This is a genomic window from Nonomuraea sp. NPDC049152 (genome assembly GCF_040648355.1).
GTDB lineage: Bacteria > Actinomycetota > Actinomycetes > Streptosporangiales > Streptosporangiaceae > Nonomuraea.
The window spans coordinates 393,031-450,313 of record NZ_JBEZDO010000002.1; the positions used below are offsets into that span (position 1 = coordinate 393,031).

51 protein-coding genes (2 of these 51 running past the window's edge) are annotated in these 57,283 nt (G+C 70.7%); 20 read left to right on the forward strand and 31 right to left on the reverse strand.

Annotated elements, in window-relative coordinates; translation table 11 throughout:
* Positions 1-1,204 carry the 5' portion of a Xaa-Pro dipeptidyl-peptidase gene (locus AB0B45_RS05625; protein ID WP_358125789.1) on the reverse strand. It extends 695 nt beyond the left edge of the window, so the window shows 1,204 of its 1,899 coding nt (coding positions 1-1,204); the start codon lies at positions 1,202-1,204; its stop codon lies beyond the left edge, outside the window.
* Between the two features lie 91 nt (positions 1,205-1,295).
* On the opposite strand from AB0B45_RS05625, the gene AB0B45_RS05630 reads away from it, so the two are divergent.
* The 3 genes from AB0B45_RS05630 to AB0B45_RS05640 are packed head-to-tail and all read left to right on the forward strand — an operon-like array spanning position 1,296 to position 2,972.
* The gene (locus tag AB0B45_RS05630) at positions 1,296-1,841 is read left to right on the forward strand and encodes a TetR/AcrR family transcriptional regulator (RefSeq protein WP_358125792.1); all 546 of its coding nucleotides are present in this window, start codon (positions 1,296-1,298) and stop codon (positions 1,839-1,841) included.
* Positions 1,825-2,283 carry a DUF5360 family protein gene (locus AB0B45_RS05635; protein WP_358125794.1) on the forward strand — a complete coding sequence of 153 codons (459 nt, stop codon included), beginning with the start codon at positions 1,825-1,827 and terminating at the stop codon, positions 2,281-2,283. Before AB0B45_RS05630 ends, AB0B45_RS05635 begins: the two co-directional genes overlap by 17 nt.
* Before the next feature lie 26 nt (positions 2,284-2,309).
* A complete protein-coding gene (locus AB0B45_RS05640) occupies positions 2,310-2,972 on the forward strand; it encodes an HAD family hydrolase (protein WP_358125797.1) in 663 nt (220 codons plus the stop codon).
* Here AB0B45_RS05640 and AB0B45_RS05645 read toward each other — a convergent pair.
* The 4 genes from AB0B45_RS05645 to AB0B45_RS05660 all read right to left on the reverse strand — a co-directional run bounded on the left by AB0B45_RS05645 (position 2,969) and on the right by AB0B45_RS05660 (position 7,904).
* Positions 2,969-3,286, reverse strand: a complete 318-nt coding sequence (locus AB0B45_RS05645) for a DUF5709 domain-containing protein (RefSeq protein WP_358125800.1) — start codon at positions 3,284-3,286, stop codon at positions 2,969-2,971. The genes AB0B45_RS05640 and AB0B45_RS05645 overlap by 4 nt on opposite strands.
* Before the next feature lie 42 nt (positions 3,287-3,328).
* A complete protein-coding gene (locus AB0B45_RS05650) occupies positions 3,329-4,858 on the reverse strand; it encodes a gamma-glutamyltransferase (protein WP_358125803.1) in 1,530 nt (509 codons plus the stop codon).
* Positions 4,859-4,868: 10 nt separating this feature from the next.
* A complete protein-coding gene (locus AB0B45_RS05655; RefSeq protein WP_358125805.1) occupies positions 4,869-6,086 on the reverse strand; it encodes an MFS transporter in 1,218 nt (405 codons plus the stop codon).
* Positions 6,087-6,164: 78 nt separating this feature from the next.
* On the reverse strand, positions 6,165-7,904 hold the full coding sequence (locus AB0B45_RS05660; RefSeq protein WP_358125807.1) for an ABC transporter ATP-binding protein: 1,740 nt from the start codon (positions 7,902-7,904) through the stop codon (positions 6,165-6,167).
* 70 nt (positions 7,905-7,974) lie between these two features.
* Here AB0B45_RS05660 and AB0B45_RS05665 point away from each other — a divergent pair, with 70 nt between their 5' ends.
* A complete protein-coding gene (locus tag AB0B45_RS05665; RefSeq protein ID WP_358125810.1) occupies positions 7,975-8,391 on the forward strand; it encodes a MarR family transcriptional regulator in 417 nt (138 codons plus the stop codon).
* Between the two features lie 6 nt (positions 8,392-8,397).
* Here AB0B45_RS05665 and AB0B45_RS05670 read toward each other — a convergent pair whose 3' ends face one another.
* Positions 8,398-9,414 carry a hypothetical protein gene (locus AB0B45_RS05670; protein WP_358125813.1) on the reverse strand — a complete coding sequence of 339 codons (1,017 nt, stop codon included), beginning with the start codon at positions 9,412-9,414 and terminating at the stop codon, positions 8,398-8,400.
* A gap of 151 nt (positions 9,415-9,565) precedes the next feature.
* Entirely contained in the window at positions 9,566-10,687 is a 1,122-nt protein-coding gene (locus tag AB0B45_RS05675) for a helix-turn-helix domain-containing protein (RefSeq protein WP_358125816.1), read from the reverse strand.
* 97 nt (positions 10,688-10,784) lie between these two features.
* Here AB0B45_RS05675 and AB0B45_RS05680 point away from each other — a divergent pair, with 97 nt between their 5' ends.
* Positions 10,785-12,890: a M6 family metalloprotease domain-containing protein gene (locus tag AB0B45_RS05680; RefSeq protein WP_358125819.1), complete on the forward strand. Its 2,106-nt coding sequence runs from the start codon at positions 10,785-10,787 to the stop codon at positions 12,888-12,890.
* A 62-nt stretch (positions 12,891-12,952) separates the two neighbouring features.
* Here the strand turns inward: AB0B45_RS05680 and AB0B45_RS05685 are convergent, their stop codons facing one another.
* Complete coding sequence (locus AB0B45_RS05685) at positions 12,953-13,723, reverse strand: hypothetical protein (RefSeq protein ID WP_358125821.1); 771 nt, start codon at positions 13,721-13,723, stop codon at positions 12,953-12,955.
* 123 nt (positions 13,724-13,846) lie between these two features.
* Here AB0B45_RS05685 and AB0B45_RS05690 point away from each other — a divergent pair, with 123 nt between their 5' ends.
* Entirely contained in the window at positions 13,847-16,327 is a 2,481-nt protein-coding gene (locus AB0B45_RS05690) for a tetratricopeptide repeat protein (RefSeq protein ID WP_358125824.1), read from the forward strand.
* Here the strand turns inward: AB0B45_RS05690 and AB0B45_RS05695 are convergent.
* Positions 16,308-17,120 (reverse strand): hypothetical protein, encoded by an 813-nt coding sequence (locus tag AB0B45_RS05695; RefSeq protein WP_358125827.1) that lies wholly within the window; start codon positions 17,118-17,120, stop codon positions 16,308-16,310. The genes AB0B45_RS05690 and AB0B45_RS05695 overlap by 20 nt on opposite strands.
* A 126-nt stretch (positions 17,121-17,246) precedes the next feature.
* On the opposite strand from AB0B45_RS05695, the gene AB0B45_RS05700 reads away from it, so the two are divergent.
* The gene (locus AB0B45_RS05700; RefSeq protein ID WP_358125830.1) at positions 17,247-18,023 is read left to right on the forward strand and encodes a tyrosine-protein phosphatase; all 777 of its coding nucleotides are present in this window, start codon (positions 17,247-17,249) and stop codon (positions 18,021-18,023) included.
* Between the two features lie 400 nt (positions 18,024-18,423).
* On the opposite strand, the gene AB0B45_RS05705 is transcribed toward AB0B45_RS05700, so the two are convergent.
* Together AB0B45_RS05705 and AB0B45_RS05710 are read right to left on the reverse strand one after the other, a co-directional pair.
* On the reverse strand, positions 18,424-19,464 hold the full coding sequence (locus tag AB0B45_RS05705; protein WP_358125833.1) for a Gfo/Idh/MocA family oxidoreductase: 1,041 nt from the start codon (positions 19,462-19,464) through the stop codon (positions 18,424-18,426).
* Positions 19,465-19,686: 222 nt separating this feature from the next.
* On the reverse strand, positions 19,687-19,992 hold the full coding sequence (locus AB0B45_RS05710) for a metalloregulator ArsR/SmtB family transcription factor (protein WP_358125836.1): 306 nt from the start codon (positions 19,990-19,992) through the stop codon (positions 19,687-19,689).
* Positions 19,993-20,073: 81 nt separating this feature from the next.
* On the opposite strand from AB0B45_RS05710, the gene AB0B45_RS05715 reads away from it, so the two are divergent.
* Positions 20,074-20,985 (forward strand): cation diffusion facilitator family transporter, encoded by a 912-nt coding sequence (locus AB0B45_RS05715; RefSeq protein WP_358125839.1) that lies wholly within the window; start codon positions 20,074-20,076, stop codon positions 20,983-20,985.
* A gap of 10 nt (positions 20,986-20,995) precedes the next feature.
* Here the strand turns inward: AB0B45_RS05715 and AB0B45_RS05720 are convergent, their stop codons facing one another.
* From AB0B45_RS05720 to AB0B45_RS05745, 6 genes are all read right to left on the reverse strand, one after another.
* The gene (locus AB0B45_RS05720) at positions 20,996-21,901 is read right to left on the reverse strand and encodes a PAC2 family protein (RefSeq protein WP_358125842.1); all 906 of its coding nucleotides are present in this window, start codon (positions 21,899-21,901) and stop codon (positions 20,996-20,998) included.
* Between the two features lie 276 nt (positions 21,902-22,177).
* Entirely contained in the window at positions 22,178-23,185 is a 1,008-nt protein-coding gene (locus AB0B45_RS05725) for a hypothetical protein (RefSeq protein WP_358125845.1), read from the reverse strand.
* A 162-nt stretch (positions 23,186-23,347) separates the two neighbouring features.
* Entirely contained in the window at positions 23,348-25,423 is a 2,076-nt protein-coding gene (locus AB0B45_RS05730; RefSeq protein WP_358125848.1) for an ATPase, read from the reverse strand.
* Between the two features lie 417 nt (positions 25,424-25,840).
* Positions 25,841-26,692 carry an ABC transporter permease subunit gene (locus AB0B45_RS05735; protein WP_358125851.1) on the reverse strand — a complete coding sequence of 284 codons (852 nt, stop codon included), beginning with the start codon at positions 26,690-26,692 and terminating at the stop codon, positions 25,841-25,843.
* Positions 26,689-29,205, reverse strand: coding sequence for a CocE/NonD family hydrolase (locus AB0B45_RS05740; protein WP_358125854.1), 2,517 nt, complete (start codon positions 29,203-29,205; stop codon positions 26,689-26,691). The genes AB0B45_RS05735 and AB0B45_RS05740 overlap by 4 nt, the downstream gene beginning before the upstream one ends.
* 44 nt (positions 29,206-29,249) lie before the next feature.
* The gene (locus AB0B45_RS05745; RefSeq protein WP_358125857.1) at positions 29,250-29,657 is read right to left on the reverse strand and encodes a PaaI family thioesterase; all 408 of its coding nucleotides are present in this window, start codon (positions 29,655-29,657) and stop codon (positions 29,250-29,252) included.
* Between the two features lie 24 nt (positions 29,658-29,681).
* Between AB0B45_RS05745 and AB0B45_RS05750 the strand changes: the two genes are divergently transcribed.
* The 3 genes from AB0B45_RS05750 (at position 29,682) to AB0B45_RS05760 (ending at position 33,032) form a co-directional block, all read left to right on the forward strand.
* Positions 29,682-30,935 (forward strand): cytochrome P450, encoded by a 1,254-nt coding sequence (locus tag AB0B45_RS05750; RefSeq protein WP_358125859.1) that lies wholly within the window; start codon positions 29,682-29,684, stop codon positions 30,933-30,935.
* Positions 30,932-31,726, forward strand: coding sequence for a class I SAM-dependent methyltransferase (locus tag AB0B45_RS05755; protein WP_358125861.1), 795 nt, complete (start codon positions 30,932-30,934; stop codon positions 31,724-31,726). Before AB0B45_RS05750 ends, AB0B45_RS05755 begins: the two co-directional genes overlap by 4 nt.
* A 136-nt stretch (positions 31,727-31,862) precedes the next feature.
* Complete coding sequence (locus tag AB0B45_RS05760) at positions 31,863-33,032, forward strand: esterase-like activity of phytase family protein (protein WP_358125864.1); 1,170 nt, start codon at positions 31,863-31,865, stop codon at positions 33,030-33,032.
* Positions 33,033-33,102: 70 nt separating this feature from the next.
* Here the strand turns inward: AB0B45_RS05760 and AB0B45_RS05765 are convergent, their stop codons facing one another.
* From AB0B45_RS05765 to AB0B45_RS05775, 3 genes are read right to left on the reverse strand one after another with little or no spacing between them, the layout of a single operon-like run.
* Positions 33,103-33,879, reverse strand: a complete 777-nt coding sequence (locus tag AB0B45_RS05765; RefSeq protein WP_358125867.1) for an ABC transporter permease subunit — start codon at positions 33,877-33,879, stop codon at positions 33,103-33,105.
* The gene (locus AB0B45_RS05770; RefSeq protein WP_358125870.1) at positions 33,876-35,432 is read right to left on the reverse strand and encodes an ABC transporter permease subunit; all 1,557 of its coding nucleotides are present in this window, start codon (positions 35,430-35,432) and stop codon (positions 33,876-33,878) included. The genes AB0B45_RS05765 and AB0B45_RS05770 overlap by 4 nt, the downstream gene beginning before the upstream one ends.
* Complete coding sequence (locus tag AB0B45_RS05775; RefSeq protein WP_358125873.1) at positions 35,429-36,358, reverse strand: ATP-binding cassette domain-containing protein; 930 nt, start codon at positions 36,356-36,358, stop codon at positions 35,429-35,431. Before AB0B45_RS05775 ends, AB0B45_RS05770 begins: the two co-directional genes overlap by 4 nt.
* A gap of 108 nt (positions 36,359-36,466) precedes the next feature.
* Here AB0B45_RS05775 and AB0B45_RS05780 point away from each other — a divergent pair, with 108 nt between their 5' ends.
* The 3 genes from AB0B45_RS05780 (at position 36,467) to AB0B45_RS05790 (ending at position 39,572) form a co-directional block, all read left to right on the forward strand.
* Positions 36,467-37,657 carry an ATP-binding protein gene (locus tag AB0B45_RS05780; RefSeq protein WP_358125876.1) on the forward strand — a complete coding sequence of 397 codons (1,191 nt, stop codon included), beginning with the start codon at positions 36,467-36,469 and terminating at the stop codon, positions 37,655-37,657.
* Positions 37,654-38,322, forward strand: a complete 669-nt coding sequence (locus AB0B45_RS05785; protein ID WP_358125879.1) for a response regulator transcription factor — start codon at positions 37,654-37,656, stop codon at positions 38,320-38,322. The genes AB0B45_RS05780 and AB0B45_RS05785 overlap by 4 nt, the downstream gene beginning before the upstream one ends.
* Positions 38,323-38,477: 155 nt before the next feature.
* Positions 38,478-39,572, forward strand: coding sequence for a hypothetical protein (locus tag AB0B45_RS05790; RefSeq protein ID WP_358125882.1), 1,095 nt, complete (start codon positions 38,478-38,480; stop codon positions 39,570-39,572).
* Here the strand turns inward: AB0B45_RS05790 and AB0B45_RS05795 are convergent.
* Together AB0B45_RS05795 and AB0B45_RS05800 are read right to left on the reverse strand one after the other, a co-directional pair.
* Positions 39,530-40,549 (reverse strand): CopD family protein, encoded by a 1,020-nt coding sequence (locus tag AB0B45_RS05795; protein WP_358125885.1) that lies wholly within the window; start codon positions 40,547-40,549, stop codon positions 39,530-39,532. The genes AB0B45_RS05790 and AB0B45_RS05795 overlap by 43 nt on opposite strands.
* Entirely contained in the window at positions 40,546-41,136 is a 591-nt protein-coding gene (locus AB0B45_RS05800) for a copper resistance CopC family protein (protein ID WP_358125888.1), read from the reverse strand. The genes AB0B45_RS05795 and AB0B45_RS05800 overlap by 4 nt, the downstream gene beginning before the upstream one ends.
* Positions 41,137-41,282: 146 nt before the next feature.
* Between AB0B45_RS05800 and AB0B45_RS05805 the strand changes: the two genes are divergently transcribed.
* Positions 41,283-42,527, forward strand: a complete 1,245-nt coding sequence (locus tag AB0B45_RS05805; RefSeq protein WP_358125891.1) for an MFS transporter — start codon at positions 41,283-41,285, stop codon at positions 42,525-42,527.
* Between the two features lie 37 nt (positions 42,528-42,564).
* Here AB0B45_RS05805 and AB0B45_RS05810 read toward each other — a convergent pair whose 3' ends face one another.
* Positions 42,565-43,389 carry an NAD(P)H-binding protein gene (locus AB0B45_RS05810; protein WP_358125894.1) on the reverse strand — a complete coding sequence of 275 codons (825 nt, stop codon included), beginning with the start codon at positions 43,387-43,389 and terminating at the stop codon, positions 42,565-42,567.
* An 87-nt stretch (positions 43,390-43,476) separates the two neighbouring features.
* Here AB0B45_RS05810 and AB0B45_RS05815 point away from each other — a divergent pair, with 87 nt between their 5' ends.
* Positions 43,477-44,025 (forward strand): helix-turn-helix domain-containing protein, encoded by a 549-nt coding sequence (locus AB0B45_RS05815; protein ID WP_358125896.1) that lies wholly within the window; start codon positions 43,477-43,479, stop codon positions 44,023-44,025.
* A gap of 160 nt (positions 44,026-44,185) precedes the next feature.
* Positions 44,186-45,481: a histidinol dehydrogenase gene (hisD, locus tag AB0B45_RS05820; protein WP_358125898.1), complete on the forward strand. Its 1,296-nt coding sequence runs from the start codon at positions 44,186-44,188 to the stop codon at positions 45,479-45,481.
* A gap of 160 nt (positions 45,482-45,641) precedes the next feature.
* Here hisD and AB0B45_RS05825 read toward each other — a convergent pair whose 3' ends face one another.
* The 6 genes from AB0B45_RS05825 to AB0B45_RS05850 are packed head-to-tail and all read right to left on the reverse strand — an operon-like array spanning position 45,642 to position 50,990.
* Positions 45,642-45,836 (reverse strand): hypothetical protein, encoded by a 195-nt coding sequence (locus AB0B45_RS05825; RefSeq protein ID WP_358125900.1) that lies wholly within the window; start codon positions 45,834-45,836, stop codon positions 45,642-45,644.
* Between the two features lie 24 nt (positions 45,837-45,860).
* Positions 45,861-46,667, reverse strand: a complete 807-nt coding sequence (locus AB0B45_RS05830; RefSeq protein ID WP_358125902.1) for an SDR family oxidoreductase — start codon at positions 46,665-46,667, stop codon at positions 45,861-45,863.
* Positions 46,664-47,641 carry a diiron oxygenase gene (locus AB0B45_RS05835; protein WP_358125905.1) on the reverse strand — a complete coding sequence of 326 codons (978 nt, stop codon included), beginning with the start codon at positions 47,639-47,641 and terminating at the stop codon, positions 46,664-46,666. Before AB0B45_RS05835 ends, AB0B45_RS05830 begins: the two co-directional genes overlap by 4 nt.
* 28 nt (positions 47,642-47,669) lie before the next feature.
* Positions 47,670-48,251, reverse strand: a complete 582-nt coding sequence (locus tag AB0B45_RS05840; protein ID WP_358125908.1) for a TetR/AcrR family transcriptional regulator — start codon at positions 48,249-48,251, stop codon at positions 47,670-47,672.
* A gap of 35 nt (positions 48,252-48,286) precedes the next feature.
* Positions 48,287-49,645, reverse strand: coding sequence for a HAMP domain-containing sensor histidine kinase (locus AB0B45_RS05845; RefSeq protein WP_358125911.1), 1,359 nt, complete (start codon positions 49,643-49,645; stop codon positions 48,287-48,289).
* A 1-nt stretch (position 49,646) separates the two neighbouring features.
* A complete protein-coding gene (locus AB0B45_RS05850; protein WP_358125915.1) occupies positions 49,647-50,990 on the reverse strand; it encodes an ATP-binding protein in 1,344 nt (447 codons plus the stop codon).
* A gap of 148 nt (positions 50,991-51,138) precedes the next feature.
* Here AB0B45_RS05850 and AB0B45_RS05855 point away from each other — a divergent pair, with 148 nt between their 5' ends.
* The 3 genes from AB0B45_RS05855 to AB0B45_RS05865 are packed head-to-tail and all read left to right on the forward strand — an operon-like array spanning position 51,139 to position 54,736.
* Positions 51,139-52,269, forward strand: coding sequence for an acyl-CoA dehydrogenase family protein (locus AB0B45_RS05855; RefSeq protein ID WP_358125918.1), 1,131 nt, complete (start codon positions 51,139-51,141; stop codon positions 52,267-52,269).
* The gene (locus AB0B45_RS05860; RefSeq protein ID WP_358125921.1) at positions 52,266-53,309 is read left to right on the forward strand and encodes an acyl-CoA dehydrogenase family protein; all 1,044 of its coding nucleotides are present in this window, start codon (positions 52,266-52,268) and stop codon (positions 53,307-53,309) included. Before AB0B45_RS05855 ends, AB0B45_RS05860 begins: the two co-directional genes overlap by 4 nt.
* On the forward strand, positions 53,309-54,736 hold the full coding sequence (locus AB0B45_RS05865) for an AMP-binding protein (protein WP_358125924.1): 1,428 nt from the start codon (positions 53,309-53,311) through the stop codon (positions 54,734-54,736). The genes AB0B45_RS05860 and AB0B45_RS05865 overlap by 1 nt, the downstream gene beginning before the upstream one ends.
* Positions 54,737-54,812: 76 nt before the next feature.
* On the opposite strand, the gene AB0B45_RS05870 is transcribed toward AB0B45_RS05865, so the two are convergent.
* Complete coding sequence (locus AB0B45_RS05870) at positions 54,813-55,763, reverse strand: YafY family protein (protein WP_358125927.1); 951 nt, start codon at positions 55,761-55,763, stop codon at positions 54,813-54,815.
* Positions 55,764-55,779: 16 nt separating this feature from the next.
* A protein-coding gene (locus tag AB0B45_RS05875) for a zinc-binding dehydrogenase (protein ID WP_358125930.1) crosses the window boundary here: on the reverse strand, positions 55,780-57,283 show its 3' portion. 320 nt of this gene lie beyond the right edge of the window; the window shows 1,504 of its 1,824 coding nt (coding positions 321-1,824); its start codon lies beyond the right edge, outside the window; it ends in the stop codon at positions 55,780-55,782.

The window sequence follows — 57,283 nt, forward strand, 5'->3', positions numbered from 1 at the left end:
GCAGCCCGAGCTTTCCTTCGGCGGAGGGACGCAGCGGCATCCGCATCGCCCCGCGTGCCGGCCAGTCACGCTGGGTGATCCACTGCGTGGGGCCGACCTGCACGTCGGCGACGGGCTCGCTCATGATCCCGTTCGGCACGCCGAGGAGCCAGTGGTCGAACCACTTGTGCAGCGTGTCCACCCACACGTCGCGCCTGCCCTCGAAGTCGAACGGGTCGACGTGCTGGTACTGGCCCACCCAGATCTTGCGCGGCACGCCCCGCCGGCCGAGCGCCTCCCACCAGGCGGAGAAGTTGTCCGGCTTGACGTTCAGGTCGTTCACCGTGTGGACCACGAACACGCTGGCCCTGACCTTGGCGACGTCCTTCTCGTAGTCGCGCAGCTGCCAGAACGGGTTGTAGTCGCCCGTGGCGTCTCCGTCCTCGGCGTCCATCCTCGCCCGTACGGCGGCGCACTTGGCGTCGGGGTCGGTGTCGACGGCGTTGGCCAGCCACGAGGCGTAGTCGTAGTTGTAGACGACGCCGTTGGAGCGCTGGTAGCGGTACCAGGAGCTGATCGCCGAGATCGGGACGATCGTCTCCAGGCCCTCGACGCCCGTGGCGGCCACGGCGTTGGCCAGCGTGCCGTCGTACGACTTGCCGATCATGGCGGCCTTGCCCGTGGTCCATGTGGCCTCGGCGGGGGAGCCGTCGGCGCGGTAGGCCTTCGCCCTGCCGTTCAGCCAGTCGATGACGGCCTTGCCGCCCAGGACGTCGGCCTGGCCGCCGGTGTCGGGACAGCCGTCCGACTTGGTGGTGCCCAGCATGTCCACGTTGAGGACCGCGTAGCCCCTCGGGACGAAGTAGTTGTCGTAGAACAGCGGGAACTTCACCGGGTTGCCCGAGGCGTCGTAGACCTTCCGTTCGGCCTCGTTGCCCCGGCCCGAGTTGTCGTAGTACGGGCTCTCGTCGATGATCACCGGCACCTTGAGCGAGGGGCCTGATTCCTTCGGGCGGATGATGTCCACCCGCACCCTGTCGAGCCGGCCGTCGGCGTCGCCGTCGATCGGGGAGTCGACATAGACGTGCTCGCGGACGGCGTCGGCGTAGGAGAAGACGGGCTGGGAGCGGTCGTCCCTGATGGTGATGGCGGTGGCGGCCTGCGCGGGTGGCGCGGTGGTCGCGACGAGGGTCAGCGCGATGAGGGTCGCCCGTAAGCGTGACACGCGGGTCCTCCTGGGGGTCGGGGGACTCACCATGATCGAGCGCGCCGATCACCTTTCATACTGCACCGGCTGGCCGGTATAGTTTCGAGCCGTGCCGAGACCGAGTTCGAGAGAGCGGCTGCTCGACGCCGCCGCCGAGGTGCTGCTCACCGACGGAGCCGAGTCGCTGACGCTGGAAGCGGTGGCCCAGCGCGCGGGGGTGTCGAAGGGCGGCCTGTTCTACCACTTCCCGACCAAGCAGGCCATGGTCGCCGCCATGGTCGACCGGCTCACCGCCGCCTTCGACGCCGCGCTCGGCGCCGCGGGCGCCAGACCGGGAGACTTCCTGCGCGCCTACGTCGAGGCCACGATCCCCAAGGTCCGCACCGACGCGCCCGCCGACAGGGTGACCGCGGCGCTGCTCGCCGCGGTCCTTGTCGATCCCGCGGGGCTCACGCCGCTGCGCGAGCGGTTCGCGGCCTGGCAGGCGCGGCTGACCGACGACGGCATCGACCCCGCCGTGGCGACCGCCGTACGGCTGGCCGTGGACGGCTGGTGGGCGGTCAGGCTGCTCGGCCTCGGCGAACCCGAGCCCGGACTGCACGAGAGCACCCGCCGCTACCTCCTGGAGCTGATCGACCGTGCTGAGAACGACTAAGGCCCTCATGCTGGTGACCGACGTCGGGTTCGTCGTGTACTTCACCGTGACGGGGCTGGGGGTGATCCCCGCCGAATGGGCGTTCGCCGACTACGCCAACCCGCTGATGGCGGACTGGAACTGGTCGTTCCTCTGGATCGACCTCCTGGCCAGCGCGACGGGGCTGACGAGCCTGTGGCTGCTGCGGGGCGGGGGGAGGCGAGGGGAGCCGCTGATGCTGGTGTCGCTGGTGCTGACGATGGCGTCGGGGCTGATGGCGATCGCCTTCTGGACGCTGCGAGGGGACTTCTCCCTGGCCTGGTGGATCCCGAACCTGTACCTGCTGCTGTTCCCTGTCCCCGCCGTCGTCGGACTCGTCACCGCCGCCCGATGGCCCGCTCTCATGAACGCTCGGGTCCCGTCCCCTCCGGCCGGGGCAGGGGCGCCGGAGGGGAGTCCGTAGAGTTGGGGCCGGACGAAGGAGGTCGGATGGTGGTCAAGGCAGCGGTGTTCGACGTCGGAGAGACGCTGATCGACGAGACGCGGATCTGGTCGCGCTGGGCCGACAGGCTGGGCGTGTCGAGGTTCGCCTTCATGGGCGTCCTCGGCGGCACCGCCGCGCTGGAGCGCTCGCACCGCGACGCCTTCGAGATCCTCCGCCCCGGCCTCGACATCGAGGCCGAGATCGCCGCGTGGGAGAAGGACGAGCCCGACGGCCTGCGCAACCACTTCGACGCCGACGACCTCTACCCCGACGTACGCCCTGCCCTGCGGGACCTGCGCGACGCGGGCGTCCAGGTGATCATCGCGGGCAACCAGCCCGCCAGGGCCTATGACGCCCTGCTGGCCATGAACCTGCCCGCCGACTCCATCCATACCTCGGACGGCTGGGGCGTGGCCAAGCCCGCACCAGAGTTCTTCGCGAAGGTCGCCGCCGTGGCCGGCAGGCGCCCAGAGGAGATCCTGTACGTCGGCGACCGGCTCGACAACGACGTGCTGCCCGCGGGCAGGGCGGGGATGCGGACCGCGCTCCTACGCAGGGGGCCATGGGGCTACCTGCACGCCGACAGGGCGGAGGCCGCGGCCGCCGACGCCGTCATCGACGACCTGTACGGCGTGCTCCCCGCCCTGCGGCGCCTCGGAACGGCCTAGAGACTGTCGGGGTCGACGCGGACCGCCCGCTCCTCCGCGGACAGGTCACCCGAGTCGGCGCCCACGTCCTCACCGATCTCCTCGCTCTCGACATCGGAGGCCAGCCCCTCGTCGGGCGCCACCAGCCGGTGCTCCTCGCGCGGCGTCCGCTCCCTGTCGGGCGCCTCGCGCCACAGCCGTTCGGCCGCGGTGTCCTGGTGCTGGGGGTCGTCCTCCTCGATGACGTGGTCGATCCCGAGGTCCTCCGTCCAGCCCTCGACCTCTATCTCCTGCTCGTCGCTGAGTCCGTAGCGGTCCGGTGGTGTTTCGGTCATAGTCACTGCCTACCCGTCATCACGTCCGGAACCCTCCGGAGGTCAGCGGCCGATCGCCGCGCCGATCAGCGCCCGCGGGTCGGCCGCGCCCGCGAGGACCCCGTCCGGCAGCACGTCGATCAGATGCGCGTGCCCGAACCCTGTCCCGTACGGCTGACTCGCCACCGGGTGGCCGAGGGCGGCCAGCCCGTCGGCCCAGCCCGCGCCCTCCTCCATTTCGACGACGGTCTCGTCGGGCGACTCCCAGGTGTCGAATCCGGTGCCGCCGGTGGCGAGGCGCCAGCGGGGCGCGCCGATCGCCTGGCCCGGCGTCTGGCCGTGCTTCAGCAGTCTGGTGATGACCTGCAGCAGGATCTGCGGCTGCGCGTCGCCGCCCATCGTGCCCACGACCGTGCGGAGCGAGCCGTCCGGCCTGGTGATGAGCGCGGGGGTCAGCGTGTGCGGAGGACGGCGGCCCGGGCCGTACTCGGCGGGATGTCCTGGCGTCAGCGAGAAGCCGATGCCGCGGTTGTGCAGGTTGATCCCGGTACTGGGCTCGACGAGCAGGCTGCCGAAGCCCGAGGCGTTCGACTGGATGAGGGAGACGCCCATGCCGTCGCCGTCGACCGCGCACAGGTAGGTCGTGTCGCCTTCGGCGGTCAGGCCGCGCACCTTCAGGCGGGTGGCCGGGTCGATCAGCTCGCGTCGCCGTTCGATCTCGGCCGCCGACACCAGGTCGGCCGCGTGCTCGTGCAGGACGTCGAGCCTGTCGTGGCCCGCGATCCTGGCCGCCTCGCCCAGCAGGTGGGCCCAGAGGGGATGCTCGGGCGCGGCCGGCAGGTCCAGCCCTTCCACGATGCCGAGCGACAGCAGGAGCAGGTAGCCCTGGGAGTTGGGCGGCATCGACCACACGTCGTGGCCGAAGGCCGAGACGCGCAGGGGCTCCACCCAGTCGGCCAGCGGCTCGGCCAGGTCGTCGGCCGTGTACTCGCCCGCGCCCAGCTCCAGCAGGCCCCTGCCGAACTCGCCCTGGTAGAAGCCCTCCCTGCCGGAGGCGGCGATCGCCTCGAGCGTGCGGGCCACCCCGGGCCTGGTCATGAGCCGTCCGGGGGCGAAGTCGCCGGCGAAGTCGGGGTGGCCGATCATCGAGGTCTTGGGGGCGAGCAGCGGCGAGACGGGGAAGCCGCCGGCGGCCAGCGCGATCGCGGGGGCGAGCACGGTGCTCATCGGCAGCTTGCCGTACCTGGAGTGCAGCGCGAGCCAGCCGTCCACGCAGCCGGGCACCGGCGCCGACCTGATGTCGTGATGGTGCGGCATGCGGGTGTGGCCCTCGGCCCTCAGCCTGTCGGGGTCGGCGCCCGAGCCCGCGCGGCCCGAGGCGTTGAGCGCGCTGACGGAGCCGTCGTGGACGAGGGCGAACAGGTCGCCGCCGAGGCCGCACATGTGGGGCGCGGTGACCGTGAGCACGGCGTTGGTGGCGATGGCGGCGTCGGCGGCCGAGCCGCCGCGGTCGAGCATGGTCAGTCCGGCGGCGGAGGCGAGGTGGTCGACGCTGCACACCATGCCAGATCGGGCGTAGCGGGTGTTCTGCACGGATGAGACCTTACGCGGTCCTCAACCGAAGAATCCTGGCACCTGTGATCCTGGCCAGCGCGAGCGCGCCGAGCAGCGTGGCTGCCGTGGTGGTCACACCGCCGATCTGCAGGGCGAGCCGCGGCCCCATGGCGTCGCTCAGCCAGCCGAGCAGCGGCCCGCCCAGCGCGCCCGACGCGGCGCTCACCAATCCCAGCACCGAGATCACCCGGCCGCGCAGCTCGTCGGGGCTGCCGAGCTGGACCCGCGCGCCGATCGTGGTGTCGATGACGACGGCGCCCGCGGCGATCGGCAGCAGCAGCGCGGCGAAGGTCCACAGCTCGGGCATCAGGCCGCTGAGCGCCTGCGCCACGCTGCTGAGGAAGGCCGTGACCAGCAGCAGGCGCATCGTCAGTCGCGGCCTGCCCGCCGCGAAGACACCGCCGAGGACGGTGCCGACGGCGAAGACCGTGGACAGCAGGCCGTAGCCGCCGGCGCCCGCGCCGAGCGGTCCCGCCGCCATCGCGGCCATCGTCACCTGGTAGTTGCGGCCGAGGCTGCCGAGGACCAGCGACAGCGCCAGCACGACCAGCAGCCATCGCGTGTTCAGCACGTACCGCAGGCCTTCGCGGATGCCGTTCGCGCCCGCGGGGGCCTGGGCGAGCTCGTACATCTCACCGGCGCGCATCGCGGCGATGGCGGCGATCACGGCCAGGAAGCTCAGCGCGTTGAGCACGAACAGGCCGCCGGGTCCGGTGACCGGGATCAGCACGCCCGCCAGACTCATGCCGAGGATGCGGCCCGCCGAGTTGACGACCGAGCCGAGCGCCATCGCGTTCGGCAGGTCGGCGGGCGGCACGACCTCCGCGCCGAACCGGCCGAGCGCGGGGTTGCCGAGCGCGGTGACCAGGCCGCCGGCCAGCGCCACGCCGTACACGGGGAGGACGGAGGTCGCCCCCGCCATGGCCACGACGGCGAGCACGACCGCGAGCAGGCCCTGCGCGATCTGCGAGGCGACGACGACGGGACGGGCGCGCAGCCGGTCGGCGAGGGCGCCGCCCCACAGGCCGAAGGCCAGTGTGGGCAGCGCCTGGAGGACCAGGCTCAGGCCGACGCTCGTGGCCGAGCCGGTGGCGGACAGCACCAGCCAGTTGACGCCCAGCACCTGCATCCAGGTGCCGGTCACCGAGACCAGGTCGGCGGCGGCCCATAGCCGGTAGTTACGGTGCTTGAGGGAAGCGAAGAGCAAGACAGGGCCATCTCTTGGGAATGTACCGAGAGACTTGAACGCCGCTTTACCTGCCTTGATTTCCGTTTGTGCTGTTTATCACGTTTGAAGGGTGATGAGTGGTTCTTCCCTGCGGACCAGGGCCGCGTAGTGGCCGTCCAGCGCCATGAGCTCCTCGTGGGTGCCGCGCTCGGCGATCACGCCCCCGTCGAGCACGACGATCTGGTCGGCGTCGCGGACGGTCGACAGCCGGTGGGCGATGGTGATCGTGGTGCGGCCGTCGCTCAGCGTGTCCAGCGCCTCCTGCACGGCGCGCTCGGTCTGGTTGTCCAGCGCGCTGGTCGCCTCGTCGAGCACGAGCACCGGCGGGTCGCGCAGGAGCGTGCGGGCGATCGCCAGGCGCTGCTTCTCGCCGCCGGAGAACCGGTAACCCCGCTCTCCGACCACCGTGTCGTATCCCTCGGGCAGCGCGGCGACGTGGTCGTGGATCCTGGCCGCGCGGGCCGCGGCGACCAGTTCCTCGTCGCTGGCGTCGGGCCTGGCGAAGCGCAGGTTGTCGGCGATCGAGGCGTGGAAGAGGTAGGTCTCCTGCGAGACCACGCCCACGGTCGTGGCGAGCGACTCGAAGCTCAGCTCGCGCACGTCCACCCCGTCGATCGTGACCCTGCCGCCCGTGACGTCGTAGAGGCGGGGGATCAGGTAGCTGAGCGTGGTCTTGCCCGAGCCGGTCTCCCCGACGACGGCCAGGCTGCTCCCCGCGGGAACGTCGAGGTCGACGGCCGACAGGGTCGGCGTCTCGCCGTAGGAGAAGTCGACCCGCTCGAAGCGGACCTCGCCGCGCCGGCCGCCCAGGTCGCGGTCGCCCGGCGTGATGTCGACGGGCAGGTCCAGGTACTCGAAGATGCGGCCGAACAGCGCCAGCGAGCTCTGCACCTCCACGCCCGTCCGCATGAGCGAGACGGCGGGCCTGAACAGCCCCGCCTGGAGCGTGGTGAAGGCGACGACCGTGCCGATGGACACCAGTGAGGTCATGCCGGCGGCCCAGTAGATCATGGCGGGCATCGCGGCCATGATGATCTGGATCGACGACTGCCGCCAGCGTCCGGCCATGCTGGAGCGCACGCCCAGCTCGGCCAGCTCGTCGGAGGCGTCGGTGAACCTGCGGGTCAGCTCGGGGGAGCGGCCCATCGTCCTGCCGAGCAGGATCCCGCTGACCGACAGCGACTCCTGCACCATCGACGACATCGCGGCCAGCTTGCGCTGCCGCTCGGCCGTGATGCGCCTGCGCTCGGTGCCGACCTTGCGGCTGATCCACACGAAGACCGGCAGCAGCGCCAGCGACACCGCCGTCAGCCGCCAGTCCAGGACGAGCATCGCCATGACGCTGGCGACCACGGTGGTGAGGTTGGAGACGATCGAGGTCGCGGTCGAGGTGACGACCTGCTGCATCCCGCCGATGTCGTTGGCCAGCCGCGACTGCACCTCGCCCGTTCGGGTGCGGGTGAAGAAGGCCAGCGACATGCGCTGAAGATGGCCGTAGACGGCGGCGCGCAGGTCGTGCATGACCCGCTGGCCGACGGTGGTGGAGATGAACGTCTGCATCACGTCGAACACGCTCGTGGTGACCGCGACGGCGACCATGCCGAGCGCCAGCAGGCTGAGCAGCGTCATGTCCCGCGAGGGGATGGCGACGTCGAGGACCTCGCGCAGCAGGAACGGCGAGGCGAGGGAGACCAGCGAGGAGAGCGCGATCAGGGCGAGGACGGTGGACAGACGGCCGCGGTAGGGCCTGAACAGCCGGATGATGCGCCGCATGGGCGCGCGTGGTTCTGCGGTCATAGAACCCCTTTCAGATGTTCTCTCAAACAGAGGTTAACTCGCAATTGTTCCACCGGTAGGCTCTTTGATCGTGGACACCTCCTCCGAGCTGCTGGAACTCGTGCACAGGATCAGCCGCCTGTCCAGGCACGGCTACCGGCACCGCCTGGAGCCGCTCGGCCTCAGCCCGAGCCAGGCGCGGGCGCTGCGCGAGCTCATCGAGGCCGACCGGCCGCTGAGGATGGTCCAGCTCGCCGAGGCGCTGCGCATCGTGCCGCGCTCGCTCACCCCCGTCGTCGACGCGCTGGAGGAGGCTGGGCTCGTGCGCAGGGAGATCGACCCCGCCAACCGGCGCTCCACGCTGGTGCGGATCACCCCGCGCGGCGCCGAGGTCCACGAGCAGTCCCGCGAGGCCCGCAGGGAGGTCGCCCGCGACCTGTTCGGCGTGCTGTCGCAGGAGCAGCGGGAACGACTGAAGGAACTGCTGAGCGCGGTCGACAGGGACTAGACGGCTCTAGCTCGCTCGTTCCCCTGACGCGTCCCGCTCGCTCGCCGAGCTTGGCGCCCCTGCCCAGGGAGCGGCCTGCCGCTCCTGGTTCGAGCTGGGCACGCCGCCGATCACCTTGCCCAGGCACGGCGGCTGTTCGAGCAGCGCCGCGTAGGGGTCGCGGCCGGGGCGCGTGTCGAAGACGGCCAGGTCGGCACGGCTGCCAGGACCGAGCGTCCCGATCCGGCCGGATCCCTGCGCCATGCCCATGGCCCGCGCCCCGCCTACCGTCGCGGCCTCGACGAGCACCCGCTCCAGCCGTCGCGTCCGCGTGGCATCCCGTACGGCCCGCGCCACCGCCAGCGGCGGACCACCGAACGCGATCGAGGCCCCCTCCTCCACCAGCGCGGAGACGTCGCCGCCGTGCACCGCCAGCGTGGCGCCGCGCAGCCGCAGCAGTTTGCGCTCGCCAGGATCGAGCGGCCCCTCGCCCGTGACGTGGCAGTGCGGGCCCAGCACCCCCGCCTCGTCCAGCTCGACAGGGGAGTGACGGCCGAGATCGGCCATCAGCCGCAGCCCGAACGTCCGCGCGAGCATCGCCAGGTCCTCCATCACCAGCGGTTCCGGCGCGTGCGCCGCCACGCCCACCGTGCCGGGATGCTCGCGGATGGCGGTGATCAGCGCGTCGCGCTCGCTGTCCTCCCATGCCCGCTCGCTCGCGCAGGTGACCTCCAGGTAGGTGATGCCTCCGGGGCTGTCACGCTCACCCAGATCGGCCGCGCTCGTCACACCAGGACCCAGCGGACCCGTACGGCAGGCGTCCACCAGCCCGGGGGCGATCAGGCCGGACCAGCGGATCTCGTCCTCGACGGGGAAGTAGGTCATCAGCTCGGCCCTGGACCCGACCTGGAGCACGCGCTCGCCCCTGATCGCGACACCCCCGTCACGGATGGGCGGGGCGGAGATGGGCAGCACGAGGGGAGCGGAGTGCAGGACGACGGGCGCGGGGACGCGCGAGCCGAACCCCCGCATCAACGCTCCCATTGTGCGATTAAATGGCACGACTGCTGGCAAATCAATCACACACGCTGGGGCGTGCGGTGTTGCCGATGTGCCTGAGCAGGCGGTTCGACCTTCCAGGAAAACCTCCCTCCCCGCGTCACGGCGGCGCCCGCGGTCACCTCAGGCACGCGCGTCAGGTGCGGGGGTGGTAGCGGCCGGACAGGCGCGCGAGCTTCAGGCTGAGGTGCAGGCTGAGGCGTTCCCCTCCGTCCTTCAGATCCGTCTGCGCCAGCTCCTCCACCCGCTGCAGCCGGTAGTACAGCGACGTCCGATGCAGCCGCAGGCGCTTGGAGGTGGCCACGGCGCTCCCCGCCAGATCGAGATAGGTCTCCAGCGTCTCCAGCAGCGGCAGGTACTGGGCGTCGGCGAGCAGCCGTTCGAGACCGGGATGCAGGTCCGCCCGCGGTACGTGCGTCAGCATGCGGTAGACCCCGAGCCTGGTCCACTCCACCGACCGGCCGAGCCCCTGCACCCTGACCGCCACCTGCGCCGCGTGCAGCGCCTCCGTGTAGGACTCCCCGGCCTCGGCCAGCGTCGGGCGGGGACGGCCGATGCCGACCACCACGGGCAGCGCCATCGCGGCGTGCACCTCGTCCGCCGGCGGCGCGGCCGTGGTGAGGAGCGTGGCGTGGTCGTAGCGCACCAGGTGCAGCCCGCCTAGGCGGCGCCGTACGGTGAGCATGCCCTGCTCCAGCGCCAGCCGCGACCTCTCGGAAGGCTCCGCGGACAGCGGCGTGGCCACCAGCGCGGTGACCGGCAGCGCCTGCGGGAAGCCGGCCTCGACGAGGGCGCGGGCGGCGTCCCCGTCGCCGGACAGGACGCCGGTGACGGCCTCCAGTTCGCGATGCGAGGCGAGGCCCGTGGCCAGGCTCTCGTGGAAGAGGGCCAGCGCCAGCGTGCCCGCGGCGGTCATGGCCTCGTCGATCTCGGCGGCCGACATGGCGGGTCCTGCGTCGATGAACCACAGGAAGCCCATCAGCGCGCCGTCGTGCCGTACGGGAACGCAGACCCTCGGCAGCAGGCCGAGCGCGGGCGCGCCGGGTGTGCGCAGCGGAGCGGTGGCCTCCAGGATGCCCGCGGCGTGCAGGAATCCGCGCACCTCAGGGGTGGTGTGGCGGCGCAGGATCGAGTCGCGCCTGATGTCGTCCATCGCGCCGTCCTGCTCGGAGTAGGCGATGACGCGCTGGAGGCGGTCCTCCAGGAGCAGGGGTCGCCCGAGGCGGATGGCTAAGTCGTCGACGCTGCGCTGCAGCACTACCTGGCCTTTTCAGCATTTGTCGGAAATGGGAGGTGGCCTCTTCCCTACAACTGATCGGTGATCTCCGTCAAGAGCGTCTATACCGTCCTAGATCGTGACACTCCCGAAGAAGCTGCTGAAAGGCCTGCTGGCGGCCCTAGTGCTGGTCCCCTTAGGTCTCGCGGCCACCCCCGCTTCCGCCGATCCCCCCGCGGACCCCGAGATCCCCTGGCGCCAGGACCACTGGCCCCAGACGCAGCCGTGGCAGCGCGACGAGCCCGAGGCCGACCCGAGCCTGCGCAGCCGTCCCTCGCCCTCGATCGCGCCGATCGACCCGCAGAACTGGAAGAACCCCGACCACATGACGTGGGCGGACTACAAGAAGATTCCGGGCACGAACTGGTCCGACCCGAACGCCAAGGGCTCCACCCGCACCTTCAAGGGCGCGCTGGTGCTGCTCGACTACCCCAACCAGCCGTTCGTGGCCACCCAGCCCAAGGGTTCGACGATCTACAAGAACCCCAGCGCCGAGGCGCACGACGTGCCCCGCGACCAGGTCGCCACGTTCTACAAGGACTTCCTCAACACCCCGAGCACGCTCAACCGCGGCCACACCATCCACGAGTACTGGATGGAGGACTCGGGCGGCCGCTACGGCGTCGACCTGACCGGGTTCGGGCCCTACACGATGTCGGGCAAGGACCACGAGTACGCCATGGAGTTCCAGGGCGGCACCGGCTGCCCCGCGGGCGACACCTGCAACAAGAACCTGCGCACCGAGGGCAAGTCCCTGTGGGTGGGCGCCATCGGCGAGGAGGAGGCCAAGAAGTTCGACTTCATCTTCTACCTCAGCGCCGGTCAGGACGAGTCGGCCACCTGGCAGGAGTTCGGGATGATGAAGTTCCCGAACAAGGAGGACGTGACCGACGAGTGGGGCCCCGAAGACCCCGGCCTGCCCAACTGGGTCAAGACCCGCTACGTCGACTGGACCTCCTGGCAGGCGGGCTCCAACTTCTGGCCCAACGCCGAGATCGGCGTCAACTCCGTGCAGGCCGAGAGCTCGGGCATGGCCGTGTACGCGCACGAGCTGAGCCACATCCTCGGCGTGCTCGACAACTACAACAACCCCTACGCCAACCCGGTCCGCAGGGCCTACACCGGCGTGTGGGAGATGCTCAGCAGGGGCAGCTTCAACGGCCCCGGCGGCCCGCACAGCCGCTGGCTGATCCCGCCCACCTCGGGCGGCTCGATGGGCGCCCAGCACATGCTGCGCAACAAGATCAAGCTGAACATGGTCGACGAGCAGAACGTGCTGCGCCTGTCGCGCGACGCGCTCGACGAGTCCGGCCTGGTCACCGCCAAGGTCACCGCCCGCGCCGTCCAGCCGGGACCGAGCGGGCTCATGGGCCTCAACATCCAGTTCGACTCCGGTGACAAGGCGCCCGCCTGCCAGTGGCAGACCGATCCGCTGTGCGACGGCGGCGGCTACGAGAACTACACGGTCGAGGTCGTCGACCGGATGGGCACCGACTCCTTCACCCCCGACTCGGGCGTGTTGCTGGCCAAGACCAAGAACCAGGACAGGGCCCCGTTCGAGTGGGTGGTCGACGCCAACCCGCAGGACATCAACATGACCGACTACGTCCTGCCCGATGGCACCAAGGTCCCGATCACCATCGGCGACTACCGCCAGCTGTCCGACGCCCTCTTCCACGCGGGCACCGACTCCGGCAGCGAGTACGAGTACGTCGACGAGGCCAACCGCCTGCACTTCTACATCACCGACGTGCAGCGCGACCGCAAGGGCGTGCTGTCCTACACGGTCGCCGTCCGCTCGCTGGACGGCGCGGGCCCGCACAAGCGGGGCGTCAAGCTGCTGCCCGCCGCCGGGGTCCCGACCGGCAAGGGCATCTCCAGCTGCCGGTTCCCGCTGTTCAACACCGGCAGGACGAGCACCACGACAGCCGCGCACCCCGAGGACGTCTCCTCCTACCTCGGCGCCGACGTCTACCGTCTCACCGCGTCGGTCTCCGGCCGCGGCTGGAGCACCCAGCTGCCCAACGCCCTGGCCTCGGTCGGCAACGGCGAGCACGAGTCCGTCACGGTCAACGCCCAGCGGGCCGAGGGCGGCAGCCGCCTGGCCAAGGTGACGCTGACCGCCACCTCCGAGTCGGACCCGTCCAAGACCGTGACCGCCACCTGTCACGTGGTCGGACTGTAACCGGCTGACGGGGTTGCACAGGTAACCGGCTGACGGGGTACGGCGCCGCCGTACCCCGTCGGTCACCGCAGCGCCGGACCCCTGAGGCCCAGGGCGAACAGCAACCCGAGCAGGACCTCCAGCCCGTAGACGATGTTCGTGGCCGTCTGGCCGACCAGCACGTAGGCGACGGCCGCGACGAGGCAGCAGACCAGCAGCACCACGTCGGCCACGCCGAGCACGATCGCCATGACCAGCCTGATCAGGAAGAGCACGAACCCGAGGCCGAACCACTCGGACATCGTCGAGTCGTCGTAGGCCCACCGCGACAGCGCGAACGGCGAGTAGAAGGCCCCGCTCCAGTAGGCGTCCCACCGCTCCAGCGGGCCGGGCACGTGCTCCCTGATCGTGACCTCGGCCGGCTGGAACTGGATGGTCCTCACCTCGCCACGGGTGACGTCGATGAGCACCGTGCGGTCGACCACCTGGATCTTCGTGGTGCCGTTGACCACGGCGGTGAACTCGCCCGAACCGGCCCTGACCTTGTAGATGTGGTCGAAACCGACGTCGATCTGTCCCTGCGGGACCTCGTCGGCATTGCGGACGATCACGTAGAGGGCGTCGTCCTCCTTGTCGGGCAGCGCGTACTCCGCGCCGATGGAGAACACCCCGACAGGAGTGACGAGTGAGGTCTGGCCGCTCACCTTGAGGCCGCCAGGACCCCAGTCCAGGCTCACGGGGAGGAAGGCGGGACGGAAGCTGCCCTTCACCTCGGTGTCGGAGCAGGCGGAGATGCCGACCAGAACGGCGATCACGAGCAGGACGCGGATGAATCGGTCTGCGGCACGCGTCAATGGAGTCCCTTCTGTGGACGCGCGGTGTCGTTCGCATGGACAACGGGCCAGAGGCCTCCCGAGTTCGATCAGGGGTGGCGCGCGCCGTACTAGATCGGCTTGAATCACCTCCGAAGGGGGTGCGTGTTGCGACTGCCGGAGGAGGCTCCCAAGCCCCGGCGCAGGAGGCGGGCCTGGGTGGCGCCTGTCGCGGCGGGCGCGGCCGCGGGCGCCGCCAGCATCCTGGCCGCGTCGCTGGAGTGGGAGATCCCGCCCATCGCCAAGATCGGCGTGACCGCGCTCGCGGCGCTGCTCGTGGGCGTGACGACCTGGGCCACCACCGCCACCAGCAAGAACAACGAGGCCAAACCGCTCCTGGACGACCCCTCGTGGCGCCCGCCCGACCAGTGGCCGCCCGCGCCCGAGCACTTCACCGGCCGCTCGGAGGCCCTGACCGAGCTGCGCAAAGTCTTCACCGCCAGACGCCGGACGACCGAGGTCGCGCCGCCGCTGGTCGTCTCCGTGTACGGCAGGGGCGGCGTCGGCAAGTCGGCGCTCATGGCCAGGTTCGGGCAGGAGATCGCCGACTGGTTCCCCGATGGCCGCCTCTACGCCAACCTGCGCGGCATCCGACCCGACGAAGTCCTCATCGGATTCCTGCGCGCGCTCGGCGTCCGGCTCACCACCGACCCCGGAGGACAGGAGGAGCTGCGCAAGCTCTGGCTGACCTGGACCAAGGGCCGCAGGATCCTCATCGGCCTGGACAACGTCGACGACGCCGAGCAGGTCAAACCCCTCATCCCCGCCGAGCCGGGCTGCGCGGTCGTGGTCACCTCGCGCCAGCCGCTGTACCTGATGAACGCCTACGACACCCAGCTCAGCGTCTTCAGCGAGGCGCAGGGCGTGGAGCTGCTGGCCAGACTGGCCGGCGGCGAGCGGATCGTCGAGGACCTGTCCGCCGCCAAGGAGATCGTCAGGATCTGCGACTACCTGCCGCTGGCCATCAACATCTGCGGCGGCCGCCTGGCCACCAGGTCGAGCTGGTCGCTGCGCGAGCTGGCCAACCGGCTGGCCGACGAGCGCCGCCGCCTGGACCAGCTGGAGCTGGCCCGCACGATCGACAAGAGCGTCCGCGCCTCGGTCCAGCTCAGCTACGACGACTGCACCGGCATCCAGCGCAGGCTGCTGCGCCTGCTGTCCTCGCTCACCTCTCCCGACGTGCCCGGATGGGTCGCGGGCGAGCTGCTCGACATCTCCGTGCTCGACGGCGCCGACCAGCTGGAGGCGCTGATCGACGTCCAGCTGGCCGAGAGTTCGGGCACCGACCAGACCGGCGCCATGCGCTACCGCCTGCACGACCTGGTCCGCCTGTTCGCCGCCGAGCTGGAGGAGGACAGGCGCGACGCCGCCATCGAACGCGTCCTCTACGCCTACCGCCGCCGCGCCGAGGCCGCCGCCCAGGCCAGATGGCCGCAGGACTGGGGCCGCACGGGACGCGTCGGCGACGCCGGCGGCCAGGTGCTGGCCGGCGACTGGCTCAACGCCGAACGCCTGAGCCTCATCGCGATGATCCACCTGGCCAGGTCGATGGAGCTGTGGGAGCTGGTCTTCGGCCTCGGCAGGGCGTTCTGCTCCATCTGCCACTCCCTGCGCGCCTACTGGACCGACTGGGGCGAGGTCGCCGAGATCACCGTCGAGGCGGCCAGACGCATGCGGGACCCGAGGACGCTGGGCATCGCCCTGCTCGACCGCACCGCCGCGCTCGGCGGCGACGCCGCGGAGGAGGCGCTCAAGCTCTTCACCGAGCTCGGCGAGTCGTGGTGGGCGGCCAGGGCCATGCGCACCATCGGCATGCGGCTGTTCACCGGCGGCAACCTCGACAGGGCGCAGGACTACCTCATCCAGGCCATCGCCGCTTTCAACGCAGAAGAGGACTACTGGTGGATGGCGCGGACCCAGCGCAACCTCGCCGAGCTCCGCCTGGCGCAGCGGCGGCCTGAGGAGGCCCGCGACCTGCTGGAGGACGCCCTCGAGGTGTTCAAGCGCGACGGCAACCGCTACTCCGAGGCGCAGACGCTGCGCGCCTACGGCGAGGTGCTCGCCGCCCAGGCGCGCGGGCTCCACGCGGAGGGAGAGTCCAGGGCCGCCGCCGACCTGTTCACCAAGGCGGGCTTCAGCCTCGACAGGGCGGCGGAGATGTTCAGGAGCAGGGGCGAGCTGTGGGAGGAGGCGCGGTGCATGCGCGCCTTGGGCGAGGTCGGCGACCCCGTCAACCGCCTGCGCGAGCTCGACTCGGTACGGCGGGCGGAGGAGATCCTCACCGCCCTCGGCGACTCGTGGGGGGTTGCCCGCACCCACCTGTCGTCGGGCAGGGCGCTGGGCAGGATGGGCAGGACCGCCGAGGCGGAGGAGGAGCTGAAACGCGCCGTCACCGCCTTCGAGGAGCTCGGCGACCAGTGGTGGATGGCGCGCAGCCTGCGCTACCTCGGCGAGACGCACCTCGACGCCAAGGACAGGAGCGCCGCCGTACCCGCGCTGGAGCGGGCCCGCGCGATCTACCGCAGCCTCGGCAACGAGGCGGGGATGCGCAGGACCCTCGAACTGCTCAGGAGAGCGGAGTCCTGATCAGGTGGCCCGCCGCCCTGCGGGCCTCCTGGATCGACTCCTCGAACAACGCCCGCACGTGCCGTGCCTGGTCGGCCAGCTGCTGGATGTGCGGAAGGGCCAGGTCGTCGCGAACCGTCTCGGCCAGCAGGCGCTGGTAGTCGGGCGTGCGGGCGGCCAGCATCTCCAGCCGCCTGTGCGCGCGGTAGACGTCGTCGGCCCTCAGCACCTGCAGCGCGTACTCCTCCAGATTGCGCACCCGCTGCGACAGCGACGTCCACGCCTGGTCCAGCGCGCTGCCGTACGGCGCGAACGCCGCCCTGAGGTTCCTCGGCAGGTCGGTCGGCACGATCCTGCGATGCTCGTCGTGCATCCGCGACAGCTTCGCCAGCCGCCTGGCGATCTGCCACACCTCGTCCGGCAGCGTCACCCTGTTGTCGATGGAGTCGATCAGTCCCGCCTTGTGCACCTCGGAGGCGAGGATCGTGTCGGCGGCGTCCTGCGCCCTGCGCAGCAGCACCTGGCAGGGGTAGTCGAGGTCCTCGGCCAGGACGTAGCGGTCGGCGTGCTCGTAGGCGAGCTTGAGCCGCCGCCGCGCCACCCTGTTGCCCTCGTCCGTCGCCATCCAGCGCATCAGCGCCACCAACGACACGCCCACCAGCGCCACGATCATCCCCGCCGTGCTGGTCACCAGCCAGATCAGCAGGAGGAACGCGGGCAGCACGAACAGCAGGGCCGAGTTGCGGGCAGGCTCGTGATGCTTGCCCGCCCTCGCCATGTGCATCGCGTGCGGGCCCGCTCTCAGCTGTGCCACGACCTCCCCGGGTAGAGAGGGATCGAGCACCAGACGCGGGGGAAAAGCACGCGGATCCATCTCTTCATGCTGCGTTACGAATGGCGAATCCGCACAGACTTATCCCGACATATAGGCTCGAACTCGATGAATGACTTCACGCGATGGATAGAGCTCGAAGGTGCCGCCAACGTCCGTGACCTGGGCGGACTCCCCACCGCCGACGGCGGAACCACGCGGCAGGGCCGCATCCTGAGATCCGACAACCTGCAGGGTCTGACCGGCGCCGACGTCGAGACGCTCGTCGGCTCGCACAAGGTCAGGCACGTCGTCGACCTCCGCTCAGGCCCGGAGGTCGCACTCGAAGGCCCCGGACCCCTCACCAGAATTCCCGAGGTCACCGTCCACCACCTGACCCTCTTCGCCGAAGGCGGCAGGCACACCGACGTCGACGCCGACAGGGCCCTGCCGTGGCAGGAGCGCAACGCCGACGACGACCTGCGCGTCACCGGGTTCTACTACGGCTACCTGCGCGACCGGCCCGACTCCGTCATCTCCGCCCTGCGCGTCATGGCCATGGACGACGGCGCGGCCATCGTCCACTGCGCGGCCGGCAAGGACCGCACCGGCGTGCTGTGCGCGCTCGCGCTGGAGGTCGCAGGAGCCACCCGCGAGGCCATCGTCGCCGACTACGAGGCGACGGGCGAGCGCCTCGAACAGGTGCTGGCCAGGCTGCGGGCCAGCGACACTTACCGGGACGACCTCGACTCCCGCCCCGCCGACGACCACCGGCCACGGGCTCGGTACATGCTGCAGTTCCTGGGGGTGCTCGACGACCGGTTCGGCGGGCCGCTGCCGTGGCTCCACGCGAACGGCTGGACCGAGACCGACACCCTCGCCCTCCGCTCCCGCCTCCGCGACTAACCCCTTCCCGGCCGCCGGTGTTTTTGTTGGTCGTACGGGTGCCGGGTCGCGTGCGTTTTTCGGCCGGCTGCCGCCGAGTCGCGTGTTTTTGTCGGCTGTACGGCCGCCGCCGAGTCATGGCCACCGTGGGGCGACGGTGGCCGCCCGTCCATCACGCGTGCTCCAGCGGGACTCGAGATCCCCCTGGGCTGGGGTGTTGCGACGACCTCTAGAACTTGCACTCGCACCGGCGGGGCCTTGAGTCTTCGCTCGGAGACTCGCACTGGGGGCCGATCCCTCGGGGAGACGCACCCGCAGAGGGGACCGAGGCTTTCCTCGGGGGATCGCATGTCGCGCCTCACTGATGGCTGCTTCCGGTGGGCGGTGTCGTGCGACTGGCTCGGGTTGTGTCACTCGAAGGTCAGTGGATGCGGATGACCGTGTGCTCGGTGGCGGAACGGCGGGCCGCCTCGATGACCGTGAGCGCGTCCACCACATCGCGAGGATCGACAGGGGGAGCGGAACCGGTGCTCAGGGATGCCGCCACCGCCTGGTAGAAGTCCAGGTACGAGCCGGGCTCCGTGCGGACCCGCTCGACCGAGTCGATCGTGCCGAGCGTCCCCCACTGTTCCTCAGGGTCCGCGCCGAACCCCGGATCGTGCGGCGTCGCTCCCGCGCGCAGCCGCTCCTCCTGGACGTCCAGGCCATGCTTCACGTAGGCGGCCGCCGAGCCCAGCACCCTGAACCGTGGCCCCAGCTGGGCCGCGAGCGCGTTCGCCCACAGGTGGGAGCGGGCCCCGTTGGCATGCGTGAGGGCGAGGAAGGAGTCGTCGTCCGAGCTGACGCCCTCCCTGCGGACATCACTCTCGGCATAGACCTCCCGCACGGGGCCGAGGAGCTGCAACGCCTGGTCGACGAGGTGGCTGCCCAGGTCGTAGAGGAGACCGCCGACCTCGTCCTCGCCGCCGCTCTCCCGCCAGCCGCCCTTCGGCACGGGACGCCAGCGCTCGAAACGCGACTCGAGGCGGTAGACGTCCCCGAGCGCGCCCTCGGCCACCAGACGGCGCAGGGTGAGGAAGTCGCCGTCCCACCGGCGGTTCTGGAACACGGTCAGCATCAGGCGCTTCTTCGTGGCCAGATCGACGAGGTCGCGGGCCTCCTGCGCGGTCCTGGCTAGGGGCTTGTCCACCACGACGGGACGTCCGGCGTTCAGCGCGGCGGTGGCGAGGGGAACGTGTGTCCTGTTGGGAGAGGCGATGACGGCCAGGTCGCAGCGCGGCCACAGCTCGTCGGCGTCCTTCACCGCCGTCGCGCCGTACTTCTCGGCGACCTCGGCGGCCCGGTCGGGGTCGCGGGTGACGACGGCGGCCAGGTTGAGGCCGGGGGTCGCGTGGATGAGCGGGGCGTGGAAGACGGCCCCCGCCGTGCCGTAACCGACCAGGCCCACTCGGATCTCGCTCATGGGTCCACGATAAACCGCTGCCCGATCATGACCCGGACGCCACGGGAGCGGTCTCCCGAAACCCCAGCCCAGAGCAGGAGGACGCTCACGCAGGGCGCGGGGTCGTGGTTCCTCGTGAAGGGCGGCGGGTCCGCGCGGGAGGTGTGGGGTCGTGGTTTCCCCGGGAGGGCGGCGGGTCCGCGTGGGGGTACGGGGTGGCCGTTGCCGGAGGAGGGTGACAGGTCAGATGTGGTCGGGGTCGACGGCGAGGGCGACGTGGATGAGGTCCTCGATCGCGTGCGCCAGCCGCCCGTCGGAGATCTCGTAGCGCGTCTGCCGTCCCTCGGGAACCGCGACGACGAGGCCGCATCCGCGCAGGCAGGCGAGGTGGTTGGAGACGTTCTGCCGGGTGAGCCCCAGTTCGTCGGCCAGTCGCGCAGGGTAGGAGGGGCCCTGTAGCAGGGCGATGAGCAGACGGCAGCGGTTCGGGTCGGCGAGGGCCCTGCCGATTCGGGCCATCGCGTCGAGCCGGGTCTCCACAGTGAACACGATAATCAGGATACACGAGTTGCTGTATATACAGTTCCTACTGTATATACATGGTTGACTGTATAGATCGGGAGGCGACACATGGGACACGGTCATGGGCACGGCCACACGACGGCCGGCGCGGTACACCGGAAACGGTTGATGATCGTGCTGCCGCTCACGTTGAGCGTCCTGGTCGTCCAGGTCGTCGGGGCGATCCTGTCGGGAAGCCTCGCCCTGCTCGCCGACGCGGGTCACATGGCCACCGACGCCGCCGGCATCATGCTCGCGCTGTTCGCGATCTGGGTGGCGGGCAAGCCTGCCAGCTCCCGCAGGACCTTCGGCTACCAGCGAGCCGAGATCCTGGCCGCCGCCGTCAACGCCGTACTGCTGCTCGCGCTGAGCGGCTACATCCTCGTCGAGGCCGTGCGCAGGTTCGCCGACCCCGAGCCGGTCGGCTCCACCGTCATGCTGGTCGCCGCGCTCGTCGGCCTGGTCGCCAACGGGATCGCGCTGTGGCTGCTGCGCGAGGGTCAGGAGGAGAGCCTCAACCTCAGGGGCGCCTACCTCGAGGTGCTCGGCGACCTGCTCGGCTCGGTGGCGGTGATCGCGGGCGCGCTCGTCATCAAGCTCACCGGCTGGGTCGCCGCCGACGCGATCATCTCGATCGTCATCGCGCTGCTCATCCTGCCCAGGACGTGGAAGCTGCTGAGGGAGGCCGTCGACATCCTGCTGGAGGCCACCCCCAAGGGCGTCGACCTGGCCGAGGTGCGCAAGCACCTGCTGGAGACGCCGGGCGTCACCGACGTCCACGACCTGCACGCCTGGACGATCACCTCAGGGGTGCCCGTGATGTCCGCCCACGTGGTGGTGGAGGACGACGCGTTCAGCAGGTGCGGCCCGCTGCTCGACCGCCTGCACCAGTGCCTGGCAGGGCACTTCGACGTGGAGCACTCCACGCTGCAGCTCGAGCCCGCGGGCCACGTCGACCACGAGGGCGCCAGGCACCACTAGCCACCACCGGCTAGCTGTCGCGGTCGTCCCGCTCGGCCAGAAACGCCTCGAACTGGGCGGCAAGCTCGTCGCCCGTCGGCATCGGGGTGCTCTCGGCCATCAGATTCTCCCGCTCCTCGCCACCGGCGAAGGCGTCGTACTGCTGCTCCAGCCCCGTGATCGCCGACGACAGCTCGCTGGAGGACTGGATCTGCTCCTCGATCTCCGCCGTCGTACGGCCCGCCGCGTCGTGCAGGCTGTCCATCGGGAACACCAGCCCCGTCCCCTTCGTCACCGCCTCCAGCGCGGTGACCGCGGCCTGCGGGTACTCCGCCTGCGACAGGTAATGAGGCACGTGTACGGCATAGCCGAGCGCGTCGCGCCCCTGCCTGCCCAGGCGGAACTCCAGCAGCGCCGCGACGCTGCCCGGCACCTGCACCCTGCCGAACGCGCTCACCTGCGAGTTGATCAGCTCGGGCCTGCTCGCGTGAGCGGTGACGCCCAGCGGCCTGGTGTGGGGGACGGCCATCGGGATGCCGTGCACGGTGACCAGCTTGCTCACCCCGAGGCGCTCGGCCAGCCCGCCCACCGCGGCGGTGAACAGCTCCCACTCCCTGTCCGGCTCGGGGCCGCTCAGCAGCAGGAACGGCGTGCCCGTCAGGTCACGCGCCTGGTAGAGGGCCAGTTCGGGGGCCTCGTAGTCGACCCACCTGTCGGTGTCGAACGTCATCGTCGGCCGCCGCGACCGGTAGTCGAGCAGGCGGTCGACGTCGAACGTCGCCACGACGCTGTGCTCCAGCTCGGCAAGCAGATGGCCCACCGCGAGCCGTCCTGCGGCGCCCGCGTCGACGAACCCGTCGAAGTGGTACACCAGCACGGGATCGGTGAGCTCGGGGGTCTCCTCCGCCAGCCGGTAGAGATCCGTCGGGTCGAACACGGTTGATCAGCCTTTCCCTCGGTACTCTCTCCAGAACCTTCGGCGAGCCGGAACGATTCCGTGCACGGCACCCTACCTATGAGAAGAACTTGTCGAAGCCCCGGGTGGGTGCGCTCCACGGCCCGGCCGCCGCCTCCCCGCCTGCCGGCCGGAGCGGTCTTCAAGAAGCACGAAGTCGCGAGGGTGCTGGTCGAGGTGGGGCCGATCCGCATGCGGGGGTGCCCAGTGCGGTGGACACCGCCCGCATGTTCGGCGACGAGGACCTGCTCAGGCCGTTCAGCTGATCAGCTCGTGCTGGAAGCCCTTGACCTGCCCTCTGAGCAGTGGGTCTGAGAAGCGCTGGGTCTCACGGGCCCAGTCGAGGTAACCGCGCATCCAGTTTTCCAACCCGGTCACGCACCGCATGGTGCCGTTCGCGGTGTTGTAGTCGGTGCCCAGCTCGTCGAACGTGGCCTGGATCTCCCCCTTGGCCGCGAGGAACGTCTCGACTCTCAGCGAGATGTTCGCGTTGACGAGTTCGACGGCTTCCTGGAGCGAGCAGTCCAGAGCGTTCCAGAACACGATCACGAGGTTGTGGAACTCGCCCTGCGCCAGCTCCCTGTGGAGCCCGATCAGGTCGTTGGTGCAGACCACGACGTGACCGGCCTCGTGGACCATGGTCCTGTAGGGGGCGGAGACGCGGATCTCGGTCGGCACCTCGAACTGCTCCACCAGCTCGATCAGGTCGAAGGACGGTGGGACGTAGGCGATGTTCAGCTTGTGCTCGACATAGCTTTCCGGATCGGGGATCAGCCCACGAGTCCTGTTGTCCACCTCCCACTGAGCCGTTTTGAAGCAGTCCTGCAGGTGGTCGGCGAACCTGTGCCACCAGCTCGGAGCCGCGTGCAGCCGCATGCGGTCCCGGATGTCGGCAAGTCCGTGCATGATCGGCCCCGCGGTCGTGTCCAGCGGTTCGCCGCGTAACACGGCCGAGAACCTTTCGGCCATCCGGCGGGCCAGGTCGGGATCCGAGCCCACCTCGGCCAGTTCGAACTGGTCGTCGTAGACGTGGAACCAACTGTTGAGGTCGGCCGCCAGCGCCAGGATGGGCACCGACGCCTCGGGGTAGAGCCTCGCGACCAGCCTGGAGTAGGACTCGCCGGTGAATCGGGAGGTGGCTCGCTCTCCTTCGATGAGGTTCAGTCGCCTGGCCCACGCGGTGGTGTGCTCGGCGACGATGGACTCGAAGGGATTGAGTTTGGATGGGAAGGGAATCTGGGGATCAGGTAGAGAGAAATCCGGCATCTCTTGCATGGGTGCGCAGCCTCCCACGAGGACGGATGTGGCATCCCGCCTGCTAGATCGCGGAACAAGCCATTCTTTTGGCATGCCCGGACATAAAGGCGCCAAATCCGTTCGCGTGATAAGGGGCTAAACGGAGTGGTATTTCGGACATAGAGGCTATGATCACACGGATGGCGGATCTCCGTCGAGTTCGTCCAGCGCGAGGGTCGTCGCCTCGTCCAAGTCCAGCTTGGTGCCCATGTCGAAGGCCGCTTTGTAGGCTCCTTCACCCAGCAGTTTCTGGCACTCCTTGACTGCCCTTTCGTGCTCGATGGTCAAGAACGGCGCACCCAGCATGGGCAGGCCCGCCGCCCGCCAGTTCTGGTGCAGTGCGCCCAGGACCCGAGCCGCCCTGTCCGGCTGATTGAGGCTCACCATGATCCGCGCCGTCGTCTCCAGAGCCATCATGGTGCCCACGGTGTCGTGGAAGTAGCGCTTGATGCGCAGGCCCTCCTGCGCCGAGGTGAGCGCCGCCTCCGGTCTGCCCGTCGACATCAACGGCAGCGCCAGCGCCCAGCTCGCGTAGGAGCTGACCCACAGCTCGCCGCGCTCCTTGCACACCTGCAGCACGTCGACCAGCAGCGACTCGGCCTCGTACAGCTCGCCCTGCGTCGTCAGCACGATCGACAGCTCCACGATGGCCGGGAGCAGGCCGGGATTGAGCTCCTTGTTGCCGGTGTTGAACTCGATCGCCATGCCCAGCAGCGCGCTCGCCTTCTGCAGGTCGCCCTGCAACAGCGCCGCCGTACCCTGCATCTTGGAGGCGAGGATGACCGCGCGCGAGTCGCCGACCAGCACCGCCTCGCTGCTGCACTGCTCGGCCGCCTCCAGCGCGCCCGCGCTGTCGCCCTGGGCGCTGCGCACGTAGGACAGCACCCACAGCGCCTTGCATCGTTCCTTGCTCGGCTGGGGATTGGCCCGCAGCGCGCGTTCGAGGTAGATGCGGCCCTCGCGGATGAAACCGCAGCAGATCCACATGAACCACAGCGACGACAGCAGCTCCAGCGCCAGGATGCTCTCGCCCGGCGTGCGCAAGGCGTGCTCCAGCGCGAGTCTGACGTTGTCGTGCTCCTGGCGCATGCGGACGAACCAGTAGATCTGCCGGGGACCCGACCAGGCGTCCTCGCTCCTTCGCGCCAGGCTCAGGTAGTAGGCCAGGTGCTTCTGGCGCATATTCTGCGTCTCGCCCAGCTTGTCCAGCCACTCCTCGCCGTACTCGGCCAGCGTGTCGATGAGCTTGTAGCGCACGCCCGCGTGATCGCTCTTGATCAGCAGGATCGACTTCTCCACCAGACCGGTCACCATGTCGGTGATGTCCTCGGCGGGCAGCCGGTCATCGGAGCAGACGAACCTGGCCGCGTCGAGCTCGAAGTCGCCGGAGAACACCGAAAGGCGCGCCCACAGCAGCCGCTCGGCCGGCTCGCACAGCTCGTGACTCCACCCGATGGCCGCGCGCAGCGTCTGGTGCCGCGGCAACGCCGTACGGCTGGCTCCGGCCAGCAGGCTGAACCGGTCGGTCAGCAGGCCCAGGATCTGCTCCACCGACAGCGCGCGCAGCCGTACCGCGGCCAGCTCGATCGCCAGCGGGATGCCGTCCAGGCGGCGGCACAGCTCGGCCACCGAGCCGATGTTCTGCTCGTCCAGCACGAAGTCGGGCACCACGGCGCCCGCCCTGGCCGCGAACAGCTGCACGGACTCGTTGGTGAACAGGTTCTCGTCAGGGTTGTCGCCCGGCACCGCCAGCGGCGGCACCGGAACCACGTGCTCGTACGTCAGGTGCAGCGACTGGCGGCTCGTGGCCAGGATCTTCAGCTGCGGGTTGGAGCGCAGCAGCTCGTCGATCAGCTCCGCGCAGCCCTCGATCAGGTGCTCGCAGGTGTCGAGGATGAGCAGCATGCTGCGGTCGCGGACCCACTCCGACAGCGACTCGGACTCGCCGCGCGCCGACTGGTCGGCCACACCGAGCGCGGAGGCGATGGTGTTCTTCACCATGCCCGCGTCCTGCAGCCTCGCCAGATCGGCGAACCACACGCCGTCCTCGAACTGTGAACGCACCTGATGGGCCAGCCGCAGCACCGTCCGCGACTTGCCCACGCCACCGATGCCGGTGACCGTCACGAGGTTCGACTCGGACAAATGGCGCTTGAGGTTGGCAAGCAGCCTTGTCCGGCCGACGAAGCTCGTGAGCTCCGCCGGCAAATTGCCTTCTCGACGCCAACCTGTCGGGGTGGCCATGGGCAGCCTCACGGGGGGTAGCCGGACACCTTCTCACGCGCGGATCCACTGTACCCCGCGTAGCCTTTACTGTCCCTTGAGGCTTACATGCGCGAGGGTGGCGTTTCTTCCTCCGGATAGCATTGTCGCCGTGAGTGAATTGCTACCCGAGCAGACCTCGGACGATACCGACCTGGGGTGGGGCGAATATCGGGACGAGGATCCCGACGCTTTCTACCTCGACGACAAACCGCCTCACTGGGGCTGACACGGCGTGTCGCGCAGGGCGCCCAAGGGTGTCGTGACTGACCGATGGGCCGGCGCCCTCGCGAGCCCCGGCCCATCGGCCCCCCTCCTGCGCCGCGGCTCCTGACGTGCCGCGGCCCCCACCGGGGGTACGGGTCAGCTGACGACGTCCTTACGGCGGAAGCGGCGGAAGGCGATCGCGATCAGGATCGCCGAGTAGGTGACCGACACCGCCGCCCCCTTGGTCATCCCGCCCCAGTCCAGCACCGGAGCCAGCGCGTCCATCCATGCCGTGTTCCAGAAGGTCGGCAGGAACTCCCTCAGCGATCCCAGCGCCTCCACCGCCTGCAGGATCGTGCTGACGATCACCAGCCCGACCGCGCCGCCCACCGCGCCGAGCGGCGAATCCGTGACCGTCGACAGCAGGAACGCCAGCGACGCCACCACGAGCTGGCTGACCAGCGCGTACCCGATCACGATCCCGAAACGCGGCAGCACGTCGAAGGCGGGGATCGTCTCCCCGGTCCCCGGCACCTGAATGTCGTTCCAGCCGAACACCAGCGTCCCCGCGATCAGCGCCATCACCGGCAGGCAGATCACCGCCGCCGCCGAGTAGCCCAATGCCACGACGAGCTTCTGCCGTAGCAGCCGGTCCCGCGGCACCGGCGCGGCCAGCAGGTAGCGCAGCGACGACCAGTTCGCCTCGCTGGCCACGGTGTCGCCGCAGAACAGCGCCACCGCCACCACCAGCAGGAAGCTCGCCGACACCGACAGCGCGAACGCCGCGAAGTTCAGCCCGCCCTGCGTGGCCAGATCCGACAGGCGCAGCGCGTTCTGCTGGCCGGTGTTCTGCGGCCCGAACTGGAAGGCGATCACCAGGATCCACGGCAACGCCAGCAGCAGCCCGAACATCACCAGCGTGCGCCGCCGCTTGAACTGCCTGACGATCTCCACCCGCAGCGGCAGCGTACGGCGAGCCGCGTAACCGGGAGCCGCGGTCGTCGTCATGACTTCTCTCCGATCAGGTCGAGGAACACGTCCTCAAGGCGTGGCCCGTGACCGTTGTGCTTGGCCGTGCCGAGCAGGTCGGACACCGGGCCCGCGCTCACCAGGCGGCCCCTGTGCATGACCACCACGTGGCTGCACGTCTGCTCCACCTCCGCCAGCAGGTGGCTGGAGACGATCACCGTACGGCCGTCGCGGGCGTAGCGCTTGAGCACCTCGCGCATCTCCCTGATCTGGGGCGGGTCGAGCCCGTTGGTGGGCTCGTCGAGCACGAGCAGGTCGGGCAGGCCCAGCATGGCCTGCGCGATGGCCAGGCGCTGGCGCATGCCCTGGGAGTAGGTGCGCACGGCCCGCTCCAGCGCCGTGCCGAGACCGGCGATCTCCAGCGCCTCCTCCATGTGGGCGTCCTGCGGCGGCCGTCCCGTCGCCTGCCAGTACAGGGTCAGGTTGTCGCGCCCCGACAGGTGGGGGAGGAACCCGGGACCCTCGACGAACGAGCCGAGCCTGGACAGGACCGGCGCCCCGGGGGTCACCGTGTCACCGAAGATGCGGATCTCGCCGTCGTCGGGCTGGATGAGCCCCATCATCATCCGCATCGTGGTGGTCTTGCCCGCGCCGTTCGGGCCGAGCAGCCCCAGCACCTGGCCCTTCTCCACCGTGAACGACAGGCCGTCCACGGCCTTCTCGCCGTTCCTGTAGGCCTTCGTCAGCCCGGCGATCTCCAGCGGCACCTCGGCACGCTCACTCGTGCCGGAGGGAGCGGCGACCGTCCTGCGGCCCGTCGCCAGGATGAGCGCGGCCGCCGCGACGGCCGCCAGCGGCAGCGCCCAGGTCCACCACACGGGACCGGTCGGCGGGGCCGCCAGTTCGGGCACCGTCGGCACGGTCAACGTCGGCGAGGCCAGGCCCACCACGTAGCTCGCGGGCTCGGCGGGCGTCGCGTAGCCCATGTCCGTCGTCGTCAGCGCCAGCCGTACCCGATGACCTGCCGCGAACCTGTGGTCGACGGCGGGCAGCGTGACCGTCACCTCACCGGAACCCGCGGGAACCCGCACGGGCGCCACCAGACCGGCCGGCAGCGTCGGTGGGGTGGCGGCGTCGGCCACGTCGTAGAGCTTGGCGAACAGCGTCGCCTCGCCCTGCCCCTGGACCCTGATCTTCACGGTCGGGGTGCCGGTGAGCTGGAGCGGCTCGGCCAGCGGAGCGGACTCGAAGACCGCGCTCTGGCCCGGCATGTCGAGGGAGACGCCGGGGTTGCCCTGCGCGCCGGCGCCGAGCAGGCCGCCGATCCCCGGCACGGCCGAGATCGAGGCGGGGTTGCCGCCTGGCGGGTTGGCGACGTTCTGGTCGGGGCCGGTCAGCGGCACCTGGGTGGTGGAGGTCCCCGCCAGGCCCGGGTAGCGGTCGGCACCGGGGTGCAGGCGGATGCGCTGGCGGGTGCCGGGGTCGCGGCCGCCGTCCCGCGTGATGACGAACCCCTTCACCGTTGCGGCGGCGCCCTTGGCGCTCGTCCCCTGGCCGTCCGTTCTCAGGTAGCGGTCGAACCAGTCGAGCAGCCGCTCGTCCAGCCAGTCCACCTCGCCGTTGCCGCCGTCGTGCCCGCCGTCGAACCACATCACCTCGACCGGCGTCCCCGCCGCCGCGATCGCCTTGGCGTTCGCGTCGGCCTGAGCGAGGGGGAACAGCGAGTCGCGCTGCCCCTGGATCAGCAGCGTCGGCGCCTTGATCCGTCCCGCCACCGAGACGGGGCTCGACGCGCGCAGCGTCTCGATCGCCGCGGGGGTCGCCCTGCCGGTGGCCGCGACCTCCTGGTACATCGCGCACACCGCGGGCAGGAACCTGCCGCACCTGGCCTCCTCGGCCGACAGCGGCCGCGGCTGGGCGGTCAGCGCGCTCAGCCCCTGCGCGTCGGGGCTGGGGCCGCCCCTGCTGAAGAAGAGACCGGCCCACATCTTCTTGAACACGCCGTTCGGGAACAGCGCCTCCGACAGGTCGTTCCAGGTGATCATCGGGACTATCGCGTCGACCCTGGAGTCGTGGGCGGCCGTCATGAGCGCGATCGCGCCGCCGTACGAGCCGCCCGCGATGCCGACGCGCGGGTCGCCTGCGGCGTCCAGCCGTACGTCGGGCCGTTCGGCCAGCCAGTCGATGAGCTGCTTGACGTCCTTGACCTCGTAGTCGGGCGAGTTGAGCGCGATCTGCCCCGTCGAGCGGCCGAATCCGCGCGCCGACCAGGTCAGCACCGCGTAGCCCTGCCGCGCCAGCCGTACCGCCTGGGCCCTGACGCTCTGTTTGCTGCCGCCGAACCCGTGGGCGAGCAGCACGGCGGGGGCCCTGCCGCCGCCCGCCGGCGGGAAGTACGTCGTGTCGAGCTCGACCCGCTGGTCGTCTCCCGGGCCGTCGACGACGGCGATCCGCTGCTCCTGGCCGCTGATCTCGGCGTCGGAGGGCCACACCAGCCAGACCACCGTCGCGAGTACGGCCAGCGCCGCGACCAGCGCGGCTGCTCTCTTCATGGAGCGAGCGTACTGAGCGGTCCTGAGAGGCAGCTGAGACGCGGTCAGCCCAGCAGGGCGTAGACGGTGCTGGACCGGGCGGCGGGGCCCGGGCCGCCCTCGGCGCTCAGCGTGATCTCGGCGAAGGCCAGCGTGCGGCCCAGCCTGGTGACGCGCGCCTCGATGAGCACGTCGGCCTCGACGACGGGCCGCTGGAACGTCGTGGACTGCTGGACGGTGGTCATCGGCACGAAGCCGCCCCTGGCCGAGCAGATCGCGATGGCGGTCGCGGTGTCGGCGGCGGCCATGAGCGCCTGGCCGCTGATCCCGCCGCCCTCCCTGGCCAGGCGGCCCGACCACGGCAGGCGGAGCAGCGCGTGGCGCTCGCCGACCTCTTCCACGCTCAGCCCCAGGTCCAGGACCCAGGGGGCGAAGTTGTCCTTGAGTATGGCGTCGCCCTCTTCAGGAGTCACGCCGTCATCATGCACGCTGGAGCCATGCTTGAGGAGGTCTTCCTGCCGTCGACGTACGGCTCGGGCGTGCCGTACGAGCTGTTCGCAAGGCTGCGGCGCGAGTCGCCCGTCTGCTGGATCCCCGAGCCCGAGGTCGGGCCGTGGCGGTCGGGGCCCGGGTTCTGGGGCGTGTTCGGGCACGCGGACGTGAAGCACGTGCTGCGCACGCCGTCCGACTTCTCCTCCCATCTGGGCGCGACGCAGATCCGCGACCCCGACACCCCCGCCGACCTGGCGTTCGTCCAGGCGATGATGCTCAACACCGACCCGCCGGAGCATTCGAGGCTGCGCAGGATCGTCTCGGCCGCCTTCACCCCGCGGGCCGTTCGCGCGCTGGAGGAGTCGATCGCCGCGCGGGCGGCCCGGCTGTTCTCGGAGGGGGCGTGCGACTTCGTGGAGGTGGCCGCCGACCTGCCGGTGTGGACGCTGGCGCACGTGATGGGCGTGCCGGAGGAGGACCGCCGCCTGCTGTACGACTGGGCGTCGAGGGTGATCGGCTACCAGGACGAGGAGTACGCGAACCTGTCCACCGCCGGGGATCTCAGCCCGATCGGCAGGATCGCCGTGGCCGCCAGGCCCGAGCGGCGGCCGGGCGTCAACCCCAGGTCGAGGGCGGCGCTGGCGGACATGTTCGCCTACGCCCACGCGCTCGCCGGCCGCACGAGAGGGCGGGACGACGTGATGGCGGCCATGCTCCGAGGCGGCCTGACCGAGGCCGAGTTCGAGAACATGTTCTTCCTGTTCGCGGTGGCCGGGAACGAGACGCTGCGCAACGGCATCCCCGGCGGCCTGCTGTGCCTGCTGGAGCATCCCGCGGCCATGGAGTCGCTCAGGGGCGGGCCCGAACTGCTTCCCTCGGCCGTGGAGGAGATGCTGCGCTTCTGGCCGCCGGTCATGGACTTCCGCCGTACGGCGACGCGCGACCTGGAGCTGGGCGGTCAGCCGATCAGGGCGGGGGACAAGGTCGTCGTCTACCACGCCTCGGCCAACAGGGACGAGACGGTCTTCCCCGACCCCGACCGCTTCGACCTCGCCCGCAGCCCGAACGACCACGTGAGCTTCGGCTTCGGACCCCACGTCTGCCTGGGCGCCCACCTGGCCAGGACGCAGATGCGCGCGGTCTTCGCCGAGCTCGTCAGCAGGTGGGACGTGCGGCTCGCCGGCCAACCCGTCAGGCTGATCTCGAACTTCCAGAACGGGTTAAAGCATTTGCCCGTCCTCCTACAGTCGAGATCATGAACGACTATCTCGACGTCAACAGGGCCAACTGGGACGAGCGCGTGGCCATCCACGTGGGCAGCGAGTTCTACGACGTCGCCGGGTTCAAGGCGGGCGAGCAACCGCTGCGGGCGTTCGAACTGGCCGAGATGGGCGACGTGCGCGGGCGGCGGCTGGTCCACCTGCAGTGCCACTTCGGGCTCGACACGCTGGCGTGGGCCAGGCTCGGCGCCGACGTGACCGGCGTCGACTTCTCCGGCAAGGCGGTGGAGGCCGCCCGCGCGATCGCCGCCGAGTGCGGCATCGACGCCAGGTTCGTGGAGGCCGACGTCTACGACGCCGCCCCGGCGGCCGGCGACGGCTACGACATCGTCTACACGGGCATCGGCGCGCTGGTCTGGCTGCCCGATCTGGACAGGTGGGCGCGGGTCGTCGCCGGGCTGCTCAAGCCGGGCGGCTTCCTCTACCTTGCCGAGTTCCACCCCTTTGGCGACGTCCTCGACTACGAGGACGGGTCGAGGGTGGCCTTCGACTACTTCGACCGCGCGCCCCAGGTGGAGGACTTCCCGCACACCTACACGGGCTCCGAGGTGCTGGAGAACACCACGTCGGTGCAGTTCGCGCACGGCATCGGCGAGGTCGTGACCGCGCTGGCGGGCGCGGGGCTGCGCGTGGAGTTCCTGCACGAGCACGACTTCACGCTCTTCAGGCGCTTCGGCTCGCTTGAACCGCACGGCCCGCTCTTCCGCTTCCCCGAGGGACGGCCCGGCGTGCCGCTCCTCTACTCGCTGCGGGCTCGTCGCGACCGATAATCCCATTCATTTGCGATTGACTCCTCAAATCACCGCAATTCAGAAATAGTAAAAAGGTGTGCGCTCACCTGCGTAGACATTCATCTGAATTCGCGGTCTCATAATCCCGTCCACCTTTCGGGATGAGGAGAATCGCGTGCGCAATTCGCGAAAAATCGGAAGAATCGCCGCCGCATTCGTGGCGGCGATTGGTTTCGGCGCCGTCGACGCCGGACAGGCCTCGGCGGACGCCGATCCGCGGCCGGATCTTCGGATCACCCGCTTCCTCGGGGAGCAGCGCCTGCCGTACAAGATGCAGGTCGGCGACACCACCCTCGGCGGCCTGTCCGGCATCGACCGCGACCCGCGCACCGGCACCTGGTACTTCCTCTCCGACGACCGCTGGCGCTACCAACCCGCCCGCTTCTACACCGGGCGGCTGGACATCCACCCGGCGACCGGAGCGTTCACCGGGGTCCACGTCGACGGGGTCACCACCCTGCTGCGGCCGGACGGAAGCCCGTACCCCGCCTACGGCCTGCCCGAGTCGGCCGACCCCGAGACGATCCGGTACGACCGGTGGAGTCGCAGGCTCCTGTGGGGTCATGAAGGTGACAGGCCCGACGAAAGGAACCCCGACATTCCGGTGTCTGACCTTTTCGTCCGGTGGATGGACACGAACGGGCGGCATCTCGATGAGTTGCCGATTCCGCGCAATCTGCACCTGACCCGCACCTCCAGCGGCCCACGGCGCAATTTCGGCTTCGAGGGGCTGACCTTCGCCCCGCGCACCATCGCCGCCATCGTCGAAGGCCCGCGTTTCGAGGACGGGCAGCCGCCGACCGTCGAGCGGGGCGCACCGGCCCGCATCACCGTGTGGAGCCGCGGTGGCCGTCCGCTCGCGCAGTACGCCTATCCGATCGACCCGCTGCCGGCCTCCCCGATCCCGCCGACCGGGCACACCGACAGCGGCGTCTCGGAGATCCTGGCAATCGACGACGACCGCTACCTCGCGCTCGAGCGGTCCTGGATCGAGGGGGCCGGCTACCGGGTCAAGCTGTACGAGATCGACCTGCGGTCCGCCACGAACGTCCTGCGCAGGAACAGCCTGGCGAGCGGCGGGCCGTACAGCCCGGTCGGCAAGCGGCTCGTCCTCGACCTGAGCACACAGCAGGAGTCGACGCAGAACCTCGAGAGCCTCGCCTGGGGTCCACGGCTGCTCACCGGCGAGTGCACGCTCGTGCTCGGCTCCGACGACAACTTCGACGACCGCGAGATCACCCACTTCCTGGCCTACGCCGTCCGAGGGTGCCCCGCCGCGCCATGAGCCCGCTGAGCGCCGGGACATCCCCGTGATCACCCAGGGCGGCACAGGGGCCTGTGTCGCCGAGGGCGGGTCAGGCGTCGCGCCGTTGGAGCAGCAGTCCGCCTCCCAGGAGCGCGGCGGCGGCCCAGACGGTCAGGACTCCGAGGCCCGCCCATGGGCTGATGGGCAGACCGGAGAGCTTGGTGGTGGCCTGGATGGCGAGCCCGGCGTTCATCGGCGAGATCTGCCACAGGAGCTTTTGCCACCCAGGGTCGGCGATCATGAAGGGCAGGATCGAGAGGATGTAGAGCAGGCCGAGCACGACCCCGATGGCCGTGGCCGAGTCCCGCACGGCGGCGGCGATGCCGAGGCTGAGCAGGGCGATCAGCGCGAGGTAGAGGACCGAGCCGAACGCCGCGCGCAGCATCGGTCCCTCGGCCAGGGACAGGATCGGGGTGCCTGGACCGCGGGTGAAGCCGTTGCCGAGCAGGATGCGCCGCCCGACCAGCGCGGACGCGAACACGGCGACGGTCCCCGCCCCCAGCGTCAGCCCGGTGACGACGGCCGCCTTGGCGGCCAGCACGGCGGCCCGGCGCGGCATCGCCGCCAGAGTGGTGCGGATCATGCCGGTGCCGTACTCGCCGCTGACCGCCAGCACGGCCAGGATGGCGGCCATCGTCTGGCCCACCTGGACCCCGAAAAGACTGATCTTTGCAGGGTCGTAGTCACAGCCTGCCGACGTGCAGGACACGGCGGCGGCCGCCACGACGCTCCCGGCGACGGTGAGCGTGACGAGCCCCAGCAGCAGCCAGCCGGTGCCCGCCACGGTACGGAGCTTCGTCCACTCGGCATGCAGGTGTCGTCTCATGCGTCCCTCCGGCGTAGTTGGAAGACGGCCAGGCCGAGGACGAGCGCGGCGTAGCCGCAGAGCACGGCCAGGCCGGCCCAGGGCGCCAGCGGGTAGTAGCCGGCCGACGGGGCGTAGTCGCCGAGCACGTGCGCGTACTCGGGAATGCTCTGCTGGATCGCGAAGCCGGCGGCCGGGGTGAGCCGCAGCAGCCACCGCGCCGCGTCTGCGGGCAGGACGGAGGCGGTCGCGAGGATGTAGGGGACGACGGTCACCACGATGGCGGTGATGACCGCCGCGACGCTGCGCCGGAACAAGGCGCCCACAGCGAGGGCGAGCACGGCGGCGGCCGCGAGCAGCACCGCCGTGCCGACGATGACGCGGAGTTCGGTGAGCGTGGTCACAGGGAGGATGTGGTTGCCGTTGGCGCGCAGGACCTGCTTGCCGAACGTGACCGCGGCCGTGGCGGCGGCCAGTCCCGCGATGAAGGTGACCGTGCCGATCGCGAGGGCCTTGGCCACGAGCGTCCTGCCGCGCCGCGGGCCGGCGAGCAGGGTGGTGCGGATCAGGCCGCTCCGGTATTCGGCGGTGATGAACATCACCGCCACCACGATCACCACGATCAGCCCGGTCAACACGCCGGTGAGGGTGTTCTCGATCTGCTGGCCGTCCGACAGGGGCGCGATGTCGCCGACCCCTGTCACGCTGTACGTGCCTCCGGACTCCTTGAACCCGCCCGGATGGTGGGCCGACCCGTCGGGATTCAGGGTGACTCCCACGTCGTCGGGGCGCCACGCGCCGCCGCCGACCGAGCCGCGCAGGCTGACCTTGTCGAAGACGGCGGTGGCCTCGGCGAAGCGCGAGGCCGCGCTGGACCCGCCGAAATCGCCCTGCGTCACCGTCAGGCCGCCGGGCGAGGCGGCGAAGAGGCCGACCTGCACCGCGGCGGGCAGCCCGGCCAGATGAGCGGTGCCGACCTCGGTCCAGTTCGCGCCGTCGGCGGACTCGTAGCCGGTGAGCTCCTCGCCGGAGCGGGTCAGCCGCAGCCAGCGCGGGGATTGTTTGGAGACGCCGCCCGGGCGGCCGGCCGTGTCGTGGATGAAGTTGTGCTGCATCCGCACCCCGTGCCGGCCGGTGACCATCACCGCCGCGTAGGCCGAGCCCTGCTTCATGCTCTCCTTGACCATGATTCCGGCCTTCGCCCACGGCACGACCCCTGCGACGACTCGCCGAGTCCCCGGGTTGAGGTCGGGCAGGCGGATCTGGCCGGTCATGGAGGTCACCCGGACGGTGATGCTGCCGTCTCCGGCCAGTGGCCGGTGCGCGAAATAGAACTTGTCCTCCACCGCCTCGCCGTCGGGACCAACCGGAACGGCGGGGCAGACCCCGTCGCACGACGAGTGGCTGCCCGAGGAGGACAGCAGCCCGAGCAGCACGGTGACCAGCGCCGCGGCCACCATGGCGAGCACCCAGCCACGGACCGTCCTGAACTTGGTCCATTCGGCGCGCAGCAGCCGCGCGAAGCCGCCGCGGCCGGCCCGCGCGCCTGAGCGGTAGGGGGCGGTGGCGCTCATCGTGCCGCCTCATGGCCGGTCGCACGGAACTCGACCGCGTCCCTGGTCAGATCCATGTACGCCTCCTCGAGCGTCGCGCGATGCGCCGACACCTCCGAGAACGGCACGGCGTACCGGCTGAGGAGCGCCACGATGTGCTCGCCCGCCAGCCCGGTCACGGTGAGGGTGTCGCGGCCGGCGGCGGCCACGGAGGCGCCGGCCTGCGTCAGCGCCGCCATCGCCTGCGACGGCGCCGTGGTGCGCAGCGTGACCCGGCCGCCGGACGCCGTCGCGATCAGGCCGGCCACGCTGGTGTCGGCGACGACCCGGCCGCGGCCCACCACCACCAGGTGGTCGGCGGTGTCCTCGAGCTCGCTCATCAGGTGGCTGGAGACCAGGACGGCGCGGCCGTCGGCGGCCAGCGACCGCAGGAAGCCGCGCATCCACACGATGCCCTCGGGATCGAGGCCGTTGGACGGTTCGTCGAGCATGAGCACCGGCGGGTCGCCGAGCAGCGCCGCGGCGATGCCGAGCCGCTGCCGCATGCCCAGGGAGAAGCCACCCGCCTTACGCTGGGCCGCCGACCCGAGGCCGACCCGCTCGATCACCTCGTCGACCCGCCGGACTCCCAGCCCCTGGGAGTGGGCCAGCCACAGCAGGTGGTTACGGGCGGTGCGGCTCGGCTGCAGCGCGGCGGCGTCCAGGAGCGCGCCGATGTGGCTGAGCGGGTTCCGCAGGCTCCGGTACCGCCGCCCGCCCACCAACGCGGTGCCCTCGTCGGCCGAGTCCAGGCCGAGGATCACCCGCATCGTGGTGGACTTGCCCGCGCCGTTGGGACCGACGAAGCCGGTGACGTGCCCCGCCTCCACTGTGAAGGACATCCCGTCCAGCGCCACCGTGGAGCCGAAGCGTTTGCGCAGGCCGTTGACTTCGATGGTTGCTTGCATGCGTTCGTTTGTACGGAGGCGGCCCTAACGCGGGCCGAACGGAGGCCGTCATGTCGTTGTTAGGTGCCGCGCGGCATCCTGGAGGTCCGCACGAGCGAGAGAGAGCCGATGAGGAAAGCGCGACGCCTGGGACTGCCGGCCCGCACCGCACGCCTGCGCTACACCGCCCTGTACGGTGTCCTGTTCCTGCTGTCCGGCGCCGGGCTGCTGGTCATCACCAACCTCGTGAGCCTCGGGTCGACCCGGATCAGCGAGGTCGCGCCGGGGAACCGTCCGGCCCAGCGGTTCACGCTCGCCGCAGCGCAGGAACGCGTCGCCGAGCTCGAGAACCAGCTGTCGGGTGCGCGGGAGGCCCAGTCGCATCAGCTCCTGATCGGCTCGGCGGTCGCGCTCGCCGTCATGGTCGTGGTCTCGGTCGTGCTGGGCAGGATCATCGCCGGCCGGGTGCTGCGCCCGTTGCGGACGATCACCGCGGCCACGCGGCGGATCTCCGCCGACAACCTGCACGAACGGCTGGCCGTGCCAGGCCCTGCCGACGAGGTGAAGGACCTCGCCGACACCATAGACGGGCTGCTGGAACGACTGGAGAGCTCCTTCGCCGCGCAGCGCCGATTCGTCGCCAACGCCTCCCACGAACTGCGCACCCCGCTGGCGACCATGCGGGCGTCGCTGGACGTGGCCGTGGCCAAGCCGGAGCCGGTACCGGCGCAGACGGTCGCGCTGGCCGACCGGCTCCGCACCGAACTCGACCAGGTCGACCGGCTCCTGGAAGGCTTCCTCCTGCTCGCCCGCGCCCAGCACGGCGCCCTGTCCGACCGTGCGACGATCTCGCTCGGCCGTACGGTGTCGGCGGCCCTGGAGGCCCGGGCCGCCGACATCACGGACAGGAGCCTGACCGTCCACGACGGCGAGGTTCGCGACAGCGCGTGGACGCGGGGAAACCGGACGCTGCTGTCCCGGATGGCCGACAACCTGATCGACAACGCGATCGCCCACAACCACGACGGCGGCTGGATCAGGGTCGCCGCCACGGCCGACGGCACGACGGCGCTGCTCGTCGTGGAGACCGGCGGGCACGTCCTCGATGAGGAGCAGGTGGCACGGCTGGCCCAGCCGTTCCAGCGGCTCGGCGCCGACCGGACCGGCTCCGACAGCGGCTCGGGGCTCGGGCTGTCGATCGTCGCGGCCATCGCCACGGCGCACGGCGGCGGACTGGACCTGCGGGCCAGGCCCGAGGGCGGCCTCCGGGCCGCCGTCTCGCTGCCCTTGGCGGCCGAGCGGGCGGGAGTCCCGGCGTGAGGGTGCTGGTGGTCGAGGACGCGCACGCGCTCGCCGCCGTCGTGGCCGAGGGGCTACGCGATCAGGGCATGGCCGTCGACCTGGCGCACGACGGCCTGGAGGCCGCCGCCAAGCTCGACGTCAACACCTACGACGTGGTCGTCCTCGACCGTGACCTGCCGGGGATCCACGGCGACACCCTCTGCCAGATGATCACCGAACGCGACGACCGCGTCATGGTCCTGATGCTGACCGCGGCGGGCTCGCCCGGCGACCGGGTCAGCGGACTGTCCCTGGGAGCCGACGACTACCTCGCCAAGCCCTTCCACTTTCCCGAACTGGTCCTGCGGATCCGCTCCCTGGCCCGCCGCCAGCCCTCCGTCCGCGCCCGGACGCTGCGCGCCGCCGGCGTCGAGCTCGACCCCCTACGCCGTACGGTCACCCGCGACGGCCGTCAACTCGACCTGTCGGTCAAGGAGTTCGCCCTCCTCGAAGCCCTCCTCCGCGCGACCCCTGCCTTCCTCAGCACGGAGGACCTGCTCGAACAGGTCTGGGACGAGCACGCCGACCCCCTCACCAACACCGTCACCGTCACGATCGGCCGCCTGCGCCGCAAACTCGGCAACCCCTCGATCATCACGACGACCCCCGGCGTCGGCTACCGCATCGACCCGTCCGTTCCTTGACCGAACCGCCCGGACGGAACGTCATCGGGTCGGAACGCTCCGGCTTCGAGGCGGACCCTGTGGTGTCCGTCATGCCAGGGGCGTCTGATTGCTAAGAAGGTAAAGGCCAGGCATGATGTCCTGGCGTGAGAATACGAGCGGCTATCGATTGGGCGATGCCCTATTGGACACGCGGGCAGGCCGGGCGTGAGACGCCGCCAGAGCTTTTCAAGGCCCTCTACTACGGGTGGCTGCTGGCTTTCGTCCTGAAGGTGCTGGGCTCCTCGTGGGACGTCTCCTGGCATTTCAAATGGCTGCGTGACGACCTGGCGCCGCCGCACCTGCTCAACTCGGCCGGCACCGCGATCGTCCTTGGGCTCACCATCATCCATGGTTACACCGGTTATGGCGTCGACAGGACCGCGCTGCGGCTGATCCAGTGGGGCACCGGCATCTTCCTGGTCGCGGTGCCGCTCGATTTGATCAACCACCGGATCAACGGGCTCGACATCACCTCGTGGAGCCCTTCGCACATCATGCTCTACCTCGGCACCTTCTTCATGATCGCGGGGGTGATCCGCGGCTGGTACGTCGGCGGGGGCGGCAAGCCCGTGCTCGCCTCGCTGTTCGCCTTCTTCCTGGAGAACATCCTCTTCCCCGCCCAGCACCAGGAGTACGGCGTGTTCGCCATCGCCGCCTGGGACAGGGGAGCGCCGGAGGCCGAGCCGATCCTCATGCAGTTCGCCGCCGACCAGATGGGCAGGGCGGTGGACCGTGACATGATGGTCGCCTTCTCGCTGCCGGTGCCCGACTACCTCTACCCCGTCTACTTCACCGTCGCCGGCCTGATCGTGCTGGCCGTGGCGCGGATGATGGTCGGCAGGTTCGGCACGGCGACGCTGGTCGCCGCCGCGCTCGTCGGCTACCGCGCGCTCATCTGGCCGCTGCTCAGCGTCGCCGACTTCCCTGAGTCCGCGGTGCCGGTCTTCCTGATCGCCGGCGCGCTCGCGGTGGACGTGGCGTTCCTGATCCGCATGCCGTACCTGAGGGCCGTGCTCGGGGCGGTGCTGGCGACCGCGGCCGTGTACGGCTCGCTCATCGCCCAGCACTCGCTGCTGGCCGCGCCGCCGCTGGCCACCTCCTCGGCGGTGTGGGCGGCGGCGGGCCTGGCCGTCGTCTGGCTGGTCATGGAGTGGTTCGTGACCAGGTTCGGGCTGCGCGCCGCCGATCAGCCGATCGGGGCGCGCGTCAGCGCCACGGCCACGCCGTAGGCCAGACCCATCACGACGAGCTCCGTCGCCGCCCACGCGGCGACGGAGCTCTTCTGGTTGCGGGCGATGCCCGGCATGAGCCGCCACCTGATGTTCGCGGCGAGCGGGATCAGCAGGCCGACCAGCGCCACCTTGGTCAGCACGAGCAGGCCGTACTCGGAGGCGACCAGATCGCCCGGCAGCTCGACCCCGGTGGTCAGCGCCATCGTGGACAGGCCGCTGACCAGGCCGGACAGGGAGACCATGGCCAGCGCGACCGTGGCGACCTTCGAGAACCTGGGCAGCGCGACGGCCAGCAGGTCGCCGCGCGACGCGAGCGTGGCGCCGACCGCCAGCAGGCCGCCGGTCCAGACGGCGGCGCCCATCACATGGAGCTCCATCGAGATCATGATGGGGTCGTGCCACACCGAGTCGACCGCGTGGCCCGTCACCGGCACCGGCAGCAGGCCGAACAGCGCGACCACGATCCGCAGCTCGGCGGGGACCTTCTCGCCGAACCGCACGGCCAGCAGGCCGAACGCCGCGTAGCCGAGCGCGCACGCCGTGCTGAACAGCAGGCCCTGACCCGCGCCCACCGACCCGATGTAGGTGGCGATCATGCCGAGCGTGGGGACCGTTCCCGGGTTCAGCTCGGCGGTGTACAGGACGATCGTCACCAGGGCGGCGATCGCCCAGATCCAGGCGGCGGTGACGGCGTGGGCCCTGACCCGGCGCATGACGGGCTCGGTGGCTTCGGGGTCGTCGAAGCCGAGCAGCTTGGGCAGCAGGCTGAAGCCGACGACGGTGGCGGCGGCCAGGTCGAGCAGGACCCTGACGGCGGGCAGGCCGTACTCGACGACGGGACCGGGGAGGGGGATGCCGGGGACGGGGTCCTCCGCGGTCAGCGTGCTGGCGACGACGGCGGCGCAGACGGCGGCGAGGACAAGGAGGGGGCCGCCGCCGATCCTGGCGGCGGGCCGGACCTCGGTGACGGTCATTCGTCGCCCTTCCCCTCGGCGAGGGTGACCGTTTCGCCGGGGGAGGAGGCGACCCGCCGGAGGGCGATGACGGTGCCGGCGCCGAGGAGGACGAGGGCGCCCATCACCCACACGATCGCCATGCCCGCGCCGCCGTTCGCCGCCGCCTCGGCCGCCTGGGCGCTGAGGTCGGCCGCCTGCGTGTCTCCAGCGGCGGGCGCCTGGGAGGCGGGCGTGCCCGCACCGGCGACGGTCAGCGTGAACGTCACCTTCCCCGAGACCGGGTGCCCGTCGGCAGACAGGATCCGGTAGCCGATCACGTAGTCGCCCGCGGGTCCGAGCGGCCTGAGCCGCGTGACGACCTTCGACCCGCTGACCGTGGCCTGCGCGGCCTCCCACCTGCCGCCGTCCGGGCCCGTCACGCTGACCTGGGTGAACCCCTGCCGCGCCGGCTGGTCGAACTCCAGCGTGACCTGCTCGGGCGCGGACTGCAGCTGGGCGCCCTCCTTGGGGTCGCTGCCGGTCAGCACGTTGTGCGCCTGCGCGGGCGTGACCGCGACGCCCAGCGCGGCGCACGCGAGCAACAGGACCGTGAGTAGCCGCCTCACCGATCTCGACCTTCCGTAGAGCTGTCTTGACCAAGACATGCTCCCACTGCTCTCCACCTGCCGCGTTCGGGGTGTAGCCGTGATGATCGGGTACGGCATAGCATGCCGCCACCGCGATTCCCCGATCATGCCGCGCGGAGGCCCCGATGAGCAGCGTCTCCCCACCGACCTCCGGCGCGCTGGCCGAACCCGTGCACAGGGTCGGCCCCTGGTGGGTGGCGGGCATCGCCTTCGCCAACCTGGCGCTGTTCGTCGGCTACTTCGCCCCGCTCCAGGTACTGCTGCCCGAGCAGCTCGCCGCTGTCGCCCCGGGCGACAAGGAGGGCGCGCTGGCCTGGGTGACGGGCGCGGGGGCGCTGGTCGCCCTGCTGGCCAACCCGATCGCGGGCGCCCTGTCCGACCGTACGACGGGCAGGTGGGGCCGCAGGCATCCGTGGACGCTCGCGGGCGCGCTCGCGGGCGGCGTCGCGATGGTGTTCCTCGCCTTCCAGACCAGCGTGCTGGGCATCGCGGTCGGCTGGTGCCTGGCCCAGGCCGCGCTCAACGCCACCCAGGCGGCGCTCAGCGCGGGGGTGCCCGATCACGTGCCGGTCAGCCAGCGGGGCGAGGTGTCGGGGTGGATCGGCGTCCCCCAGTCGGTGGGCGTGGTGCTCGGCGTCGTGCTGGTGACCGTCGTCGCCACCACGACCAGATCGGGCTACCTGCTGGTCGGCGCGGTGGTGGCGGTGTTCGTGCTGCCGTTCGTGCTGACCACGCGCGATCCACGGCTGACCGAGCGCCCGCCGTTCGACCCGAAGGAGCTGTGGGTCAGGCATCCGGACTTCTTCTGGGCGTGGATCACCCGCTTCCTGATGATGCTCGGCAACGCGATGGCCACGCTCTACCTGCTGTACTTCCTCACCGACGAGGTGGGCTACGAGCGGTTGTTCCCCGGCGAGAAGGCGACCGACGGGCTGCTGATCCTGATCCTCATCTACACCGCCACGGTGGTGCTCACCACGGTGGTGGCCGGGATCGTCTCCGACCGGCTGGGCCGGCGCAGGCTCCTGGTGACCTGCTCGGGGGTGATCAGCGTGATCCCCGCGGTCATGATGGCGTTCTGGCCGCAGTGGCCCGTGGTCATGGCCGCGGCGGCGATCCTCGGCGCCGGGTTCGGCGCCTACCTCTCCGTCGACAACGCCCTGGTCACCCAGGTCCTGCCGACCGCGGGCGGCAGGGCGAAGGACCTGGGCGTCATCAACATCGCCAACTCGGGTCCCCAGGTGCTCGGCCCGGTGATCGCCGGGCCGATCATCGCGGGTCTGGGCGGCTACCCAGTGCTCTACCTGACCTCCGCCGTCCTCGCGCTGTTCGGCGCGGTCCTGGTGTGGAAGATCCGCGGCGTTCCCTGACAGGTCGGGGCGCGGTGCCGCGGCGGGCGCTGACCGGTCACTTCGCGAAGTCGGCCGCGTGGTCGGCGAGGTAGTCGGCCAGTGACCGCGGCGGGTGCCCCGTCAGGTGCTCGACCGTCCTGGTGGTCTTCGACCAGGCGCTGTCCGGCACGGCCGCCATCATCTCGGCCAGCTCGCGGGCGGTCGGCTCGGGCATCCCCCACCGTTCCCGCGCGTGCCTGGTCATCTCCTCGACGCTCAGGTCCACATAGGTCACCGTACGGCCGAGCGTCGCGGTGAGCCGGGCGGCGATCTCCTGCTGGGACAGCGCGGCAGGCCCGGTGAGGACGTGCGTCGCGCTCTCGCCGACGGGCCCGGTGAGCAGGGCGAAGGCCACGTCGGCGATGTCGCGGGTGTCGATGTAGCCGGTGCGGCCGGTGCCGTACGAGCCGTGGAAGCGCCCGTCGGCGACCTCGCGCGGCAGGCTCTGCATGAAGCCCACGGGCTCCAGGATCGCGTGGGTCAGCCCCGACTTCCTCAGGTGCGCGTCGACCTCCCCGTGCAACCCGCTGCTGAGCGGCCCGCCGGGCGTCGCGCCGAGCACCGACACGGCCACCACCTGGGAGACGCCCGCGGCGGCGGCGCGGTCGATGACCTCCTTGTGCCGCTGGACGAAGCCGGGCCACGGCGAGGTGTTCAGGAAGAGCCTGTCGCCCATGGGGATGGACGAGGGCCGCTCGAAGTCGCCGACCGCGTACTCCACTCCGAGTTCCTCGCCCTGTTCGGCCCGCCGCACCAGGGCCAGGACGTCGGCCCCCGACTCGCGCAGGCGGGACACCAGCGCGCGGCCGATCGAACCGGTCGCGCCCGTCACCACGATCATCGAAACCTCCATAAGTGGACGATCGGATTCCGCTTCTGTCCCGGACGGTACACTAACCGGAAGATTGCCGTCCACTTAGGAGTGAAGGTGCGCGCTGACGCCCGCCGCAACAGGGATCGGATCGTGGAGGCGGCCCGCGCCGTGGTGGCCGAGCGGGGGGTCGACGCGCCGATGGAGCTCATCGCGCGCCGCGCCGAGGTCGGCGTGGGCACCGTCTACCGGCGCTTTCCCGACCGGCACGCGCTGATCGCGGCGATGGCCGACCAGTACATCCACGAGATCGCCGACGCCCTCACCAAGGCCGAGGAGTCGGGCGAGGGGGCGATGGCGGCCCTCAGGTCGTTCGTGCTGTGGTGCGGTGACCAGGGGAGGGGCGCGCTGGCGGCGGCGCTGGCCGACCTGCCGCAGGAGCTGTTCGAGGAGATGCGGGAGTTCGTCACCGTCAGGGCGAACATGGTGGAGCGGCTGGAGGCGCTGGTCGCCACGGCGCAGGAGCGCGGCGAGATGCGGGCCGACGTGGGCGCCGACGACCTGATGACGCTGCTGAACATCTTCGCCTGTCACCCGACGCCGCGCGGCGGGCACTACCTGCGGATCATGCTCGACGGCATCGACAACGGTTCACGCCACCGTTGACGGTCGCCGCTACCGTCACCGTGAACACGGCCCGCGCGTGGGCGTGCGCGCGCCGCTACCGACCGGCGTCGATGACCTGAACTTGACGGGAGTCTGGCCTGAAACCTCCACATATGCGGGCAAGCCGTCGTCATGAGCCCGGCACATGAAGGGAGGCAGGATGACGTCGATCATCGTGTGGCAGGAGGCGGGCGAGATGGAGCGGCGCCGGCTGATGGCCAGAGGAGGGACGGCCACTCCCGACGCCGAGCTGGTGGAGTCGGTGGCGGATCTGGTCCAGCGGGTACGGCGGCGCGGCGACGAGGCCCTGGTCGAGGCGCTCCACAGGTTCCACTGCGTCAGGGCGGACCTCAGGATCGGCCCCGAGGAGCTGGAGGCCGCGGGAAACGGGCTGGACGAAGGGCTCAAGGAGGCGATCAGGGTGTCCATCGCCCAGGTCAGAGCCTTCAACGAGATCGCGCTCGCCCGCTCGGCGTGGCGGGCGGAGATCGACGGGGTCGGGCTCGGTGAGCTGACCCGCCCGATCGAGAGCGCCGGGCTGTACGTCCCGTGCGGCAAGGGCTCCTTTCCCTCGGTCCTGATCATGGTCGCCACCCCCGCGGTCGTGGCAGGCGTCGGCAGGATCGCGCTGGTCGTGCCGCCGGGCGTGGACGGCAGGGTGGATCCCGCCGTGCTGTTCGCCGCGCACGAGCTGGGCTTGACCGAGGTCTACCGCAGCAACGGCCCCGCCGGGATCGCCGCCCTGGCCTGCGGCACCGCGACGATCCCCGCCGTCCGCAAGCTCGTCGGGCCCGGCAGTCCAGCCGTGACGCTCGCGATGGCGGAGGCGCAGCGGCTCGGCTGCCTGGTCGAGGTGGGCTTCGGGCCGACCGACTCGCTGATCGTCTGCGACGGCTCGGCCGACCCCAGACTGCTGGCGGCCGATCTGCTGAACGAGGCCGAGCACGGCCTCGACTCCGCCGCCGTCCTCGTCGGCACCGACCTGCAGGTGCTGAGGCGCGCCGCCGCCGAGGTGAGCGCCCAGATCGCCGAACTGCCTGGGCCGCGCCGCGACTACGCGGAGGCGTCGGTGCGGGCCAACGGCGGCATCGTCCTGGCCCGTTCACGCGAGGAGGCCATGGCGATCGCCAACGCGTACGCGCCCGAGCATCTCCAGCTCGCCGTCGAGGATCCCGAGGCCTGGCTTCCCCTGGTACGGCACGCGGGCACGGTCCTGCTCGGCCAGTGGACGACGCCCTCGGCCTCGAACTTCGCCATCGGCACCCCGGCCACGCTGCCCACGCTCGGCTTCGCGAAGGTGACCAGCGGGGTGTCGGTGCACACCTATCTGACCAGGATTCCGGTCGCCCAGCTCGACAAGGACGCCTTCTGGCGGCTCGCACCGACGATCACGGCGCTGGCCGAGCACGAGGGCTTCCCCGCCCACGCCGCGACGGTCACCATCAGGCAGAACTGAGATCGTCGCCGCCCTGCCCCCCCGCGGCGCGTGCCGTACGGCCCGGGTCGCGGGGGCGGCGCGGGCGGCCCGGACGGGTGCCTCCGCGCCCGAAGGGGCCGAGACACACGTGTGCCGGTCCCGCACGGGAGTCGCGGGACCGGCATCAGGGTTCCACCCTCTAGCTCGAACGCTGGCCGCGCCGCAACGGGAGCGCGGACTTGGCCAGCCGGTGCGAGAGCGCCCCGCCGCCCGATGTGCGCTCGGTCGAAGCCGACGACTTGCCCGTCGCCTTCGAAGGCTGCTTGACGGCCGGAGCCTCGGACTCGCCGCGCAAGGAGTGCTGCTCGCGCGTCTGCCGTGACTTGGAACTCACACCATCACCTCCCCGATATGTGAGTTATGTCCGTTTTGTGGAGGGTGAAACGCGCCTGATGGCCAGCGCCGCCGCCCTGATCGCGCCGGTGGGCGAGAGCCGGGCGCCGCGCCAGGCCAGCCTGCCCGAGGCCGGTGCGACGATGATCGCCTGGTTGCGGGCTACGCCGCGCATGATGTCGGCGGCCAGCGACTCCACCGGATACAGCCGTCCCTGCGCCCTGACCGCCGCGCTGCGCGCCCGCGCACCCGTCTCCGTGTACGGCAGGCCGGGGTTGGCGTTGTCCAGCAGTGGCGTGTCGGTGAATCCAGGGCACACCACGCTCACCCTGATCCCGTGCGCGGCGGCCTCGGCGCGCAGGGCCATCGACAGGCCGACGACGGCGTGCTTGGTCGTCGTGTAGGGAAGCATGAGCGGCGCGGGCACGAGCCCGGCCAGCGAGGCGGTGTTGACGATGTGGCCGAAGCCCTGCTCGAGCATGATCGGGTAGGCGGCGTGCACGCCGTGCACCACCCCGCGCAGGTTGACGTCGATCGTCGCGTTCCAGTGGTCGAGCGTGAGCTCCTCCGTGTGACCGCCAACGGCGATCCCCGCGTTGTTGAAGACGAGGTCGAGCCGGCCGTGCCGCCGCCTGACCTCGTGGATCGCGGCGCTGACGGCGCCGGGGGAGGTGACGTCGACCTCGGCGTACTCCACGGAGGGCAGCTCGGGGGAGACCAGGTCGGCGACGGTGACGGCGACGCCCTTCGCGCTGAGCGCCAGGGCCAGCGCCCTGCCGATGCCCGAGGCGCCGCCGGTGACGAACGCCGTCTTCGGTGAGGCCGTCCTCACCGGCGCGGCTCCGCCCAGATGCCCATGACCTTCCAGATGCGCCTGGTGAGCGGGTTGACCAGACCCAGCTCGGTGCAGAGGTCGCGGGTCTTGCCGACCGAGTCGCGGATCTCCGTCTTGAACTCCTCGTTGACCGTGTAGACCTCCTCCACCACCTGGGGCGGGATCTTGAACGCGCGGATCATCGGCCCGGGAGGCGACAGCATGATCCTGGCCATGAACCCGAGGATGATCGGCGAGATCACCCCGAGGGCGAAGCGGCGGTAGCGGGGCATGCGCGGCACGCGCCGGCGCAGGTAGTGGCGCGCGAAGGAGATGTGCCTGGCCTCCTCGGCGATGTGGATGCGCATGATGGTCTCTTCGAGCGGGTGATGCTTGTAGCCGTCCTTCAGCACCTTGCGCTGCACGTGGTCGATCGGGTCCTCGCCGCCGAGCACGAAGACGAAGAACAGCTCGGTGGAGATCAGCGGGATCCACGGCGCCACCTGGGCCAGCAGCGAGAGCGGCCCCGGCATGCCGCGGATCGGGAGCTTCGTGCGGTTGACGAACTCCTGGAACATCATCCCGTGATGTCCCTCTTCGATCGTCTCGTGGTAGACGTAGCGGAACTCGGGCGAGCCGTTGGGCAGCCGGTAGGCGTAGTTGAGCAGCCCGCGCTTGAGCAGGTTCTCGAACTGCAGGCCGATCTTCATGGCGGTGGCCACTCGCCACAGGCCGATCCGCGCCCTGGTCTCCGGCGAGCGGCTCCGGTACCAGGGGTGCCGGCCGAGCTTGTCGACCGGCGGCAGTTCCCACCGGAGGTCGGCGGGGTCGATGAGGAAGTCGGGGTCGTCCCATGGGATGTCGACGTACGGCTCCCAGTGCTTGTCGACCGACGCCTTCGACAGGCGTTCGATGACCGCCTCGTATGCGCGCTTCTCCGCGACCGACTCGTCGCGTTCCCTGGCGGCGGTTGAGCCCGGTGCAGCTGTCATGCACGCAATTGTACGAAGAATCTAATAACTACGAAAGGTCCTCCGCCGTGATGCCCAGTTCGGCGGCCGCGGCCGTACGCACCAGCTCGGCGACCCTGCGCCGGGACAGCACCTTGCGGTGCACGGTCACCTGTACGGCGAGCCCGTCCACGAGGGAGAGGATCCGCCACGTGGCGGCCTCGGGATCGGCGCAGACGAACGCGCCCGAGGCCACGCCCTCCTCCACGATCGCCCGGAAGGACTCCTTCCACCGCAGGTCCAGCCGCCGCGAGGTCTCCTCCAGGTCGGCGCTGCGCATCGACTCGGCCCACGCGTCGATCCAGACGCGCCACATCTTGGCCGAGCCCGTGGGGGAGTAGAGCTTGAGCAGGTCGCGCAGCCGCTCGACAGCGGTGCCGCGGGAGCGCTCCAACGTGGTGAGAGAGTCCAGGTCGCGTCTGGCCGCGTAGGCGAAGGCCTGGGCGAACAGCTGGTCCTTCGTCTCGAAGTGGTAGAAGAGCAACGCCTGGCTGACGCCGGCGGCCCGCGCGATGTCGAGCGTCCTGGTGTGCCCGAATCCCTGCGATGCGATGACCTCGCAGGCGGTCTTGAGTAAGTCTTCTCGCCGCAATCGGCTGAAACCACGTGTCACAGGGGAGAACTGTATTACCCGTGGTAACCGTTGCGTAGAGGAAGATGTAGGACAAAGCGGGCGCCTGAGTCGGAGTCGACGATCTTGAGCGTGCCGCCGTGGGCCCTGGCGATCTCCCTGGCGATCGGCAGGCCGAGTCCGGTGCCGCCGGCGTCGCGGTTGCGGGAGGCGTCGAGCCTGGTGAAGCGGCGGAAGACGACCTCGCGCTGGTCGGGCTCGATGCCGGCGCCGTCGTCCAGGACCTCGAGCACCGCGTCGGAGCCCGCCGTACAGACCGAGACCTTGATGCTCTGCTCCGCATGGCGCTCGGCGTTGTCCAGCAGATTGGTGAGCAACCTGGCCAGCCGTAGCCGGTCGCCCGTCACCACCACGTCGTGCTCCAGGCTGCGGACGATCTCCTTGTCCTTCGGCCGTCGGTCCAGTTCCTCGGCCGCCAGCGCGCCCAGGTCCACGGGCTCCTTCGCGCCCGGCGCGCCCGAGTCGAGCTTCGACAGCGTGAGCAGGTCGGTCACGATCGCCTGCAGCCTGTCGATGCTGGACAGCAGCGCCTTGCTGGTGTGAACCCAGTTGGTGTCGTCGGGGTACAGGATGGCCTCCTCGACCTGCGCCCGCATCGCGGTCAGGGGGCTGCGCAGGTCGTGGGAGGCGTCGGAGGCGAACCTGCGCTGCTGCTCCACCGCCGCCTCCAACCGGTCGAGCGTCTGGTTGACGGTCTCGGCCAGGTCGGAGATCTCGTCGTCGTGGCGCGTGGGCGGGACCCTGCGGCCCAGGTCGGTGGAGGTGATCTCGACCAGCTCGTCCTTGATCATCTTCACCGGAGCGAGCGCCCTGCGCACGGTGAACCACGCGCCCGCGGCGGCCATGGCGGTCAGCAGCAGGATGACCAGCGCGGTCCCCAGCAGGTAGAGGGGGTGGATGTACCAGGGGAGGACCGGGAAGTAGGAGTTGACCATCCAGTAGCCGTCCCCCACCTTGGCCCGGTAGGCCACGGTGAGCAGGCAGTGCTCGCCAGGCACCTGGTCCGTGCACACCGTCGCGTCCAGCCTGCCGTCCTCGCCCATGGCGGTCATGTTGAGGAGCAGCGGCTTGCCCAGCAGGCGGGCGCTGGCCTGGCGGACCTTGCCCTGATCGTCGGCCACCTGGATCAGGTCGACCTCTTCGGTGGGGGTCAGCGGCTTCAGCTGCCCCGGCGCGGCGGCCTCCACGTTGAACGCCACCCTGCGGCTGGCAGCCGCGGCCTGCTCGGTCCTGTACTCCATCAGGACCAGGTGGGTCAGCAGGGTGATCACCACCGCGGCGGCGAGGCATCCCGCCAGGGCGGTGACCCCGGTGATGAGCGAAAGCCGGCGCTGTACAGACCACGCGGTGAGCATCTCAGCTCTCCTTCGACGGTAGCCGCAGCACGAAGCGCGCCCCCGAGGTGGAGTCGGCCAGGCCCAGCGACCCTTCGTGGGATTGGGCGATCTCGCGGGCGATGGCCAGGCCGAGTCCTGTTCCTCCCGCGTCGCGGTTGCGGGAGGCGTCGAGCCTGGTGAAGCGGCGGAAGACGAACTCCCGCTGGTCGGGCGAGATGCCCGCGCCGTCGTCCAGCACCTCGAGCACCGCGTCGGAGCCCTCGTTGTAGACCGAGACGGCGAGCGCGCTCTCGGCATGCCGCTCGGCGTTGTCGAGCAGGTTGGTGAGCAGCCGGGCGAGCCTGACCTTGTCGCCCTCCACGACCACGTCGGGGCGCAGGTCCAGCTTGACCTCCTTGCTGCGCGTCCGCCCCTCCAGCTCGGCGGCCACCAGCTGGGCGAGGTCCACGGTCTCGCAGGCCTGCGGCTCGTGCGCGTCCAGCCGGGCCAGCGTGAGCAGGTCCGTCACGATCGCCTGCAGCCGGTCGAGGCTGGCCAGCAGCGCGTGCCCGGTCTGCTCCCATTCGGCGTCGTCGGGGTGCAGCAGCGCCTCCTCCACCTGCGCCCGCATCGCGGTGATGGGGCTGCGCAGGTCGTGGGAGGCGTCGGAGGCGAACCTGCGCTGCTGCTCCACCGCCGCCTCCAGCCGGTCGAGCGTCCTGTTGGCGGTCCTGGCCAGGGCGTGCAGCTCGTCGGGGTTGGGCGGCACCGGCACCCGCTGGCCGAGGTCCGTGGCGGTGATCTCGTCCAGTTTCTGTCTGATCGCCTCGACGGGCGCGAGCGTCCTCTCCACCGTGCGCGAGGTGCCCCACCAGGTCAGCGCGATCAGCGCGAGCGATATCCCGATCAGGAACGTCAGCGCCCACGGGTGGACGTACCAGGGGACGGGGTCGCCGAAGGCGTACACCATCCAGTCGCCCTCCTGGTCGTAGACCCTGAAGACGGCGACGATCTGGCAGGGGCTCTCGAAGTCCACCAGCCCGCACACCTCCTGCGTGCGGATGGTGTTGTCCTCGTCGGGCATGAAGGTGAGCAGCCGAGGCCGGCCCGTGAGGTTGGCGGTGGAGGACACCACCTCGCTGTCGGTGTTGAGCACCTGGACGCCCTCGACGTCCGTGACCACGACGGAAGGCAGGTCGCCCCTTTTGATCATGTGGACCACGCGCGTGGCGGCGTTGACGACCTCCTCGGTCCTGTACTCGACCGCGGCGCCGTGGATGCCCAGCAGGAGCAGGCCGTTGACCGCGAAACAGAGTGCGGCCACGCCGACCGTCGCTATCAGCGTCAGCCGTGCGCGCACCGAACGCGCGTATCGTGCGATCAACGACTCTCCCCCCGTAATCAGATGATCACACTAGGTGCCCTTGGCTCTAATTAACGGAGATTCATTCATAAATCCGGACAAATCTCTGCACTAGGCGGGGAAAGGACGGCTGGTTAGAGTAAGTGAGCACTGATACCGAGGAGACGATGTGAACCTTGACGAGTATCGGAGCGCCGCCAGGACCTGGCTGGCCGAGAACGCCGGCCGCACCGACGACGCCAGAGAGTTCATGGCCAGGCTCTACGACGCCGGATACTCGGGCATCACCTGGCCCGAGCGGTGGGGAGGCCAGGGCCTCACCCAGGCGGAGGAGCGGGCGTTCGGCGCCGAGGCCCGCGTCTACACGCTGCCGACCTACATCTTCTCCATCGGCCTCGGCATGTGCGGGCCCACGCTCCTCGACAGGGGCAGCGACGCCCAGCGCGAGCGGTTCATCAGACCTCTGCTGCGTGGCGAGGAGGTCTGGTGCCAGCTGTTCTCCGAGCCCGGCGCGGGCAGCGACGTGGCCAGCCTGCAGACGCGTGCCGTACGCGACGGTGACAGCTGGGTCGTCAACGGGCAGAAGGTGTGGACCTCCGTCGCCCAGATCGCCGACTGGGGCCTGCTGCTGACCAGGACCGACGTCGAGGTGCCCAAGCACAAGGGCCTGACGATGTTCGTCGTCGACATGCACCACCCCGGCGTCACCGTCAGGCCGCTCAAGGACATGACCGGGCGCGCCCACTTCAACGAGGTCTTCTTCGACGACGTGACGATCCCCGACTCCCATCGGGTCGGCGAGGTCAACGACGGCTGGAGCGTGGCGGTGACGACGCTGCTGCACGAGCGGCTGTCGATCTCCGCGGGCGTCGGCATGGGGGGCGGCGTCGACTGGATGGCCGAGCTGCGCCAGGTCGTGGACACCAGCGACCCCTACGTCCGCGACCAGCTCGTCGAGCTGCACATCCGCACCCGCGCGCTGTCGCTGTTCAACCAGCGCCTCGCCCAGGAGACCAGGGCGGGCATCTTCCCCGGCGCGAGGGGGAGCGCGGCCAAGCTGCTGCTGGCCGAGCTCACGCTCTTCCAGGCCGACGTGGCCACGTCACTCGTCGGCCCCGAGGCCGTGGTGGACGAGCGGCTCTGCCACGCCATCTCCCTGGCCCCCGCCATGGCGCTGGGCGGCGGCACGAACGAGATCATGCGCAACATCGTCGGCGAGCGTGTGCTCAACCTGCCGCCCGAGCCGAGAGTGGACAAGACCGTGCCGTTCAAGGACCTGAAGGTGGGGACGCAGGGGTGAAGCTCGTACTCGGCGAGGAGCAGCGGGAGCTGCGCGCCACCGTCAGATCCTTCATGGAGACCGTCTCGCCGCGCGAGGGCCACTCACCCGCCGTCCACGCCCGGCTCAACGGGGAGCTCGGCCTGTCCGGGCTGATCATCCCCGAGGAATACGGCGGAACGGGCGCGGGCATGACCGAGCTCGCCGTCGTGCTGGAGGAGGCGGGCGCGGCGCTGCTGCCTGGCCCCTTCCTCGCCAACGCGCTGGCCGCGATCACGCTGACCCGCCTGCCCGACAAGGAACTGCTCACCGCTGTCGCCGAGGGACGCGTCACGGCCACGGTCGCGCCGCTGGCCGGCGGCAGCTCCCTGGCCGCCTCCCGGGACGGCGAGGCGCTCGTGGAGGGCAGGCTGCCGCAGGTGCTCAACGCGGCCGAGGCCGACGTGCTGCTCGCGCCCGTCACCCGCCGCGACGGCGTCGCGCTGGTCGCGATCGACCTGACCGACCAGGGCGTCACCCGCCGCCCGCTGGCCGCGCTCGACGAGACCAGGAGCATGGCCGAGGTCGTGCTCACGGGCGTCAGGGGCAGGGTGCTCGGCTCGCCACCCGACGCCGTCGCGCTGGAGTCGGCGTGGACCCTGTTCTCCGTCGCCCTCGCCGCCGAGCAGCTGGGCGTCATGCGGGCCTGCCTCGACGCCATCGTCGGCTACGCCAAGATCCGCGTCGCCTTCGGCCGCTACATCGGCTCCTACCAGGGCGTCAAGCACAAGCTCGCCGACATGCACTGCAAGCTCGAACAGGCCGAGTCCATCGTCCGCTACGCCGCGTGGGCCGCCGACGAGTCGCCCGGCGAGCTGCCGCAGGCCGCCGCCCTCGCGCAGGCCTACATCGGCAGGGCCTGCTTCGAGGTGGCCCGCGACCACCTGCTCCTGCACGGCGGCATCGGGTTCACCTGGGAGCACGACGCGCACCTCTACTACAAGCGGGCCAAGACCGACGAGGTCCTGCTCGGCCCGCCCCGCACGCACCGAGAGCGGCTGGCCGACCTGCTGGAGCTGTGATGAACGGGTTCTACGAGATAGCCAAGTCCGATCCCGAACGCCTGGCCGTGGTCGAGCCGAGGACCACCTACGGCGAGTTGCTCGCCCGCGTCAACCAGGTCGCCAACGGCCTGCGCGCCAGAGGCCTCGGCACCGGCGACGTGGTGGCGGCGGTGCTGCGCAACGGCGTCGAGCAGGTCGTCATGCTCATGGCGACCGGGCAGATCGGCCTCTACTTCGTGCCGATCAACTGGCACCTCACCACGGCCGAGATCGACTACATCGTCGGCGACTGCGACGCGAAGGTCGTCGTCAGAGGAGCCGAGGACGTGGCCGCGCTGGCCGAGGGCCGGCCGTCCACCGATCCCGAGGGCCGTACCGCCGGCGCGGTCATGTGGTACACCTCGGGCACCACGGGCTTTCCCAAGGGCGTGCAGCGCCCGCTGCCGGGAGCCGAGCCCGAGGCCATCCTGCCGCTGTACGCGTGGTTCCTCGGCGAGGTCGTCGACCTCAAGGCGGGCGAGGGCGTGCACCTGGTCACCTCGCCGATGTATCACTCGGCGCCGTGCGCGCACACGCAGTTCGCGCTGCATCTCGGGCACACGCTGGTCATCGCGCCGCGCTTCGAGCCCGAGCCGATCCTGGAGCTGATCGACAGGCACCGGGTCACCAACGCGATGATGGTGCCCACCATGTTCCACCGGATGCTGCTCCTACCGGAGGAGGTCAGGAAGAGGTACGACCTGTCCTCGCTCCAGCAGGTGATCCACACCGCCGCGGCCTGCCCTGTCGCGGTCAAGAAGGCGATCATGGACTGGTGGGGCCCGGTGCTCTACGAGTACTACGGTTCGACCGAGTCGACCATCGCCTTCTCCGTCAAGCCGCACGACTGGCTGGCCAGGCCGGGCACGGTCGGCAGGCCCGCGCCCACCTTCGAGGCGAAGATCCTCGACGAGCAGGGCAGGGAGCTGCCCCAGGGCGAGCCCGGCATGATCTACGTCAAGTCGGGCCTCGGCACCTTCGAGTACCGCAAGGACCCCGCCAAGACCGCCTCCAGCATGCGCGGCGAGTGGTACACCCCCGGCGACATCGGCTTCCTCGACAAGGACGGCTTCCTGTTCCTGTGCGACAGGCGCACCGACCTGATCATCTCGGGCGGGGTCAACATCTATCCTGCCGAGATCGAGGCCGCCCTGCTCGAACATCCGGCGGTCGCCGACACCGTGGTCATCGGCGTGCCGGACGAGGAATGGGGTCACAACGTGGTGGCGCTGGTGCAGCCGCACGCGGAGGTCACGGAGGAGGAGCTGCTGGCCCACCTGGAGCCGAGGATCGCCAGGTTCAAGCACCCGAAGGTCATCGAGTTCCGCGCGGAACTGCCACGGACGCCGACGGGGAAGCTGTCGCGCTCGAAGGTGCGGGAGGAGTATCTGGCGACCCTCGAGTGATCACGCGCTCGACGTGCTCCACGGCCGAGGGGCGGACGGGTTACGACTCGGGCCTGGTCTCACGCTGACCGGCCGCCTACCGCTCGCTGACCGCCCTGCGATAGCGCTCCGACAGCTCGCGGACCGCGTCGGCCAGCTCCGGCGGCTCGATGACCTCGAAGTCGACGCCGAGCAGGCCGATCCACACCGCGATACCGGTGAGGTCGTCGCCGCCGACGTGCGCGATCGAGGTGTGCTCGTCGACGGGCTCGAACTCCATCCCGGTCGGCAGGCCGCGCATCCGCTCGGCGGACGCGTGCACCAGCAGCTTCGCCCGGTAACGCCACATCGCGGTGTTGAGGCCGCGCTCCACGTGCTCGGCCACGTCGAAGGGCAGCTCCCGTGGGGTGAACCGGGGGCCGTTCGGGGTGCGGACGGTGATCCTGTCGACCCTGAACGTCCGCCAGTCGCGCCGCTCGACGTCCCACGCCAGCAGGTACCAACGGCCGCGCCGGTGCACCAGCCGGTACGGCTCGGCGTCACGCCTGCTGGCGGTGCCGTCATGACCGGTGTAGTCGAAGCGCAGCCGCTCGTGGTCGCGCGCGGCGTTGGCGACCGTGGTCAGCACCTCGGGCGGCACCGAGGGCGCCGCGCCGGGGATCTGCACGGTGTAGGCGTTGAGCGCGCCCACCCTGCGCCGCAGCTTGGCCGGCAGCACCTGCTCCAGCTTGGCCAGCGCTCGCACCGAGCTCTCCTCGATGCCCGCCACGCCGCCGCCGGCCGCCCTGCCCAGGCCGACCGCCACCGCGACCGCCTCCTCGTCGTCGAGCAGCAGCGGAGGCAGTGCGGCGCCCGCCCCGAGACGGTAGCCGCCCGCCACGCCCGGTGTGGCGTGCACCGGGTAGCCGAGGGTGCGCAGGCGCTCCATGTCGTTGCGCACCGTCCGGGTCGTCACGCCCAGGCGGGCGGCCAGCTCCGGGCCTGACCACTCCCTGTGCGCCTGGAGCAGCGAGAGCAGCTTGAGCAGGCGGGCCGAGGTTTCCAGCATGAACCCAGTGTGCCGCCTAACGCGGAACGACCGCTTCCGTAATCACCACGATCTTGCCGAGGAGGTGGCCTTCCTCGCTCAGCCGGTGGGCGTCGGCCGCGCTCTCCAGCGGGAAGACGCGGGCGATCGGCATGCGCACGCTCCCCGACTCCACCACGTCCCTGACCGGTGCGGGATCGGTGCCGCCCGTGGAGAAGCGCACCCCGAACTCGCCCGCGGCCGGGTCGGCGATCGTGACGACCTTGTCCGCGTCGCCGGTCAGCCGCACCGAGTCGGCGAGCACGCCCCTGCCGGACGCGTCCAGCACCGCGTCCACCGGGCCGACCCTGTCCGCCCACCCTTCGCCGTAGGTGACGGGGGTGACGCCGAGGTCGCGCAGGAACGCGTGGTGGCTCTCGCCTGCCGTGCCGACGACCTCGACGCCCCTCGCTCGGGCCAGCTGCGCGGCGACCAGGCCGACGCCGCCCGCCACCGCGTGGATCAGCAGCCGGCCGGGCTCGACGCCGAGCTCGGCCAGCGTCCTGGCGGCGGTCTCCGCCGCCACGGGCAGCGCCGCGGCCTCCTCGTAGGTGAGATGGTCCGGCTTGGCGAGCAGCTCGGCCGGGTCGGCGAGCACGTGGTCGGCCAGGCCGCCGGTCGGGACCCTGCCGAACACCGGCTGCCCCACCCGCCAGCCCGCCACGTCCTCGCCGAGCGCGTCGATCGTGCCGGAGACCTCGATCCCCGTGCCGGCCGGGCCCTCCAGCGGGACGACCATGTACCCCTTGCGGAACTTCCAGTCGAGGGCGTTCACCGCGGCGGCCTTCACCGCGATCCTGACCTGGCCGGGTCCCGGCGCGGGGATGGTCACCTCGTCGACGGTGAGCACGTCAGCCTCGCCGTACTCGCGGTAGCGGACGGCGCGCGAGGTGGCCAGGAGGACCGCCTTGCCCACCAGCGCTCGCCCCTCGATCGCGGCGTGCGCGTCCGCCGCCCTGTCCAGGGGTACGGCCAGCCCGATCGTCGGCGTGATCCCGGCGTTGAAGGTCCGCTCGGCGAGGAGCGTGAACTCCTCCGGCGTGAACTGGACCTGCTCCATGCCCCTGACGGTGATCCCGCGCCTGTCCGCCTCGGCCGCGTCGAAGGAGGCGGGGCCGCCCGCCATGACGCCGTAGGCGAAGAACCTGCCGCCGGGCGCGGTCAGCTCGAACGCCCGCGCGCCCTGCTCGCCGCCGACACCGTCGAAGACCACGTCGAACCGGCCCTGCCCGGCCTGCTCGGTGCGCGGCGCCTGCTCGGTGTGAGCCGCGCCGACGAGCTCGGCTCGCCGCCGCTTGGCCGTACTGGACGCCATGGCCGTGACCTCGGCGCCCGCCGCCGCGGCCAGCTCCACCAGCATCAGGCCGAGCCCGCCGCCCGCGCCGGTGACCAGCACCCTGGCGCCTGGCTTCAGCTCCGCGGCGTCGATGAGGCTGAGCGCGGCAGGGCCCACCTGCAGCAGCGCGGCCGCGTCGCGCAGCGGCAGCGCGTCGGGCACGGGC

Bases quoted from the DNA above. Each gene is read 5' to 3' on its own strand.
- AB0B45_RS05780 (WP_358125876.1), top strand. From the start codon at position 36,467: ATGAGGAAAGCGCGACGCCTGGGACTGCCGGCCCGCACCGCACGCCTG.
- AB0B45_RS05700 (WP_358125830.1), top strand. From the start codon at position 17,247: ATGAATGACTTCACGCGATGGATAGAGCTCGAAGGTGCCGCCAACGTC.
- AB0B45_RS05770 (WP_358125870.1), bottom strand. From the start codon at position 35,432: ATGAGCGCCACCGCCCCCTACCGCTCAGGCGCGCGGGCCGGCCGCGGC.
- AB0B45_RS05870 (WP_358125927.1), bottom strand. From the start codon at position 55,763: ATGCTGGAAACCTCGGCCCGCCTGCTCAAGCTGCTCTCGCTGCTCCAG.
- AB0B45_RS05670 (WP_358125813.1), bottom strand. From the start codon at position 9,414: ATGGGAGCGTTGATGCGGGGGTTCGGCTCGCGCGTCCCCGCGCCCGTC.
- AB0B45_RS05865 (WP_358125924.1), top strand. From the start codon at position 53,309: ATGAACGGGTTCTACGAGATAGCCAAGTCCGATCCCGAACGCCTGGCC.
- AB0B45_RS05845 (WP_358125911.1), bottom strand. From the start codon at position 49,645: ATGCTCACCGCGTGGTCTGTACAGCGCCGGCTTTCGCTCATCACCGGG.
- hisD (WP_358125898.1), top strand. From the start codon at position 44,186: ATGACGTCGATCATCGTGTGGCAGGAGGCGGGCGAGATGGAGCGGCGC.
- AB0B45_RS05805 (WP_358125891.1), top strand. From the start codon at position 41,283: ATGAGCAGCGTCTCCCCACCGACCTCCGGCGCGCTGGCCGAACCCGTG.
- AB0B45_RS05765 (WP_358125867.1), bottom strand. From the start codon at position 33,879: ATGAGACGACACCTGCATGCCGAGTGGACGAAGCTCCGTACCGTGGCG.
- AB0B45_RS05835 (WP_358125905.1), bottom strand. From the start codon at position 47,641: ATGACAGCTGCACCGGGCTCAACCGCCGCCAGGGAACGCGACGAGTCG.
- AB0B45_RS05705 (WP_358125833.1), bottom strand. From the start codon at position 19,464: ATGAGCGAGATCCGAGTGGGCCTGGTCGGTTACGGCACGGCGGGGGCC.
- AB0B45_RS05640 (WP_358125797.1), top strand. From the start codon at position 2,310: ATGGTGGTCAAGGCAGCGGTGTTCGACGTCGGAGAGACGCTGATCGAC.
- AB0B45_RS05790 (WP_358125882.1), top strand. From the start codon at position 38,478: ATGCCCTATTGGACACGCGGGCAGGCCGGGCGTGAGACGCCGCCAGAG.
- AB0B45_RS05735 (WP_358125851.1), bottom strand. From the start codon at position 26,692: ATGACGACGACCGCGGCTCCCGGTTACGCGGCTCGCCGTACGCTGCCG.
- AB0B45_RS05775 (WP_358125873.1), bottom strand. From the start codon at position 36,358: ATGCAAGCAACCATCGAAGTCAACGGCCTGCGCAAACGCTTCGGCTCC.
- AB0B45_RS05715 (WP_358125839.1), top strand. From the start codon at position 20,074: ATGGGACACGGTCATGGGCACGGCCACACGACGGCCGGCGCGGTACAC.
- AB0B45_RS05740 (WP_358125854.1), bottom strand. From the start codon at position 29,205: ATGAAGAGAGCAGCCGCGCTGGTCGCGGCGCTGGCCGTACTCGCGACG.
- AB0B45_RS05755 (WP_358125861.1), top strand. From the start codon at position 30,932: ATGAACGACTATCTCGACGTCAACAGGGCCAACTGGGACGAGCGCGTG.
- AB0B45_RS05810 (WP_358125894.1), bottom strand. From the start codon at position 43,389: ATGATCGTGGTGACGGGCGCGACCGGTTCGATCGGCCGCGCGCTGGTG.
- AB0B45_RS05725 (WP_358125845.1), bottom strand. From the start codon at position 23,185: ATGCCGGATTTCTCTCTACCTGATCCCCAGATTCCCTTCCCATCCAAA.
- AB0B45_RS05795 (WP_358125885.1), bottom strand. From the start codon at position 40,549: ATGACCGTCACCGAGGTCCGGCCCGCCGCCAGGATCGGCGGCGGCCCC.
- AB0B45_RS05750 (WP_358125859.1), top strand. From the start codon at position 29,682: ATGCTTGAGGAGGTCTTCCTGCCGTCGACGTACGGCTCGGGCGTGCCG.
- AB0B45_RS05645 (WP_358125800.1), bottom strand. From the start codon at position 3,286: ATGACCGAAACACCACCGGACCGCTACGGACTCAGCGACGAGCAGGAG.
- AB0B45_RS05660 (WP_358125807.1), bottom strand. From the start codon at position 7,904: ATGACCGCAGAACCACGCGCGCCCATGCGGCGCATCATCCGGCTGTTC.